This window comes from Sphingomonas phyllosphaerae (genome assembly GCF_029623345.1).
GTDB lineage: Bacteria > Pseudomonadota > Alphaproteobacteria > Sphingomonadales > Sphingomonadaceae > Sphingomonas > Sphingomonas phyllosphaerae_C.
The window spans coordinates 112,252-167,978 of record NZ_JAPYKH010000003.1 but is presented as its reverse complement, the minus strand read 5'-3'; the positions used below and the strand labels follow the sequence as shown (position 1 = coordinate 167,978).

58 protein-coding genes and 1 tRNA gene (2 of these 59 only partly in view) are annotated in these 55,727 nt (G+C 70.1%); 12 read left to right on the top strand and 47 right to left on the bottom strand.

Annotation, left to right across the window (positions count from 1 at the left end; translation table 11 throughout):
* A protein-coding gene (locus QBJ89_RS04370) for an efflux RND transporter permease subunit (RefSeq protein WP_277979319.1) crosses the window boundary here: on the top strand, positions 1–1,180 show its 3' portion. The gene continues 2,138 nt to the left of window position 1, outside the view; the window shows 1,180 of its 3,318 coding nt (coding positions 2,139–3,318); its start codon lies off the left edge, out of view; its stop codon occupies positions 1,178–1,180.
* Positions 1,177–2,790: an efflux transporter outer membrane subunit gene (locus QBJ89_RS04365; RefSeq protein ID WP_277979318.1), complete on the top strand. Its 1,614-nt coding sequence runs from the start codon at positions 1,177–1,179 to the stop codon at positions 2,788–2,790. Before QBJ89_RS04370 ends, QBJ89_RS04365 begins: the two co-directional genes overlap by 4 nt.
* 190 nt (positions 2,791–2,980) lie before the next feature.
* Here the strand turns inward: QBJ89_RS04365 and QBJ89_RS04360 are convergent, their stop codons facing one another.
* Positions 2,981–3,409: a phasin family protein gene (locus QBJ89_RS04360; protein ID WP_277979317.1), complete on the bottom strand. Its 429-nt coding sequence runs from the start codon at positions 3,407–3,409 to the stop codon at positions 2,981–2,983.
* A gap of 137 nt (positions 3,410–3,546) precedes the next feature.
* Here QBJ89_RS04360 and QBJ89_RS04355 point away from each other — a divergent pair, with 137 nt between their 5' ends.
* Genes QBJ89_RS04355 through QBJ89_RS04345 form a run of 3 tightly spaced genes read left to right on the top strand, consistent with a single transcriptional unit; the run spans position 3,547 to position 6,002 of the window.
* Positions 3,547–4,083 (top strand): hypothetical protein, encoded by a 537-nt coding sequence (locus QBJ89_RS04355; RefSeq protein WP_277979316.1) that lies wholly within the window; start codon positions 3,547–3,549, stop codon positions 4,081–4,083.
* A complete protein-coding gene (locus QBJ89_RS04350) occupies positions 4,080–4,724 on the top strand; it encodes a peptidylprolyl isomerase (RefSeq protein WP_277979315.1) in 645 nt (214 codons plus the stop codon). The genes QBJ89_RS04355 and QBJ89_RS04350 overlap by 4 nt, the downstream gene beginning before the upstream one ends.
* A gap of 42 nt (positions 4,725–4,766) precedes the next feature.
* The gene (locus QBJ89_RS04345; RefSeq protein ID WP_277979314.1) at positions 4,767–6,002 is read left to right on the top strand and encodes a M20 metallopeptidase family protein; all 1,236 of its coding nucleotides are present in this window, start codon (positions 4,767–4,769) and stop codon (positions 6,000–6,002) included.
* Positions 6,003–6,161: 159 nt separating this feature from the next.
* On the opposite strand, the gene QBJ89_RS04340 is transcribed toward QBJ89_RS04345, so the two are convergent.
* The 3 genes from QBJ89_RS04340 to QBJ89_RS04330 are packed head-to-tail and all read right to left on the bottom strand — an operon-like array spanning position 6,162 to position 9,484.
* Positions 6,162–6,533 (bottom strand): DUF1330 domain-containing protein, encoded by a 372-nt coding sequence (locus QBJ89_RS04340; protein WP_277979313.1) that lies wholly within the window; start codon positions 6,531–6,533, stop codon positions 6,162–6,164.
* Positions 6,534–6,586: 53 nt separating this feature from the next.
* The gene (locus QBJ89_RS04335) at positions 6,587–7,306 is read right to left on the bottom strand and encodes a helix-turn-helix transcriptional regulator (protein WP_277979312.1); all 720 of its coding nucleotides are present in this window, start codon (positions 7,304–7,306) and stop codon (positions 6,587–6,589) included.
* A gap of 36 nt (positions 7,307–7,342) precedes the next feature.
* Positions 7,343–9,484 (bottom strand): histidine kinase dimerization/phosphoacceptor domain -containing protein, encoded by a 2,142-nt coding sequence (locus QBJ89_RS04330; RefSeq protein WP_277979311.1) that lies wholly within the window; start codon positions 9,482–9,484, stop codon positions 7,343–7,345.
* A 163-nt stretch (positions 9,485–9,647) separates the two neighbouring features.
* On the opposite strand from QBJ89_RS04330, the gene QBJ89_RS04325 reads away from it, so the two are divergent.
* Both QBJ89_RS04325 and QBJ89_RS04320 read left to right on the top strand, forming a co-directional pair.
* The gene (locus tag QBJ89_RS04325) at positions 9,648–9,992 is read left to right on the top strand and encodes a PilZ domain-containing protein (protein ID WP_277979310.1); all 345 of its coding nucleotides are present in this window, start codon (positions 9,648–9,650) and stop codon (positions 9,990–9,992) included.
* Positions 9,989–10,531 (top strand): (2Fe-2S)-binding protein, encoded by a 543-nt coding sequence (locus tag QBJ89_RS04320; RefSeq protein ID WP_277979309.1) that lies wholly within the window; start codon positions 9,989–9,991, stop codon positions 10,529–10,531. Before QBJ89_RS04325 ends, QBJ89_RS04320 begins: the two co-directional genes overlap by 4 nt.
* 7 nt (positions 10,532–10,538) lie before the next feature.
* On the opposite strand, the gene QBJ89_RS04315 is transcribed toward QBJ89_RS04320, so the two are convergent.
* Genes QBJ89_RS04315 through QBJ89_RS04305 form a run of 3 tightly spaced genes read right to left on the bottom strand, consistent with a single transcriptional unit; the run spans position 10,539 to position 14,176 of the window.
* Positions 10,539–11,873, bottom strand: coding sequence for a sensor histidine kinase (locus QBJ89_RS04315; protein WP_277979308.1), 1,335 nt, complete (start codon positions 11,871–11,873; stop codon positions 10,539–10,541).
* The gene (locus QBJ89_RS04310; RefSeq protein WP_277979307.1) at positions 11,870–12,958 is read right to left on the bottom strand and encodes a DUF2336 domain-containing protein; all 1,089 of its coding nucleotides are present in this window, start codon (positions 12,956–12,958) and stop codon (positions 11,870–11,872) included. Before QBJ89_RS04310 ends, QBJ89_RS04315 begins: the two co-directional genes overlap by 4 nt.
* A gap of 36 nt (positions 12,959–12,994) precedes the next feature.
* Entirely contained in the window at positions 12,995–14,176 is a 1,182-nt protein-coding gene (locus QBJ89_RS04305; RefSeq protein WP_277979306.1) for a hypothetical protein, read from the bottom strand.
* A 255-nt stretch (positions 14,177–14,431) separates the two neighbouring features.
* Here QBJ89_RS04305 and QBJ89_RS04300 point away from each other — a divergent pair, with 255 nt between their 5' ends.
* Entirely contained in the window at positions 14,432–16,633 is a 2,202-nt protein-coding gene (locus QBJ89_RS04300; RefSeq protein WP_277979305.1) for a hypothetical protein, read from the top strand.
* 280 nt (positions 16,634–16,913) lie between these two features.
* On the top strand, positions 16,914–17,981 hold the full coding sequence (locus QBJ89_RS04295) for a spore coat protein U domain-containing protein (protein WP_277979304.1): 1,068 nt from the start codon (positions 16,914–16,916) through the stop codon (positions 17,979–17,981).
* 163 nt (positions 17,982–18,144) lie between these two features.
* On the opposite strand, the gene QBJ89_RS04290 is transcribed toward QBJ89_RS04295, so the two are convergent.
* The 32 genes from QBJ89_RS04290 to QBJ89_RS04135 all read right to left on the bottom strand — a co-directional run bounded on the left by QBJ89_RS04290 (position 18,145) and on the right by QBJ89_RS04135 (position 46,453).
* Positions 18,145–18,420, bottom strand: coding sequence for a DUF1467 family protein (locus QBJ89_RS04290; protein WP_277979303.1), 276 nt, complete (start codon positions 18,418–18,420; stop codon positions 18,145–18,147).
* A gap of 16 nt (positions 18,421–18,436) precedes the next feature.
* Positions 18,437–20,077 (bottom strand): ribonuclease J, encoded by a 1,641-nt coding sequence (locus tag QBJ89_RS04285; RefSeq protein ID WP_277979302.1) that lies wholly within the window; start codon positions 20,075–20,077, stop codon positions 18,437–18,439.
* Between the two features lie 87 nt (positions 20,078–20,164).
* Entirely contained in the window at positions 20,165–20,953 is a 789-nt protein-coding gene (locus tag QBJ89_RS04280; RefSeq protein WP_277979301.1) for a type III pantothenate kinase, read from the bottom strand.
* A gap of 11 nt (positions 20,954–20,964) precedes the next feature.
* A complete protein-coding gene (locus QBJ89_RS04275; protein ID WP_277979431.1) occupies positions 20,965–21,678 on the bottom strand; it encodes a biotin--[acetyl-CoA-carboxylase] ligase in 714 nt (237 codons plus the stop codon).
* Positions 21,675–23,135, bottom strand: coding sequence for an NADH-quinone oxidoreductase subunit NuoN (gene nuoN / locus QBJ89_RS04270; protein WP_277979300.1), 1,461 nt, complete (start codon positions 23,133–23,135; stop codon positions 21,675–21,677). The genes QBJ89_RS04275 and nuoN overlap by 4 nt, the downstream gene beginning before the upstream one ends.
* Entirely contained in the window at positions 23,135–24,673 is a 1,539-nt protein-coding gene (locus tag QBJ89_RS04265; RefSeq protein WP_277979299.1) for an NADH-quinone oxidoreductase subunit M, read from the bottom strand. The genes nuoN and QBJ89_RS04265 overlap by 1 nt, the downstream gene beginning before the upstream one ends.
* Positions 24,674–24,686: 13 nt before the next feature.
* Positions 24,687–26,834 carry an NADH-quinone oxidoreductase subunit L gene (nuoL, locus tag QBJ89_RS04260; protein WP_277979298.1) on the bottom strand — a complete coding sequence of 716 codons (2,148 nt, stop codon included), beginning with the start codon at positions 26,832–26,834 and terminating at the stop codon, positions 24,687–24,689.
* A gap of 7 nt (positions 26,835–26,841) precedes the next feature.
* A complete protein-coding gene (gene nuoK / locus QBJ89_RS04255) occupies positions 26,842–27,156 on the bottom strand; it encodes an NADH-quinone oxidoreductase subunit NuoK (RefSeq protein ID WP_223010790.1) in 315 nt (104 codons plus the stop codon).
* Positions 27,157–27,164: 8 nt separating this feature from the next.
* Entirely contained in the window at positions 27,165–27,776 is a 612-nt protein-coding gene (locus QBJ89_RS04250) for an NADH-quinone oxidoreductase subunit J (protein WP_183931501.1), read from the bottom strand.
* A 111-nt stretch (positions 27,777–27,887) separates the two neighbouring features.
* Positions 27,888–28,373, bottom strand: coding sequence for an NADH-quinone oxidoreductase subunit NuoI (nuoI, locus tag QBJ89_RS04245; protein ID WP_277979297.1), 486 nt, complete (start codon positions 28,371–28,373; stop codon positions 27,888–27,890).
* Between the two features lie 2 nt (positions 28,374–28,375).
* Positions 28,376–29,422: an NADH-quinone oxidoreductase subunit NuoH gene (gene nuoH / locus QBJ89_RS04240; protein WP_277979296.1), complete on the bottom strand. Its 1,047-nt coding sequence runs from the start codon at positions 29,420–29,422 to the stop codon at positions 28,376–28,378.
* Positions 29,419–31,413, bottom strand: a complete 1,995-nt coding sequence (nuoG, locus tag QBJ89_RS04235) for an NADH-quinone oxidoreductase subunit NuoG (protein ID WP_277979295.1) — start codon at positions 31,411–31,413, stop codon at positions 29,419–29,421. The genes nuoH and nuoG overlap by 4 nt, the downstream gene beginning before the upstream one ends.
* Entirely contained in the window at positions 31,413–32,723 is a 1,311-nt protein-coding gene (gene nuoF, locus QBJ89_RS04230) for an NADH-quinone oxidoreductase subunit NuoF (RefSeq protein WP_277979294.1), read from the bottom strand. Before nuoF ends, nuoG begins: the two co-directional genes overlap by 1 nt.
* Positions 32,723–32,956: a hypothetical protein gene (locus tag QBJ89_RS04225; RefSeq protein WP_277979293.1), complete on the bottom strand. Its 234-nt coding sequence runs from the start codon at positions 32,954–32,956 to the stop codon at positions 32,723–32,725. The genes nuoF and QBJ89_RS04225 overlap by 1 nt, the downstream gene beginning before the upstream one ends.
* Positions 32,956–33,627, bottom strand: coding sequence for a complex I 24 kDa subunit family protein (locus tag QBJ89_RS04220; protein WP_277979292.1), 672 nt, complete (start codon positions 33,625–33,627; stop codon positions 32,956–32,958). The genes QBJ89_RS04225 and QBJ89_RS04220 overlap by 1 nt, the downstream gene beginning before the upstream one ends.
* Positions 33,627–33,857, bottom strand: coding sequence for a hypothetical protein (locus tag QBJ89_RS04215; protein ID WP_277979291.1), 231 nt, complete (start codon positions 33,855–33,857; stop codon positions 33,627–33,629). The genes QBJ89_RS04220 and QBJ89_RS04215 overlap by 1 nt, the downstream gene beginning before the upstream one ends.
* Complete coding sequence (locus QBJ89_RS04210; protein WP_277979290.1) at positions 33,854–35,134, bottom strand: NADH-quinone oxidoreductase subunit D; 1,281 nt, start codon at positions 35,132–35,134, stop codon at positions 33,854–33,856. The genes QBJ89_RS04215 and QBJ89_RS04210 overlap by 4 nt, the downstream gene beginning before the upstream one ends.
* Entirely contained in the window at positions 35,131–35,979 is an 849-nt protein-coding gene (locus QBJ89_RS04205; RefSeq protein WP_277979289.1) for an NADH-quinone oxidoreductase subunit C, read from the bottom strand. Before QBJ89_RS04205 ends, QBJ89_RS04210 begins: the two co-directional genes overlap by 4 nt.
* The gene (locus QBJ89_RS04200; protein WP_431522503.1) at positions 35,976–36,545 is read right to left on the bottom strand and encodes a NuoB/complex I 20 kDa subunit family protein; all 570 of its coding nucleotides are present in this window, start codon (positions 36,543–36,545) and stop codon (positions 35,976–35,978) included. The genes QBJ89_RS04205 and QBJ89_RS04200 overlap by 4 nt, the downstream gene beginning before the upstream one ends.
* Positions 36,536–36,910 (bottom strand): NADH-quinone oxidoreductase subunit A, encoded by a 375-nt coding sequence (gene ndhC / locus QBJ89_RS04195; RefSeq protein ID WP_277979288.1) that lies wholly within the window; start codon positions 36,908–36,910, stop codon positions 36,536–36,538. The genes QBJ89_RS04200 and ndhC overlap by 10 nt, the downstream gene beginning before the upstream one ends.
* A gap of 168 nt (positions 36,911–37,078) precedes the next feature.
* Positions 37,079–37,891 carry an inositol monophosphatase family protein gene (locus QBJ89_RS04190; protein ID WP_277979287.1) on the bottom strand — a complete coding sequence of 271 codons (813 nt, stop codon included), beginning with the start codon at positions 37,889–37,891 and terminating at the stop codon, positions 37,079–37,081.
* A 118-nt stretch (positions 37,892–38,009) separates the two neighbouring features.
* Positions 38,010–38,573, bottom strand: a complete 564-nt coding sequence (gene efp / locus QBJ89_RS04185) for an elongation factor P (RefSeq protein ID WP_219753150.1) — start codon at positions 38,571–38,573, stop codon at positions 38,010–38,012.
* A 68-nt stretch (positions 38,574–38,641) separates the two neighbouring features.
* Positions 38,642–39,247: a M23 family metallopeptidase gene (locus tag QBJ89_RS04180; protein ID WP_277979286.1), complete on the bottom strand. Its 606-nt coding sequence runs from the start codon at positions 39,245–39,247 to the stop codon at positions 38,642–38,644.
* A gap of 7 nt (positions 39,248–39,254) precedes the next feature.
* Positions 39,255–40,259 (bottom strand): L,D-transpeptidase family protein, encoded by a 1,005-nt coding sequence (locus QBJ89_RS04175; RefSeq protein ID WP_277979285.1) that lies wholly within the window; start codon positions 40,257–40,259, stop codon positions 39,255–39,257.
* 39 nt (positions 40,260–40,298) lie between these two features.
* Positions 40,299–40,988: a thiamine phosphate synthase gene (gene thiE / locus QBJ89_RS04170; RefSeq protein ID WP_277979284.1), complete on the bottom strand. Its 690-nt coding sequence runs from the start codon at positions 40,986–40,988 to the stop codon at positions 40,299–40,301.
* Between the two features lie 346 nt (positions 40,989–41,334).
* Positions 41,335–42,243, bottom strand: coding sequence for a class I fructose-bisphosphate aldolase (locus tag QBJ89_RS04165; protein WP_277979283.1), 909 nt, complete (start codon positions 42,241–42,243; stop codon positions 41,335–41,337).
* Positions 42,244–42,266: 23 nt separating this feature from the next.
* Positions 42,267–42,647, bottom strand: a complete 381-nt coding sequence (locus tag QBJ89_RS04160; protein ID WP_223010804.1) for a type II toxin-antitoxin system PemK/MazF family toxin — start codon at positions 42,645–42,647, stop codon at positions 42,267–42,269.
* Complete coding sequence (locus QBJ89_RS04155; protein ID WP_223010805.1) at positions 42,638–42,880, bottom strand: ribbon-helix-helix protein, CopG family; 243 nt, start codon at positions 42,878–42,880, stop codon at positions 42,638–42,640. The genes QBJ89_RS04160 and QBJ89_RS04155 overlap by 10 nt, the downstream gene beginning before the upstream one ends.
* A 285-nt stretch (positions 42,881–43,165) precedes the next feature.
* A complete protein-coding gene (locus tag QBJ89_RS04150) occupies positions 43,166–43,570 on the bottom strand; it encodes a hypothetical protein (RefSeq protein ID WP_277979282.1) in 405 nt (134 codons plus the stop codon).
* A 7-nt stretch (positions 43,571–43,577) separates the two neighbouring features.
* The gene (dxs, locus tag QBJ89_RS04145) at positions 43,578–45,497 is read right to left on the bottom strand and encodes a 1-deoxy-D-xylulose-5-phosphate synthase (protein ID WP_277979281.1); all 1,920 of its coding nucleotides are present in this window, start codon (positions 45,495–45,497) and stop codon (positions 43,578–43,580) included.
* A 52-nt stretch (positions 45,498–45,549) separates the two neighbouring features.
* A complete protein-coding gene (locus QBJ89_RS04140) occupies positions 45,550–46,017 on the bottom strand; it encodes a Fur family transcriptional regulator (RefSeq protein WP_277979280.1) in 468 nt (155 codons plus the stop codon).
* Between the two features lie 46 nt (positions 46,018–46,063).
* Complete coding sequence (locus tag QBJ89_RS04135) at positions 46,064–46,453, bottom strand: MerC domain-containing protein (protein ID WP_277979279.1); 390 nt, start codon at positions 46,451–46,453, stop codon at positions 46,064–46,066.
* Between the two features lie 111 nt (positions 46,454–46,564).
* Between QBJ89_RS04135 and recJ the strand changes: the two genes are divergently transcribed.
* Together recJ and QBJ89_RS04125 are read left to right on the top strand one after the other, a co-directional pair.
* Positions 46,565–48,310 (top strand): single-stranded-DNA-specific exonuclease RecJ, encoded by a 1,746-nt coding sequence (gene recJ / locus QBJ89_RS04130; RefSeq protein WP_277979278.1) that lies wholly within the window; start codon positions 46,565–46,567, stop codon positions 48,308–48,310.
* A 66-nt stretch (positions 48,311–48,376) separates the two neighbouring features.
* Positions 48,377–48,451: transfer RNA gene (locus QBJ89_RS04125), tRNA-Glu, on the top strand.
* A gap of 141 nt (positions 48,452–48,592) precedes the next feature.
* Here the strand turns inward: QBJ89_RS04125 and QBJ89_RS04120 are convergent.
* The 8 genes from QBJ89_RS04120 to QBJ89_RS04085 form a co-directional block, all read right to left on the bottom strand.
* Positions 48,593–48,763 carry a hypothetical protein gene (locus tag QBJ89_RS04120; protein WP_277979277.1) on the bottom strand — a complete coding sequence of 57 codons (171 nt, stop codon included), beginning with the start codon at positions 48,761–48,763 and terminating at the stop codon, positions 48,593–48,595.
* A 127-nt stretch (positions 48,764–48,890) separates the two neighbouring features.
* A complete protein-coding gene (locus QBJ89_RS04115; RefSeq protein ID WP_277979276.1) occupies positions 48,891–49,541 on the bottom strand; it encodes an HAD family hydrolase in 651 nt (216 codons plus the stop codon).
* A 22-nt stretch (positions 49,542–49,563) separates the two neighbouring features.
* Positions 49,564–50,523, bottom strand: coding sequence for an ATP-grasp domain-containing protein (locus QBJ89_RS04110; RefSeq protein ID WP_277979275.1), 960 nt, complete (start codon positions 50,521–50,523; stop codon positions 49,564–49,566).
* Positions 50,523–51,218, bottom strand: coding sequence for a PIG-L deacetylase family protein (locus tag QBJ89_RS04105; RefSeq protein WP_277979274.1), 696 nt, complete (start codon positions 51,216–51,218; stop codon positions 50,523–50,525). The genes QBJ89_RS04110 and QBJ89_RS04105 overlap by 1 nt, the downstream gene beginning before the upstream one ends.
* A 5-nt stretch (positions 51,219–51,223) precedes the next feature.
* Positions 51,224–52,129, bottom strand: coding sequence for a methionyl-tRNA formyltransferase (locus QBJ89_RS04100; protein ID WP_277979273.1), 906 nt, complete (start codon positions 52,127–52,129; stop codon positions 51,224–51,226).
* Positions 52,101–52,706, bottom strand: coding sequence for a sugar transferase (locus tag QBJ89_RS04095; protein WP_277979272.1), 606 nt, complete (start codon positions 52,704–52,706; stop codon positions 52,101–52,103). The genes QBJ89_RS04100 and QBJ89_RS04095 overlap by 29 nt, the downstream gene beginning before the upstream one ends.
* The gene (locus QBJ89_RS04090; RefSeq protein ID WP_277979271.1) at positions 52,703–53,863 is read right to left on the bottom strand and encodes a glycosyltransferase family 4 protein; all 1,161 of its coding nucleotides are present in this window, start codon (positions 53,861–53,863) and stop codon (positions 52,703–52,705) included. Before QBJ89_RS04090 ends, QBJ89_RS04095 begins: the two co-directional genes overlap by 4 nt.
* A gap of 8 nt (positions 53,864–53,871) precedes the next feature.
* Positions 53,872–55,044 carry a glycosyltransferase gene (locus QBJ89_RS04085; RefSeq protein ID WP_277979270.1) on the bottom strand — a complete coding sequence of 391 codons (1,173 nt, stop codon included), beginning with the start codon at positions 55,042–55,044 and terminating at the stop codon, positions 53,872–53,874.
* 302 nt (positions 55,045–55,346) lie between these two features.
* Here QBJ89_RS04085 and QBJ89_RS04080 point away from each other — a divergent pair, with 302 nt between their 5' ends.
* Positions 55,347–55,727, top strand: the beginning of a protein-coding gene (locus tag QBJ89_RS04080) for a polysaccharide biosynthesis protein (protein WP_277979269.1). Its footprint extends 1,629 nt past the window's final position; 381 of the gene's 2,010 nt are visible here — the first part of the coding sequence; the start codon lies at positions 55,347–55,349; the stop codon falls past the right edge of the window.

The window sequence follows — 55,727 nt, the reverse complement described above, 5'->3', positions numbered from 1 at the left end:
CGACGCCAAGGACCGCTTGCTCGCGCTCGCCAACGCCGACCCGGCCCTGACCGCGGTGCGCCTGACCGAGCTGCCCGACGTCGGCACGCTCAAGGTCGAGGTCGACCAGCAGAAGCTCGCCGCCTTCGGGCTGAGCCAGGCCGACGTCAACACGACGCTATCGACCGCCTGGGGTGGCCGCTACGTCAACGACTTCGTCGACCGCGGCCGGGTCAAGCGCGTGTTCGTCCAGGGTGACGCGCCGTACCGCGCCGCGCCGACCGACCTCAACCAATGGTTCGTGCGCGGCAGCAGCGGGCAGATGGTGCCCTTCTCCGCCTTCGCGCGGATCGGCTGGAGCCAGGCGCCGGTGATCCTGTCGCGCTTCAACGGCGTGCCCTCGTTCGAATTCCAGGGCTCGGCCGCGGCGGGGAAGAGCTCGGGCGACGCGATGACGCGGATCCAGGAGCTCGCCGGGCAGATCCCGGGGACGAGCGTGTCCTGGGCCGGTCTGTCGTACCAGGAGCGACTGTCGTCCGGTCAGGCGCCGCTGCTCTACGGCCTGTCGATCCTCGTCGTCTTCCTGTGCCTCGCCGCGCTGTACGAGAGCTGGTCGATCCCCTTCGCGGTGCTGTTGATCATCCCCTTGGGGCTGATCGGCGCGATCCTCTTCACCACGCTGCGCGGGCTGATCAACGACGTCTACCTCCAGATCGGCCTGCTGACGACCATGGGGCTGGCGGCGAAGAACGCGATCCTGATGATCGAGTTCGCCGAGCAGGAGGAGAAGAAGGGCAAGCGCGTGATCGACGCCGCGCTCTCCGCCGCGCGTATCCGGCTCCGACCGATCATCATGACCAGCCTCGCCTTCATCTTCGGCGTGTTGCCGCTGGCGATCTCGACCGGCGCGGGTGCCAACAGCCGGATCGCGATAGGCACCTCGGTGATCGGCGGCATGCTGACCGCGACGGTGCTGGCGATCTTCTACATCCCGCTGTTCTTCGTGCTGGTGCGGCGCGGCTTCCGCGACGGCCTCAAGGGCCTGCGCCGCGGCGCCGACCCGAGCCCGGACGAGGACGAAAGCGGGGGAAGCGATGACCACGGCGGCCCGAAGGGCGGCGCGCCCGGCGGCGATCGCCCGCCGCAGCTGCCGCGTCCGATCGACCACCCCGCGCTGCCCGCGCCGGAGCCTGCCCGATGACCCGCCTCCCCGCGCTCGTCGCGCTCGCCGCCGGCACCGCGCTGGCGGGCTGCTCGCTCGCGCCGACCTATGTGCGCCCCGCCGCGCCGGTGCCGACCTCCTGGCCCGCCGGCGACGCCTATCTGCGCCAGTCCGAGGCGCGACTGCCCAGCGTCACCTACCGCGACATCTTCCGCGACCCGCGGTTGCAGGCGATCATCGACCAGGCGCTCGCCAACAACCGCGACCTGCGCGTCGCGGTGGCGAACATCGAGGCGACGCGCGCGCAATATCGCATCCAGCGCGCCGATCTCTTCCCCCTGGTCAACGCCACCGGCGCCTATAGCTACCGCGACAGCGGCAACAGCGGGGTGGTCACCGGCACCAACAGCGGCGGCACCGGCACTGGCACCGGCGGGACCGGTACCGGGACGGGCGGCACGGGTACCGGCACCGGCGGCACCGGGACGGGTGCGGGCGGCACCGGCACCGGCGCGGGCGTCACCACCGTCTCCTCGGCGCGGAGCACCTTCCAGGCGCAGCTCGGCGTCACCGCCTTCGAGATCGACCTGTTCGGCCGTGTCCGCTCGCTCACCAGCGCGGCGCTGTCGCGCTATTTCGCGCAGGAGGCGGCGGCGCGCGCCACCCGGCTGACGCTGGTCGGCGACATCGCCAACGCCTGGCTCACCTACGCCGCCGATCGCAGCCTGCTCGCCGTCTCGCAGCAGACCGCCGAGGCGGCGCGCGCCAGCGTGCGCCTTACCGACGCGCGCCTGCGTGGCGGGGTGGCGCCGCGCACCGACCTGCGCCAGGCGCAGCAGATCCTCGCCACCGCCGAGGCCGACCTGGCGCAGCAGACCACGCTGCTGGCGCAGGACGTCAACGCGCTCCAGCTGCTCGTCGGCGCGCCGGTCGACCCGGCGCTGCTGCCCGGCTCGATCGAGCAGGCCGCGGCGACGATCGGCGAGCTGCCCGCCGGGATCGACTCGGGCGTGCTGTTGCGCCGCCCCGACGTGGTGCAGGCGGAATATGCGCTGCGCGCCTACAACGCCGAGATCGGCGCGGCGCGCGCCGAACTGTTTCCGCGCATCACCCTCACCGGGCTGGTCGGCTTTGCCAGCACCGCGCTGCGGACGCTCTTCAACAGCGGCTCCTTCAACTATTCGGTCGCGCCCAACGCGAGCTACCCGATCTTCCGCGCCGGCGCGGGGCGAGCCGGCGTTGCCTATAGCGTGGCGCAGCGCGACGCGGCGCTGGCGAGCTATGAGCAGACGATCCAGACCGCCTTCCAGGAAGTGTCGGACGCGCTGGCGCGGCGCGGCACGATCACCGAGCAGCTCGCCGCCAACCGCCGCTTCTTCGAGGCGGCGCAGGACACGCTCAACCTCACCAACGCGCGCTACCGCGGCGGCATCGACACGTTCCTGTCGTCGCTCGACGCACAGCGCCAGCTCTATTCGGCGCAGCAGATCCTGGTGCAGACCCAGCTCACCCGCGCGACCAATCTGGTGACGCTCTACCGCACCTTGGGCGGCGACTCGCTGCTCGACGCCACGCCGCAGGGGCCGATGACGCCGACGGGCGGCGAGGCGGATGCGGCCGGTGTGCGCGCGCCGGCGGGTGCGCGGTAGCCGACCATGAGCCCTGCTCCTGCGTCCGCACGAGCACGGCTTCGAGCTATGAACCGCTCCTTCAGCAACATCCGTCATCCTGAGCTCGCTTCAGGATCCACCGTGCCGCACCATCAGACGGCACGGTGCCTGCGGGACAGTGGATCCTGGGACAAGGTCAGAATGTCGCCTCGATGAGTGCGGGTGGCCCCTACTCCCCCCGCTTCGGCTCCTCGCCCGGTCCGGGCGGCCGGATCGCCTCGCGACCGAACTGCATGATCAGCTGGCCGATCTCGCGCGCCTGCTCCATCGAGCGCTGGCCCTGCTCGCGGAGATACTCGCCCTGGATCCGCATCACTTCGGTGAGATCGCGCGCGCCCGCGGCAGAACGCAGCGCGGTGAAGGCCTCCCGCGCGTTGGCCTCGGCCTGGTCGATGATCGTGGAACCCAGCGTCGACCCGTTCTGCGCGATCCGCTCGCCCGAGGCGCGCATCGCCTCGCCCGCGCGGCGCGCCGGATCCACGACATGCTCGTTGAAGGCGTCGCGCATCTGCTCGGCGCCGCGCCGCGCCTGATCCGCCGCGTCCGATCCGCCGATACCGCCCTCGCCGTCCTTGCCCGCGCCGTCCGAGTCGCTCATGCTCGCTCTCCTGTGCCGGCGGCCTCGTACGGGCGCGATCGCACCGTCTCGGGTCGCCTGAAGGGATCAACGCCGAACTCGCGGGCTGGATGCGCCCGCGGCGAGAGCGTAGGGAGAAGCATCCCATGGAGCCCAGGATGTTGACCCTCTCGCTGCTGTTACCCCTGCTCGTCGCCGCGGCGCCGATCGCGCAGGCACCGGGGGCCGAGCCGACCGCCGACCAGCGCTGCGCCGTGTCGCGCCCGCCGCTGCCGGCCGGACTGACCGGCTGGTCTCGCCGGGCGCCGCTCGCCGCCGGCACCAGCACGCGCAGCGCGCCGGTTATCGTGGTGGGCCACGGCGCCGATCTGCGGCTCGCCCCGGCCGACCAGGTCACCCCCGCGGTGACGTCGCAGCGCGAGCCCGACACCGGCGAGACCGCCGGCCTCGCGCTCTTCCAGGTCGCGCGTCCCGGCACCTATCGCGTTGCGCTGGGCAACGCCGCATGGATCGACGTGGTGCGCGCCGGCCGCGCCTTGACGGCGAGCGCGCACGGCCACGGTCCGGCGTGCACAGGCATCCGCAAGATGGTCGACTTCAAGCTCGAGCCCGGTCGCTACGTGCTCCAGCTGAGCGGGACCAAAGCCGCGTCCTTGCCGGTCATGATCGCGCGCGCGCCGCAGGTGGCAGCATGATCGCCGCGCTCGCGCTGCTGCTCGCCGCCCAGGCTGCACCAGCGTCGTCGACCGGCACGCCGCCACAGGCACCCGTCGCCGTACCCCCGGCTCCATCGTCTGCCCCGACGCCCACCGCCGATGCCACCGCGCTCACCCGCGTGCGCCTCAGCACCGAGGCCGGCGACATCCTCGTCGGTGTCGACACCAAGGCAGCCCCGATCACCGCGGGCAATTTCCTGCGCTACGTCGACCAGCACAAGCTCGACGGCATCGGCTTCTATCGCGCGGTGAAGGTGGCGGACGGCTACGGCCTTGCACAGTTCGGCACGCGCAACGATCCCAAGCGCACGCTCCCGCCGATCAAGCACGAGCCCACCACGCTCACCAAGCTGAGCCACGGCGACGGCACGCTGTCGATGGCGATGGCCACGCCGGGCACCGCCGCAGGTGACTTCTTCATTACCGTCGGCGACCTCAGCTCGATGGATGCCACTGCCGACACTCCCGGCTTCGCCGCCTTTGGCCGCGTGCTGGAGGGGATGGACGTGGTGCGCCGGATCCTCACCGCGCCGACCTCAGCGACGTTGGGCGAGGGCGTGATGAAGGGACAGATGCTCGCGCCCGTGATCAAGATCACCGCGGCGCGGCGCGTCGACTAGCGCCGCGCGAGGGGCTACATCGGGGCGAGAAGGAGTGCCCCGATGTCACCACCGCTCGACTCGCCCACTGACTGGACCGCGCTCGGCGCCGAGCAGCTCGCCGACGTCATCGCATTGCGCCGCGCGATCCATGCCGAGCCCGAGATGGGGCTGCATTGCCCGCTGACCACCGCCAAAGCGAAGGCGGCGCTCGCCGGCCTGCCGCTCGAGATCCACGACAGCACGCGCACCACCGGCTTCGTGGCGATCCTGCGCGGCGGCCGGAGTGACGGCGGTGCCGGCTCGAACGCGCGCACGGTGCTGCTGCGCGGCGACATGGACGCGCTGCCGATCAGCGAGGAGACCGGCCTGCCGTTCGCCTCGACGCTGCCCGGCACGATGCACGCCTGCGGCCATGACGCGCATACCGCGATGCTGGTCGGCGCCGCCAAGGCGCTGTCGGCGCGGCGCGAACAGCTCGCCGGCACGGTCGTCTTCATGTTCCAGCCCGGCGAGGAAGGGCACCACGGCGCGCGCGAGATGATCGCCGACGGGCTGCTCGACCAGGCGCGGCCCGACGCCGCCTTCGCGCTGCACGTCCTGCCCAACGCGCCCGCCGGCGTGTTCATCGGGCGCGAGGGCGCGCTGCTCGCCTCCACCGACACGGTGCGCGCCACCGTCCGCGGTCGCGGCGGCCACGCCGCCATGCCGCACGACGCGATCGACCCGATCCCGGTCGCCTGCGCGATCGTCACCGCGCTCCAGCAGCATGTCGCCCGGCGCGTGCCCGTCGCCGACCCCGCGGTGCTGACGATCACGCAGATCCACGCCGGCGCCTCGCACAACATCATCCCCGACGAGGTCCAGCTCGCCGGCACGCTGCGGACGCTGTCGCCGGGCACGCGCGCGGCGATGCGTGCCGCCTTCCACCAGGTCGCGCGCGGCGTGGCGGAGGCGCACGGCTGTACCGCCGAGACGAGCATCGACGAGGGCTATCCCGTCACGATGAACGACCCGCGTGCCACGCGACTGATGCGCACGCTGGCGCAGGAGATCGGCGGCGCTTCCGGCTGGGCGACGATGCCCGCGCCGATCATGGGGGGCGAGGACTTCAGCTACGTGCTGCGCGAGCTGCCCGGCGCCATCGCCTTCGTCGGCGCGGCGGCGCCGGGCTCCACGCCCGAGACCAACCCGCCGCTCCACAACCCGCGGATGACGATCGACGAGCAGGTCTTCGCCACCGGCGTGGCGATGCACTGCGCGCTGGCCGACCGCTTCCTGGAGCGCGGATTCGACTGAGCGCGTAGCGTTCCGCCGCGGTACGGTGCTCCTGCGCAGGCAGAGCCCGCAGCCACGAGCGTCATTTTCGTGGCTTTGGGCGCTAGTGTTTGCCGGAGCACATCGATGACGTGAGCGGATCGGCTGTTGGCCGCGATCGCCGGGCGCATGCCCTTTCCGTCAGAGCCAGTCCGGCCTGGGCCGCAGCGGCTGGAGCACGATGTCGGCCAGCGCCGAACTACCGACCTGAAACGCACGTTGATAGTCGGGATCGTCGACCATCGCCTTGAACGAGGCACGGCGCGGATATTCCACCAGCAGCGCCGCGTCCCAGCCCGTGACGTCACCGGTGGTGAGCACGGGCAGTCCGTCGCCACCGACGAGGATCCGCGCGCCGAAGCGCGCGAGGATCGGGCGCGCCAGCTCCAGATACGCGGCGTAGCGCTCGCGACCGCCGTCGGCGGCGAAGCGCAGGAGGTTCAGCATGACGACGGGCGAGTCGTCCTCGTCGGCCAGGAAAGCCGCGAAAACCTCGGGGGAAAAGGCTACCATCTGAACTGTCGCTCCGATCGCGCCATCCGATGCGGGCGGCCGGTGCAACGGTCTTAAGCAGGCGATGCGTCAGATATTGTCAGCAGTGAGCGCCAGTCACGGTCCTGTTCGCGCCAGCGCGTGAACAATGCGTGCCGGCGGCCGGGGTAGCGCTCTTCCATCACCGCGCGCACCTCGACCCGGTCGACACAAAAATGGCGGAAGGCCGAGCGCCGTTCGCACCAGGCCGCCAGCACGCGGACCTCGTCGAAATAGAAGATCGCGATCGGCCAGATCAAACGCTCGGTCGGCACGCCCTCGGCATCGCGATAGGCGATCGCCACCTTGCGCTGGCGCCGGATCGCGTGGCGCAGCAGCGCGACCGGCTCGGCATCGGCTCGCCGCGACAGCGGGGCCGCGGCGACCAGCGCCGGCGACGCCCCGTCGGGCATCGCGTCGCTGGCCCGCGCTGCGTCGATCTTGGCGAGCGCGCTCTCACCGGAGCGGACCAGATCGGGATCGCCGCGCTCGCGGACCCAGCCGAGGCCGAGCGCCAGCACGTCGAGCTCATCCTGCGTAAAGGCGAGCTGGGGAAGGAAGAAGCGGGCGCCGAGGCAGTACCCCACCCCCGCCTGCCCCTCGACCGGCGCGCCCAACGAGCGCAGCGTCTCGATATCGCGGTAGATGCTGCGCGGCGATACGCCTAGCTCGGCGGAGAGCTCCAGCGCGGTCACCGGCAGCCGGCGCGCGCGGAGCTCGCCGATCAGCTCGAACAATCGACTCGTTCGCGACATCGTCGCCCCGCCCCCGACGCCGCGCTGCGGCAGCCCTTAGTCGCCCTCGATCGGCGCAGTGAGCAGCGCACGCGTGCCAGGGTCATTGGCCTGGAACTCGACCGAGCCGCCGATGCGCTGCACCACCGCGGTCATCATCCGGCTGCCGAAGCCGCCGTCGCCACCAGCCACCTTGCCGACGCCGCGATCCGCCACGATCAACCGCAGCAGGTGGCCGTGCTGCTCCAGCACCACGTCGATGGCGCCACCATTCTGCTGCGGATAGGCGTATTTGGTCGCGTTGATCACAAGCTCGGCGGCGATCAGCCCGACGCTGACGGCGCGGTCGGTCGGGATCAGCACCGGCGCGAGGTCGAGCGTGAGGTGCCGCCCCCATTCCTCGCCCAGCGAGGAGCGCAGGTCCTGCATCAGCTCGCCGATATAGCGGCTGAGGTCGATCACCTCGATCTGGTCGTCGCGGTAGAGCCGCCGATGCACCAGCGCCACCGCCGAGAGCCGCGAGCGCGCCTCGAGCAGCTGGTCGGCCACCGCGCCCGCGCCCGCGTCGCGCGCCTGGATCGCGAGGAAGGACGAGACCAGCTGCAGGCTGTTCTGCACGCGATGGTCAACCTCGCGCATCAGCAGGTCCTTCTGCGCGAGCAGCGAGTCCTTCTCCGCGCCGGCGCGCTCCAGCTCGCGGTTGAGTCGGCGCAGCTCGGCGGCGGCGCGCGCCTCGCCGAGCAGCCGGCGCAGCCGCGCCGCGCCGTCGACCTGCTCCAGCGTCCAGCGCCGCGCGCGCCCGCGCACCTGCTCGCGCCACGATTCGAATGAGGCGCGCGGGCGCAGCGTCGCCTCCGGATCGTGCGGCACCGCCTTGTGCGGGTTGCCGGCCCATTCGATCTCCTCGATCCGCTCGGCGCGCAGCCATAGCAAAGCGTCGCCGCCGCCGAGCGCGAAGCCGAGCACGCCAACGATGGGCGCCACCGTCGTGGCCTCGGCCCAGTCCTTGCCCAGCTCACGAGTCGCCAGCGGCGCGGTATCGTCGCGCGTGCCGAGCCAACGCGCCAGGGCCACCAGCGCGGCCTCGTCGGGCGCGATCCCGACCGTCGTCGCGCGACCGCCGCGCACCAGCGCCAGCCCGTCGGCACCCAAAGCGTGGCGAACGTCCTCGGCGCGCGCCTGCACCACGTCGATCGGCGAGTCGCTGGTGAGCAGCAGGGCGCGCAGCGAGTCCTCCTCGCCGCGCAGCGCGAGTCGCTCGCGATACGCCTCGGCCTCCTCCTTGGCGCGGAGCTGGCGCGCCAGCCCGCCGGCGAGCGCGGCAGCGGCGGCGCGGGTGGCGCGCGGCAGCAATCGCGGCGTCGCATGGTGGCAGGCCACCAAGCCCCACAGCAGCCCGTCCTTGACGATCGAGATCGACGCCGAGGCGGACACGCCCATGTTGCGGAGATACTCGACGTGGATCGGCGAGACGCTGCGGATCGCGACGTCGCTTAGGTCGGTCAGCTCGAAGCCGGCCGGACGCAGCGGCGCGGGGACATAGTCGATGTCGGGGATCACGCGGGTGCGGTTGCGCACGTACAGCGCGCGCGCCTGGCGCGGAATGTCGCTCGCCGGAAAATGATGGTGAAGGAAGGTGTCGAGTCCCGGCGCGCGATCCTCGGCGACGACGCAGCCCGATTCGTCGTCGAGGAAGCGATAGATCATCACCCGGTCGAAGCCGGTCAGCGCGCGGAACGCCACCGCGGCACGCTCGCACAGCGCCACGAAGGTGGTGGTGCGCTCGAACCCCGCCGCCATGGCGTCAAGCCAGCCGAGCGTCTCGGCTACGCTGCCACCAGCGGTCTCGCCCATCGGCTCGAGCTCGGCGAGCAGCCACTGACCGGTGCGGTGAAGCGCGACGTCGTGGCCGTGCACCGGCGCCGCCAGGATCGTCCCGCCCGGCCCGATCGGCACAGCCTCGGCGAGGGCGTTGACGTCCTGCGCGAGGAGATCGTCCAGCCGCGCGCCGAGCCAATCGTCGCCGAACAACGCCTCGATCGCGCCCGCGCCGGCGACCACCTCGAGCGATAGCGCATCGGCGACGAGCAGCAGGCCGTGCGGCATTACCGCGCCGGGGACATGGATCGGCTCGCGGTCGCAGGCCGTCAGGTTGAGCGATTCCGCGGTCGGGCCGCGTTGGACGGTAGGACCTGCCATCGCGTGCTTATGGCAGTATTCCCGTTTCAGGCAACTGATCGGACGCTATTTCATAGGGTTTCTGCGCGATCCCGAGACATGCGACACACAAGACTTGCCCCGGCGGCGAGACAATGGAATCGGAGTAGCAACCCGTTAGGATACCGGACCTAGAGCTGCCCGCATGTCGACTCCTCCCCGCGAACCGCGCAGCAGCGTGATCCTTTATGCTTTGGTCGACACCGGCACCAAGGCGGTCGAGTGCCGCGTCCGCAATCTCTCGGTCACCGGCGCCTGTGTCGACAACAGCGCCGGGCTCACGCAGGGCGACGAGGTCCGCGTGACGATGGGGACGCTCGAGCAGCTCGCCGCGCGCGTGATGTGGGCGAAGGCGACGCTGGCGGGGCTGCATTTCGAGGCGCAGGTCGACATCGCCGCGGCACGCCGCCCGCGCGCGCGCAACACCAGCGTCCAGCCCAGCGCCGGCTGGATGCAGCACATCCGCGACGCCTATCGCGAGCGCGGATGACGCGGCTGACCGTCAACAACGAGGCGGTCGAGTACCGCCTTCCGCCCGACACGCCGCTGCTGTGGGCGCTGCGCGATGCATCCAACCTGACCGGCACCAAATATGGCTGCGGCACGGGAAGCTGCGGTGCCTGCACAATCGACGTCGACGGACGCGCGGTGCGCTCGTGCCAGATGACGCTCGCCGCGGCGGAGGGAACCTTCGTCACGACGATCGAGGGCCTGTCGCGCGACCGTACCCATCCCGTCCAGCTCGCATTGCTCGCAGAGAACGTCTCGCAGTGTGGCTTCTGCATTCCCGGCATCGTCATGGCCGCGGCGGTGCTGCTGCGACGCGACGCGATGCCGTCGGAGGAGGCGATCGCGGCGGCGATCACGAATGTCTGCCGCTGCGGTATCTACCCGCGCCTCACCGCCGCGATCCAGCGCGCCGGTCGCGCCATCCGCGGCGAGGAACGACTGCCCACCGGGGCGCGGCCCGGGATCGAACCCACCGGCGCGGCACGACAGGTGCCCGCGCTCGACCCGCGGCAGCGCTGAGCGCGGCTCAGCCCGCGGACAGCGCCAGCGTGAAGCGCGCGCCCTCGCCCGGCGCACTGTCAACGGTGAGCGTACCGCCCATCGCCTCGGCAAGCCGCCGCGCGATGTACAGGCCGAGCCCGCTGCCGCCCGGCTCGCCGGGATCGACGCGCTCGAACTTGCCGAAGATGCGCGCCTGGTCGGCCGCGGCGATGCCCTGGCCGGCGTCGGCCACGGTCAACAGCGCGCGCGCGCCCTCGCGCCGCAGCGAGAGCACGATCGCACTGTTGCGCGGCGCATAGCGGACCGCGTTGGCGATCAGATTGACCGCCACCTGCAGCATCCGCCGGAACTCGCCGAGCGCGACCAGCTCGCCCTTGCAGCCCGAGCGATCGATCGTGACGCCCGCCTCGGCCGCGCGCGTGGCCAGCAGTGCGGCGGCGCGGCGCGCCACGTCGGCGAGGTCAACCGGCGCGCGCTCGGTGGTGAAATCGTCGCGCTCGATCGCTTCCAGGTCGACGAGATCGTCGATCAGCCCGAGCAGGTGACGCCCGGCGCCAGCGATGTCGACGGCATAGTCAGCGTAGTGGCTGTCGAGCGGTCCGTCCCCGGCGGCACTGATCCCCTCCGCGTTGGCGATAATCCGCGCCAACGCGCCGCGCAGCAGCGAGTCGAGCCGGTGATCGAAGGGGCGGAGCTGCGGGGCGACGGGCTGTGGCGCGGCGGCATAGGCGCCGCCGACGAAGCCGTCGAAGCCGCCCCCAGTGTCGAGCCGGACATGTCCGGCGAGCGTCACGCGCGCGCCGCCGCCGTGCAGACGCGCGGGCTGATCGGCGAAGTCGCGTCGCTCGGTGAGCGCGTCGAGCAGCGGCATCGTGCCCTCGCGATCGGGCTCGAGCACGAACAGCCGGCTGAGCGGGCGGCCCAGCGCCGAGGCTGGATCGAGCCCGAGCCGCGCCGCGGTGTCGAGCGACAGCCGCGTGACGCGAAGCGCCGAGTCAACCTCCCAGGTCCAATCGGCGTCCTCGGGCGCGGTCACCTCCGTCAGGGTGGCCGCACCGGCGCGGGCATCCCCGGCGGCGCGCTCGCGAAGCAGCGAGACGGTCAACGTTACCCCGGATTCGTCGGGCACGGCCTTGATCCAGCAGTCGAGGTCGCGGTCGCCGTCGGCGATCGTCACCGCGCGCGACACCAGGATTCGCAGCCGTCGCGCCAGCCGCGCCAGCACCGCGACCTGAGGAATGGCGAGCAGCGCGCCGTGGCGCCCGCCCGCGCGCGCGTTAAGCGCGGCGAAGGCGTCGTCGGCACGGGCCAGCCGGTCGTGACGGTCGACCGCCGCATGCAGCGTCGCCAGCACGATCACGCGCGCGGGCTGCGCGCGAGCGCGCGCACCGCGGCACGAAAGTCGCGGTGCAGCGTCAGCGGGGCGACAGCGCGCGCGGCGGTCTCGGGCGCGAGCGTGGCGACGCGGTCGAGCGACTCGGGCAGGGTCTCGACGTCGCGCGCGCGATCGGCCTCGCACAAGACGAAGCCAATCCGCGCGATCAAGTGGCGCTCGATCCCGAGCGCGCGCAGCGCCAGCCACAGCCGATCGCTGTCGGCATCGAGCGTGAGCCCGCGCGCCTCGGTGAACTCGATCCCCAGCGCGTGCGCCAGCAGCGCGACGAACAAGCTGGTGCGCGCCTCACCGAGCGAGTCGATCATCAGCTGCGGCAGTGCGCCGGCGACGGGGTCGATCGCAGCGGCGAGCTGCGCCGCGGCGGCCTCGACCCGCTCGCCATCGTCGTGCGCCGCGATGCTGCGCTGAGTCGCCTCGGACAAGGCGCGGTCGACCTCGGGCGGGACGCCGTGGCCGAGCCGCTCGCGCAGCGCCGCCGCCACCCACCAGGCGAGCCGCTCGTGCAGCACGTCGGGCAACTCGGCGTGGCGGTCGGCATGCGCCAGGCGACGCCGGCTGTCCGCCACCAGGTAGGCCACCGCACGGGCACGCACCACGCCGTCGGCGCTCTCGCCCAGCGCGGCGAGCAGCGCCGCGGTGCTGCCCGGCGCGCGCTGCGCCGCCAATGCCGCGTCGATCAGATCGACGCGCGCCTGCGCAATCATCTCGCCCATGACCTCCGGGTCGCGCATCAGCCCCGACTCGACCAGCCGCGGCAGCGTCATCGCGCAATTGCCGGCGAGCAGGGCGGCGATGTCGGGGAAGCCGCGCGCCTCGAGCAGCCGCGCGGCGTGGCCGGCGATGTCGCGCTCGATCGCGGCGACGGTCGTCTCGGCCAGGCGGTTGATCGCCACCCGGCTGCGCTCGTCGAAGCGGTCGCGCTCGTCAGCGAAGACGTCGGCGATCGCGGCGCTCAGCCGTGCTCCGGCGCGGCCGTCGGCCGACGCCGCCTGCGCCGCGACTCGCGCGGCTAGGTCCGAATCGATCGCGTGAGAGGGTTGGGCGGGCATCTCCCCACCCCTTAGCGAACGATCCTTAACCACGCTCTAAGTCACTCGCCGCAGCCACTCGACCGCGACCACCAGCGTCAGCGCGGCGTAGACCGCGACGACGCCGAGCCCGAGCGTGGGCCAGCCGAACAGCGTCGCTAGCGCCAGGATCGCGAGATAGCCCGGCGCGGTGCCCCACCAGGCGCGGCGCGGCGCCGCGCCGGCGGCACGCTCGCCCACGCCCGCCGCGACCAGCGCGCCGAGCGCGAGCAGTCGCGCGCTCGCGGTCGCGGCCTCGCGATCGACGACATACGCCAGCAGCAGCGCCGCGAGCGCGGGCACCGCCATGATCAGCGCGCGGCTGGCGCGCAGCAGCGCGGGCTCGTCGCGGAACAGCGCCAGCGCCCCCGCGATCTCGGCGAGCAGCACCGCGGCGAGCGCGACCAGGATGCCGAGCCCGGGCGCACCGAGCGCGATCGCGGCGCAGCCGACCAGCCCCGCCGCTCCTGCCGCGGCGGTGCAGGTGCCGGTGCCGATCGCGCGGCGCGCGATCACCGGGATCACCGCGCGCGCCAGCGGGCGCAGCACCAGCCGCTCGAACCAGCTCGGCCGCACCGCCATCGAGGCCGACAGCACCGCGCGGCCGCGTTCCTCCAGCGCGCTCGCACGCCGCTCGATGCCGTGACCCAGCTCCATGTCGTCGAGCCGCAGCGAGATATGCCGCGCGCCCGCCTGGTCGGCGGCGCGCAGCAGCGTCGACTGGAGGTCGTAATCGTCGGGGAGCCGCGCCGCCTCCGCGATGCGCCGCGCGTCGAGCCGCGCCACGCCCGCCCAGGCCGCGCCCGCACCGACACGCTCGAACAACGGCGAGGCCTGCGCACCAGGCACCACCAGCAGCGCGTCGCCGCCCTCGCCCGCCAGCGCGTGGACGACGCCCTCGGTGGTGACCAGCCCGTCCGCCATCATCACCACGCGCGCGAGCGGGTGCAGCTTGGCCAGCGCCTCCGCGGCGGTGCGGACCACGTCGACCGCGACGCCGCGCCGCCCGATCCGCGCCAGCGCGCCTGCCAGCTCGGGCGTTTCGCGCGCCACCACGACGACGATCTGCGCGGAGTCGCACGCAACCAGCAGCCGCGCCTGATATTCGATCAGCGAGGCCGCGGCGAAGGGCAGCGTGGCCGCGAGCGTCCCCGGTCGGTCCTCTGCCTCATGGATCGCAAACAGGAGCCCGGCCAGCATGCCATGGCTGTTACGGGGTGGCGTGCACCGCGGCAATATCCGTGACGCGGCGCAGCGACGCGCCGGACCGAGCGACTGTGCCCCACCGAGACGGCTTCCCGATACGGGCAAACGTGTTAGATGGAGCGGATGACCGGGGGGCCGACTTCACTATCCGATGCACGTGCGGCCGAGCCTGGCGCGCGCTGGCCCGATCATTGGCCGGAGAGCTGGCCCGATCCCGCCACCCTTCCGTCTGCGGAGCCTGCCCCGACCGTGACCGACCCGTTCTTCTCCGACGACGCTCCCGATCGCCCCGCGCCGGGCGGCCCGCGGCCGGTGCTCGGCTGGGTCGCGATCGCGCTCGCGATATTGTGGGTTGCCGCGCTGCTGTGGCTGGCGCGTGCCTCGCTCGGCGCGATGACGCCACTCGCGCTGGCGCAGTTCGGCGCCGCGCTGGCGACCGTGCCGGCGCTCGCCGGCGTGGTCTGGCTCGCAGCGCTGCGCACCTCCACGGCCGAGGCGCAGCGCTTCGGCGCGACCGCGCGCGCGATGCGCGGCGAGGCGGTGGCGCTGGAGAACACCGTGGCGGTGCTCGGCACCACGATCGAAGAGCAGCGCACGCAGATGGCGGAGCAGGTGCGCCTGCTCACCGCGTTGGGTGACGCCGCGACCGCGCGCCTCGCCGACATTGCGGGCACGCTAACCGCCGAGGTTCAGCGCGTCGACGCGCAGACCGGCGCGCTTTCCGCCACCGCTGGCGCCGCGCACGAGCGACTTGACGCCTTGATCGCCGCTTTGCCACGGGCCGCGGAGGAGACGCGCTCGCTCACCGAGACGATCGACCAGGCCGGGCTGGTCGCCTACGAGCACAGCGCCGGGCTGGACGCGCAGGTCGCGGCATTGGTGGCGCGCGGGCGCGACGCCGAGGCGATCGCGGGCGGCGCGGCCGAGAAGCTTGCCGCCTACATGCAGCGGATGGAATCGACCAGCCACACCGCCGGGGCGCGGCTCGAGGCGGTCACCTCCGCAGCGGCGGGTGCGGTCGACGCGCTGCTCGACCGCACCGCGCGCGCGATCGACGAGTCGCGCAAGGCGATTGCGGCGCAGGGCGACGCGATGCTGGCGATGGTCAGCACCAACCAGACCGCACTCGACCATGCCGCGCGCGAGAGCGCCGAGGCGCTGGCCGAGCGGATCGGGCTGATCGAGGTGGTGATCGAGCGGATCGCAGCGCGGCTCGACGCACAGCAGGGCGCCGGCCGCCAGCTGTTCGACTCGCTCGACGACGCGATCCTGCGCGTCGACCAGCGCTTCGTCGCGCTCCACCGCGACGGCGGCGAGCGTACCCAGCAGCTCGCCGCCTCGGTGAGCGCGCTCCACGTCTCGGCCGAGGCGCTGGGACGCGCGATGGACGCGGGCCACGCCTCGGCGCAGCACACGATCTCGACCACCGAGCATCTGCTCGTCGCGCTCGACGCCGCGGCGCGCGAGATGGACGAGACCATGCCCGAGGCGATCTCGCGGCTGGAGAGCCGCGTCGCCTCGACCAAGCAGGTGATCACCGCGGCCAAGCCCGAGCTGCTCGCGCTCGTCACCGCCGCCGAGAGCACGCACGACGCGATCGAGGCGGTGGCACAGGTCGTCGCCGAGCAGCGCCAGACGGTGGAGTCGCTCACCAGTCGGCTTCACGACGGGCTCGCGCGCGGGCGCAGCCAGGCCGACGAGATCGGCGAGGCGATGGGCGACGCCTCGCGCCAGATCGACGATCTCACCGAGCAGGCCGCGCCGCGGCTGGTCGAGGCGCTGCTGCGCGTGCGCGAGACCGCGTCCGCCGCCGCCGACCATGCGCGCGAGGCGATCGCTCGCGTCATTCCCGAGGCCGCCGACGCCTTGGAGAACGCGGGTGCCGCCGCGCTCAGCCGCGCGGTGGAGAGCGGGGTGCAGGGCCAGGTCCGCCAGGTCGCGCAGGTCGCCGAGGCCGCCGTCGCGGCGACCAACCGCGCGGGCGAGCGGCTGCAGCAGCAGCTCGACGGCATCGAGGCGACGATCGCGCTGATCGACCAAAGGCTGGAGGAAGCGCGCGCGGCGGGCGAGGAGAATGAGCGCGACAGCTTCGCGCGTCGCGCCTCGCTGCTGATCGAGTCGCTCAACTCGGCCTCGATCGACCTGACCCGGACCTTCGCGCCCGAAATCTCGGACAGCGCCTGGGCGGCCTATCTGAAGGGTGACCGCGGCGTGTTCACGCGGCGCGCGGTGCGGCTGCTCGACGGCGGCGAGCAGCGCGATGTCGCGCGGCTGTACGACGAGGACGGCGCCTTCCGCGAGCAGGTCAACCGATACATCCACGATTTCGAGGCGATGCTGCGCACCATCCTGGCGCAGCGCGACGGCTCGCCGCTGGGGGTGACGTTGCTGTCCTCCGACATGGGCAAGCTGTATGTGGCGCTGGCGCAGGCGATCGAGCGGCTGCGCTAGGCTGAGCCGGTCGCTCGGCATACCGTCTTATCCGTCATCCCGGACTTGTTCGGGGATCCACCATGCCGCGTGAGCAACCGAACGCGCGCGGTCAGAGCCAGGAGTCCCGGACCAAGTCCGGGATGACGGCTTGAATGGCGACGGCACAATCGAGCGCCGAACCGTCGGCACGCGGTACAACGGCACCGCGAACCCGCCCCACCTCGACTTCAGTCTAAGCGCCGCCCCCTCACCCGCTAACCTAACCCTCAATTAACCAGCGTCGGGCCTTTGGTGCCGCATGCGCGCGCCGCCACGCTCCCCCACCCCGCTGTCGCGATGGCTCGTACGCCTGCTCGCCGCGCTGCTCGCGCTCGTCACCAGCCCGGCGCTGGCCTGCACCATGCCCGCCAACGCCCCGGTGACGGTCGGCAGCTACTCCCCCGCCGCGATCAAGGCGGGCGCAGTGCCCTATGCACAGACCGCCTCGGGCTTCGAATGCACCACGCTATCCGTGCTCAACGTGCTCGGCGCCAATTACCTGAGCGCGACGATCGCCGCGGGCGCGACGCTGAAGCTCACCTCCACCAGCAACGCCGCCGACACGCTGACCTACCAGCTCTTTGCCAACGCCGGCAGCAGCTATGAGATCAGACCGGGCGCGACCACTTATTACATGAAGAGCGGGCAGATTACCCTGCTCACGGTCGGCAGCCAGGGAGCGAACGTACCGCTGTTCTTCAAGCTGGCGAGCGGCGCCGCGCCTGCGGCGGGCACCTACAAGGGCAGCATCGCCATCCGCTGGGACTGGAACTTCTGCAACGGCGTCGCGGTGGGCGGGCTGTGCGCAGTCGGCGCGACGGACAGCGGCAGCCAGACCGTGACGATCGCGGTGACGCTCTATGTCGTGCCCAAGCCGCCGACCGTGGCGCTGGCGCTCGGCGCCGTCACCTGGGACCCGGTCAACGGCACGCTCAACCCCAAGGCCATACCGGGCAGCAAGCGCCGCATGGTGATGACGCTGAGCAACCCCGACCTGGTCGCGACCGAGCTGGACGCGACCACCCTCGTCGTACCCACCGCGACGCGCATGGCGATCGCGCTCGACGGCGACGGTACTGGCAGCGGTGCGGTGGTGCAGGTGACCGAGGGGTCCCCGCCATCGGGCGCGACGATCGCCTACGCCTCACCCGGGAGCACAACCGACCAGATCGACTTCTCGAGCGACGGCGGGGCGACCTGGACCTATGTCCCGCTGCCCGGCAACGCGACGAGCCAGGCGGCCGTGACGAGCGTGCGGATCAAGCCCAAGTCGAGTATGGCGGCGGGCTCGTCGATCAGCGTGTCGGTGCCGTACTCCGTGCGATGAGCCCACGCGCGGTAGCGAGCCGACTGACCTGGACGGTCCTCGCCGCCCCTTCCAGGGAGCGATCGGGGGTGGGCGCCGCCGCGAACGTGACGCTCTCGGAACTGCCCCACCCCAGCCCCTCCCCCGAAGGGGAGGGGCTGGCGTTAAATTGCTTCCGCTCGCCCTACACCGCGTTCGCTGGATCCGCGAAGTCGAGCATCCCCGCGGTCACCCAGCCGAACTCGTAATTCGCCACGAACAGCCCGAACAGCAGAGTCGCGACGATCGTCGTGCGTACCAGCACGCGCTTGAGCGAGAAGCTGTGCGGCGAGCTCTCGGCGGTGCCCGGGACGTGCTCGGCGCCGATCTCGGCCGAGGTCCGTACGCCCCAGGGCAGCACCAGGAAAACCGAAAAGGCCCAGAACAGGATGTAGATCGCCAGAAGCGAGGTCCAGCGCATCGCCTGCTCTCCCCGCTCAGACCTGGACGATCACCACGTCGATGACCGGCTTCTTGCCGGTCCAGCGCGTGGCAACCTTGCGCACCGCGAGGCGAACGTCCTCGCGCAGCCGCTCGCGGTCGCGCACGCGCCCCTTCATCGCTTCGGCCGCGGCCTCGGCCGCCTCGGCGAGGAAGGGCTCGCGCTCCTCCTCGACCGGCACGCCCTGGATGCGGACTTCGGGGGTACCGCCGGCGCGACCGTTGCGGTCGACCGCGATGCCGACCGAGATCTGGCCGTTGACCGCGATGCGGCGGCGGTCGTTGATCGTCCCGCCATCCGCCGGCAGGATCACGTCGCCGTCGAGCACCAGACGACCGACCGGCACGTCACCGATCTTCTTCGGCGCGCCGGGCGCGAGCCGGACGAGGTCGCCGTTGGTCTGCACCAGCACGTCCCGGATGCCCTGCGTCTGGCCGTAGCGCGCATGCTCCATCAGGTGGCGCATCTCGCCGTGGACCGGCAGCAGCGCGCCGGGCCGGATCCAGCCGTACATCTGCGCGAGCTCAGGCCGGCCCGGGTGGCCCGAGACGTGGACGTGCGCCTGCTTCTCGGTGACCATCTCGACGCCCTTGGCGGCGAGCTGGTTCTGGATGCGGCCCACCGCCACCTCGTTGCCGGGGATCTGCTTGGCGGAAAAGATCACCATGTCGCCCATGTCGAGACGGACCGGATGCGAGCCGTCGGCGATGCGCGCCAGCGCGGCGCGCGGCTCGCCCTGACCGCCGGTGGCGATGATCAGCACCTTGTTGCGCGGCATCCGCATCGCCGCGTCGACGTCGATCGTCTCCGGGAAGTCCTTAAGATAACCGGTCGCCTTGGCGACGCGGATGATCCGGTCGAGCGAGCGGCCGGTGACGCACAGGCGCCGCCCGCTCTCCTTGGCGACCTCGGCCAGCGTGTGCAGCCGCGCGGCGTTGGAGGCGAAGGTGGTGACCACGACGCGTCCGCGCGCGCGCGCGACGCTCTCGCCCAACCCCTGGCGCACGCTCGCCTCGCTACCCGAGGCCTCGCTGTTGAAGACGTTGGTCGAGTCACACACCAGCACGTCGACGCCCTGCTCGCCGATCGCGGCGAGCTCCTCGGGGGTCGAGGGCTTGCCGATCACCGGGGTGGGATCGAGCTTCCAATCGCCGGTGTGGAAGACGCGGCCCACGGGCGTGTCGATCAGCAGCGCGTTGGCCTCGGGAATGGAGTGCGACAGCGGCACCACTTCCACCGAAAAGGGGCCGACCTTGAACGGCTTGCGCGCGTGGACCAAGCGCACCTTGACGCGCTCCTCGATCCGTTCCTCTTCCAGCTTGCCGCGCACCAGCCCGGCGGTGAACGCGGTCGCGTAGATCGGCACACCGAGATCCTCGGCGAGATAGGGGAGCGAACCGATATGGTCTTCGTGCCCGTGCGTCAGCACGATGCCGACGAGCGAGTCGAGCCGCTCCTCGATGAAGCGCAGGTCGGGCAGGATCACGTCGATGCCGGGATAGTGCGAGTCAGCGAAGGTAACGCCGCAATCGACCATCAGCCACTTGCCGGCGTGGCCGTAGAGCGTGACGTTCATCCCGATCTCGCCCGAGCCGCCGAGGGCGCAGAAGAGCAGTTCCTTGTTAGTGGGAGTCATCGAAGTCCTTTATCGTCCCGCGGGCGCCGGATGCGCCGGTGAAGCGGGAGGGAGAGAGAAGGGCCGAACTGCGCGCCGGCCGGGCGTTCACTTTGATATATGGGCGCGTTCGTACATGATCGCCAGCCCCTGGATGGTGAGATCGGGCTCGATCGCATCGAACGCGTCGGTATGGCGCTCGAACAGCGTGGCGAGCCCACCGGTGGCGATCACCTTGACGGGACGCGCGATCTCGCGGCGCATCCGCGCGACCAGCCCCTCGATCATCGCGATATAGCCCCAGTAGATGCCGATGTTCATCTGGTCGACCGTGTTGCGCCCGATCACGCTGTCACCCGCCGGCGCCTCGATCGCGATCCGCGGCAACTTGGCCGCCGCCATGACGAGGGCGTCGAGCGAGAGATTGATTCCCGGCGCGATGATCCCGCCTTTGTAGGCACCCGTGTAATCGGAATGGTCGAAGGTCGTGGCGGTGCCGAAGTCGATCACGATCAGGTCGCCGGCGTGGAGCGCGTGCGCCGCGATCGTGTTGACCGCGCGGTCGGCGCCGAGGCTTTTCGGCTCGTCGACATCGATCGCGATCCCCCAGTCGAGCGGGGCACGGCCTGCAATCAGCGCGTCGGTGCGGAAATACTTCGCGGCGAGCACTTCCAGATTATGGAGCGCGCGCGGCACGACGGTCGAGACGATCACCGCGGCGACGTCGTCGCGGCTATAGCCCTCGAGCGCGAGCAGCTGGCTCAGCCACACCGCATATTCGTCGGCGGTGCGGCGCGGGTCGGTGGCGATGCGCCAGCGCGCGCGGATCGTGCGGGTCGCGGTCTCAACCAGAGCGAAGACCACATTGGTGTTGCCGGCGTCGACCGCGAGCAGCATCGCACCCTCTCTCACAGCAGGAATATATCGCCCGCGTGCATGACACGCTGGGTTCCGTCCGCCAAGCGTAGGACCAGCGCCCCGCCGTGGTCGAGCGTCTCGAAGCGCCCGTGCCACTCGCTCCCGTCGGGAAGCCGCGCGCGCAGCTCGGTGCCGGGCGGGTGCGCGCGCTCGCGCCAGCGCTGGGTGACAGCGCCGAGGCCCTCCTCGCGCCAGCGCCCGTGCCAGCGCGCCAGCGTCGCGGCGAGCTCACCCTGGAGCGCGGCGGCGTCGATCGTCGCCCCGGCGGCGCGGAGGCTTGTGGTGGCGCGCTCGGCGACGTCCGGATGGTTCGTCACGTTGACGCCGAAGCCGATGACCACCCATTCTTCGACGCGCTCGAGCAGGATTCCCGAGAGCTTCGCCCCGTCCAGCAGCAGGTCGTTGGGCCATTTGATCCGTAGCGCCCCCGCATCGGGCAGCACCGCGCGCACCGTCTCCTCCAGCGCCACTGCAGCAACCAGCGCGAGCGTCGGCGCGGGCGGGTCACCCGCGGCGAGCCGGACGAGCGTGCTGGCGTAGAGGTTGCCGACCGGCGACTCCCACGCCCTGCCCTCACGCCCGCGCCCCGCAGTCTGGCGGTCGGCGCGGAGCCAGAGGCCGTGCTCGCCATAGCCGTCGCGCGCGAAGGAGCGCAGGTCGGCGTTGGTCGAACCGGTTTCGGGTACGTGGAGCGTCCGCGTCAGAACAGGCTCGCGGCCGCCGCCAGCGTCCAGGCCGAGAGTGCCGGGATGGCGAGATAGCCCAGCGGCGAGACGATCACCGCCGCCGCGGCGATCAGGCCGCCCTCGAGCCGGTCACCCTCGCCGAACACGCCCGTGGGCTCGTCGAAGTACATCGTCTTGACCAGGCGCAGATAATAATAAGCGCCGATCACGCTGAACACGACGCCGACCACCGCCAGCGGGAACAGGCCCGCCTGCACCGCGGCATAGAACACCGCGAACTTGGCGTAGAAGCCGAACAGCGGCGGGATCCCGGCGAGCGAGAACATGAAGATGGCCAGTGCCGCGGCGAGGCCCGGCCGCGTACGCGACAGGCCGGCGAGGCTGTCGATCGTCTCGATCGGCTGCCCGTCCGCGTCGCGCATCTGCAGCACGACAAGGAAGCTGCCGAGCGTCATCGCGACGTAGATCGTCATATAGGTCAGGACCGCCGCGACGCCTTCCGGCGTGCCCGCCGCGAGACCGATCAGCGCGAAGCCGACATTGTTGATCGACGAGTAAGCGAGCAGCCGCTTGATGTTCTGCTGGCCGATCGCGGCGACCGCGCCAAGCAGGATCGAGGCCAGCGCGGCGAAGATCACGATCTGGCGCCACTGGTCCGCCGCAGGACCCATCGCCTCGACCGCGACGCGCACGCCCAGCCCGATCGCCGCCACCTTGGGCGCCGAGGCGAAGAAGGCGGTGACCGGTGTCGGCGCGCCCTCGTACACGTCGGGCGTCCACATGTGGAACGGCACCGCCGAGATCTTGAAGGCGATACCCGCGAACACGAAGACCAGCCCGAAGAGCAGCCCGGTCGACTTGGCGTCGCCGGTTAGCGGTGCGGCAGCATAGGCGCCCGCGATCTCGTCGAACAACGTAGAGCCGGTGAAGCCGTAGACGAGGCTGATGCCGTAGAGCAGGATGCCGCTCGCCAGCGCGCCCAGTACGAAATACTTCAGCCCCGCTTCGGCCGAGCGCTGGTCCTGCCGCATGAAGCTCGCCAACACATAAGCGGCGAGGCTCTGCAGCTCCAGCCCGACGTACAGCGTCAGCAGGTCGGCCGCGGACACCATCATCCCCATGCCCGCTGCGGAGAGCAGGATAAGTACCGGATATTCCGGGCGGAGGTTGTCACCCAAGGTGCGGCGGAAGAAATCGGGCGCCATCACGATCGCCACCGCGGCGGCGATGTAGATCAGCACCTTGGAGAAAGCGGCGAAGCTGTCGGCGCGGTACAGGCCGTAGAAGGCCTGACCACCCGAGGAGGCGGGACCGATCAGCGCGACGCAGGCACCCGCGAGCACCGCCACCGCAGTCCAGGACACCGCCTTGGTCGAGGTCGGCCCGCCCCAGGCGGCGACCAGCATCAGCGCGATCGCGCCCAGCCCGAGCACCACCTCGGGCAGCGTCATCGCGAGATTAGCGGCATAGTCCATTAGTGCGCGCTCCCTTGCGCGTGAGTTTCGGCGTGGGCGGCGGGTACGATGCCGCTGCCTTTCGTCGGCAGCGAGTCACCCGCCGGCCGCGCGCGATCGATCCGCGCGAGCAGGATCTGCGTGTCCTTGCGCATCGGTGCGAGGAAGCTCTCCGGATAGACGCCCATCCACAGCACCGCGGCGGCGATCGGCGCGAGCAGCCACAATTCGCGCGGGCTGAGATCGGACATGGCCGCGACCTCCGGCGACTTGATCTCGCCGAACACGACGCGGCGATACAGGTACAGCATGTACGCCGCGCCCAGGATGATGCCGGTCGTGCACAGCAAAGCGACCGTGGTGGACACCTGGTAGGTGCCCATCAGGCTCAGGATCTCGCCGACGAAGTTGCTCGTCCCCGGGAGCCCGATGGAGGCCATGGTGAACAGCAGGAACAGCAAAGCATAGCGCGGCATGTTGATCGCCAGGCCACCATAACGGCTGATCTCGCGGGTGTGGAGCCGGTCGTAGATCACGCCGACGCACAGGAACAGCGCGCCCGACACCAGGCCGTGGCCCAGCATCACCATCATCGCGCCCTCGATCCCCTGCGCGTTGAACGCGAACAGGCCGATCGTGACGATCGCCATGTGCGCGACCGAGGAATAAGCGATCAGCTTCTTCATGTCGGACTGCACCAGCGCGACGAGGCTGGTGTAGATCACCGCCACCGCGCTCAACCCGAACACCAGCCACACCAGCTGCGCCGACGCTTCGGGGAACATCGGCAGGCTGAAGCGCAGGAAGCCGTAGCCGCCGAGCTTGAGCAGCACGCCCGCCAGGATCACCGAGCCGGCGGTCGGCGCCTGCACGTGCGCGTCGGGCAGCCAGGTATGGACCGGCCACATCGGCATCTTCACCGCGAACGAGGCGAAGAAGGCGAGCCACAGCCAGGTCTGCACCTGCGGCGGGAAGTCGTAGTTCATCAGCGCCGGGATGCTGGTCGTCGCCGCGGTGATGCTCATGTAGAGCATCGCGATGAACATCAGCAGCGAGCCGAGCAACGTGTACAGGAAGAACTTGTACGAGGCGTAGATCCGGTTCGCGCCGCCCCAGATCCCGATGATCAGGAACATCGGGATCAGGCCGGCCTCGAAGAAGATGTAGAAGAGGAACAGATCCTGCGCCGCGAAGGTGCCGATCATCAGCACCTCGGTGAACAGGAACGCGCTCATGTACTCCGGCACGCGCTTCTCGATGGCCTGCCAGCTCGCGCCGATGCAGATCGGCATCAGGAACACCGACAGCACGATCAGCAGCAGCGCATAGCCGTCGATGCCGAGCGCCCAGCCGAAGCGGCCGAACAAGGGCGCGTACTCGACGAACTGCCACTGCGCTCCGCCGATGTCGTACGACAGCCACAGCACGACGCCGAGCGCGAGGTTCACCAACGTCGCCGCCAGTGCGGTCCAGCGCGCGGCCGAGGGCGAGAGGAAGAGGCACGCGACCGCCGCGGCGGCCGGGATCGCGAGCATCAGCGAGAGGATCGGGAACGACACGTGATGGAGCCCCTCAGCCCGCGATCGCCCAGGTGATCGCGGCGGTGAGCCCGATCAGCATGACGAACGCGTAGGTATAGACATAGCCGGTCTGCAGGCGGCCGGCGACGCGGCTACCGACCTGCACCACCCAGGCCGAGCCGTTCGGCCCGAACCGGTCGATCGTCCCCTCGTCGCCGCGGTGCCACAGCAGGCGACCGATCGCGAAGGCGGGACGGACGAAGAGGAAGCGGTAGAGCTCGTCGAAATACCATTTCCGCAGCAGGAACTGGTAGAGCGGCTGGAAGGTGTCGGCGAACTTCGCCGGCATCTCGGGCGAGCGGATGTAGGTCAGGTACGCGATCACGAACCCGCTGAGCATCACGATCGTCGCCGCCAGCTGCACCAGCAGCGGCACCTGGTGCATCGCATGCATGAGATGCTCGTTGAAGTAGAGCGCGCCCTTCCAGAAGCCGCCCGCCGTCTCCGGATCGATGAACCAGTGATGGAAGACGAAGCCCGCCGCGACCGCGCCGATCGACAGCACGATCAGCGGGATCAGCATCGGCAGCGGGCTCTCGTGCGGGTGATAGCCGCCGGTCCCCTTGGGAATCTCGTTGAACCCGCGCGACTCCACCGCGGGTGCGTGGCCGGCGTCCTCGCCCGCGGGATCGGGATGATGCGCATCGTCGTAGCCGTGCGCGTGCGCGCTGCCGTGCTCCGCTGCGTGCGCATCATGCGCATGGTCGTGATGCGTGTCCTGCGCGTGATCGTGGCCGTGCGCGTCGTGCAGCGCGTGCTGGATGTGCTCCGAGGCGGCCCAGCGCGGCTCGCCCCAGAAGGTCAGGAACATGAGGCGCCAGGAATAGAAGCTCGTCAGCAGCGCGGCGAAGACGCCCACCATCGACGCCACCGGCGAGCCGGCCGCCCAGGCCACCTCGATGATCGCGTCCTTCGAGTGATAGCCCGCGAAGCCGCCGACGCCGTAGATACCGACGCCGGTGATCGCCAGCGTGCCCAGCAGCATGCCCCAGAAGGTGATCGGGATCGCCTTCCGCAGCCCGCCGTAATAGCGCATGTCCTGCTCGTGGTGCATCGCGTGGATCACCGAGCCCGCGCCGAGGAACAGCAGCGCCTTGAAGAAGGCGTGCGTGAACAGGTGGAACATCGCCGCGCCATAGGCGCCGACGCCCGCGGCGAAGAACATGTAACCCAGCTGCGAGCAGGTCGAGTAAGCGATCACGCGCTTGATGTCGGTCTGCGTCGTGCCGACGGTCGCGGCGAACAGGCAGGTCGCGGCGCCGATGAAGGTCACGAAGCCCATCGCGGTCGGCGAGGTCTGGAACATCGGCGACAGGCGGCACACCATGAAGACGCCCGCGGTCACCATCGTCGCGGCGTGGATCAGCGCCGACACCGGGGTCGGGCCTTCCATCGCGTCGGGCAGCCAGGTGTGCAGGCCGAGCTGCGCGGACTTGCCCATCGCGCCGACGAACAGCAGCAGGCACAGCACCGTCATCGTGTCGGCGCGGAACCACAGGAAGCCGATCGTCGAGCCCGCCATCGACGGCGCCGCGGCCAGGATCGCCGGGATCGAGACGGTGTTGAAGACCAGATAGGTGCCGAAGATGCCGAGCATGAAGCCGAGGTCGCCGACGCGGTTGACCACGAAGGCCTTGATCGCCGCGGCGTTGGCGCTCGGCTTGCGGAACCAGAAGCCGATCAGCAGGTAGCTCGCGAGACCGACGCCCTCCCAGCCGAAGAACATCTGGATGAGATTGTCCGCGGTCACCAGCATCAGCATCGCGAAGGTGAACAGCGACAGATAGGCGAAGAAACGCGGCTGGTCCGGGTCCTCGCTCATATAGCCCCAGCTATAGACGTGGACCAGCGCCGAGACGCTGGTGATCACCACCAGCATCACCGCGGTCAGCGCGTCGACGCGGAGCGCCCAGGACACGTCGAACGTGCCCGAGTGGATGAAGTGCAGCACCGGCGTCACCGTCGCCTCGTTCGCGCCGGTGAGGAAGCCGATGAAGATCGGCCACGACAGCGCGCTCGCGAGGAACAGCCCGCCGGTGGTGATCGCCTTGGGCAGCGTCGCGCCGAAGGACTTGTTGGCGAAGCCGGCGACGATCGCCGCGACCAGCGGCACGAAGACGATGAAGAGGATCGACGTCACGGGCGGATTACCCCTTCATCCGGCTGGGATCGTCGACCGAGATCGAGCCGCGGCCGCGAAAGAAGATCACGAGGATGGCGAGACCGATCGCGGCCTCCCCGGCCGCGACCGTCAGCACGAACATCGCGAACACCTGGCCGACCAAGTCGTTGAGCGCCGCCGAGAAAGCGACGAGATTGATGTTCACCGCCAGCAGGATCAGCTCGATCGCCATGAGGATGACGATGATGTTCTTGCGGTTCAGGAAGATGCCCAGCACCCCCATGGTGAACAGCAGCGCCGCCACCACGAGGTAATGGACCAGGCCGACCCCGCCCGACATGGCTCCGCTCACAGCTGTACCCCCTGGCCGATCTCGGGCCGCATGTTGCGCGTCGCATCCTGCGGACGCCGCGCGTTCTGCCGCGCGATATTCTGGTAGCGCGAACCCGAGCGCTCGCGGTGGGTCAGTACGATCGCGCCGATCATCGCCACCAGCAGCACCAGCCCCGCGCCCTCGAAGATGAAGAGGTAGCGCGTGTACAGCAGCTCGCCGATCTGGACGATGTTCGACTTGGCCGCGACGGTCGGCGCCGCGCGCCGCGCTAGGTCGATCCCGCCGGCGCTCCACGCGCCGACCCCGATCAGGATCTCCGCGACCAGCGCCACCGCCAGCACCAGGCCGATGCCGAAATAGCGCACGAAGCCCGCGCGCAGCTCGGCGAAATCGATGTCGAGCATCATGACGACGAACAGGAACAGCACCGCGACCGCGCCGACATAGACGATCACCAGCAGCATCGCGATGAACTCGGCGCCGACGAGCACCATCAGCCCGGCGGCGTTGAAGAAGGCGAGGATCAGCCACAGCACCGAGTGGACCGGGTTCCGCGACGAGATCGTCATCGCGCCCGAGACCAGCACGACGAGCGCGAAGAGATAGAAGGCGATGGCCTGGATCATCTCACGCTGCCCCCAATTCGGCACCGCGGCGGCGCGCGGTCGAGAAAACCGCGGCCGTGGCCGCGGTGATGTCCGTCAGAATCATGTCGACCCCTGAATTCACGCGAGCGCCTACCGGTACGGCGCGTCGGCGGCAAGGTTGGCCGCGATCGCGCGCTCCCAGCGGTCGCCGTTGTCGAGCAGCTTGGCCTTGTCGTAGATCAGCTCCTCGCGCGTCTCGGTGGCGAACTCGAAGTTCGGTCCCTCGACCACCGCGTCGACCGGGCACGCCTCCTGACACAGGCCGCAGTAGATGCACTTGGTCATGTCGATGTCGTAGCGCGTGGTGCGGCGGCTACCGTCGTCGCGCGGCTCGGCCTCGATCGTGATCGCCTGCGCCGGGCACACCGCCTCGCACAGCTTGCACGCGATGCAGCGCTCCTCTCCGTTGGGATAGCGGCGCAGCGCGTGCTCGCCGCGGAAGCGCGGGCTGATCGGGTTCTTCTCGAACGGATAGTTGATCGTCGCCTTCGGCTTGAAGAAATACTTCAGCGTCAGCGCGTGCGCCTTCACGAACTCGTAGAGCGTGAACGCCTTGATCGTCTGCGCGATACCCATCTTCAAACTCCCACGCGCATGAACATCAGCACGCCCGACACCAGGAACACCCAGAACAGCGACAGCGGCAGGAACACCTTCCACCCCAGCCGCATCAGCTGGTCGTAGCGGTAGCGCGGCACCGTCGCCTTGATCCACGAGAACACGAAGAAGAACGTGAGGATCTTGATGAACAGCCAGATGATCCCCGGCACCGCGTACAGCGGCGCCCAGTCGAACGGCGGCAAATACCCGCCCCAGAACAACGTCGCGTTCAGCGTGCACATCAGCAGCACGTTGGCGTACTCGCCGAGCCAGTAGAGCGCGAACGCCATCGAGCTGTACTCGGTCTGGTAGCCGGCGACGAGCTCGCTCTCCGCCTCGGTGAGGTCAAACGGCGCGCGCTGCGTCTCCGCCAGCGACGAGATCAGGAACACGACGCTCATCGGGAACAGCAAGGGATTGAACCCGAAGCCGTTGATGAAACCGTACAGTCCGCGCTGCGCCTCGACGATGCCGGTCAGGTTGAACGTTCCCGCCCACATCACGACCGAGATCAGCACGAAGCCGATCGCGACCTCGTAGCTCACCATCTGCGCCGCGGCGCGGATCGCCGAGAAGAACGGGTATTTCGAGTTGGACGACCAGCCGGCGAGGATGATGCCGTACACGCCGAGCGACGAGGCCGCGAGCACGTAGAGCAGCCCGACGTTGATGTCGGCGAGCACCACGCTCGGCTGGAACGGGACCACCGCCCAGACGATCAGCGCCACCGTGAAGGTGATAATCGGCGCGAGCAGGAACAGCCCGCGGTTCGCCGCCGAGGGGACGATCGTCTCCTGCAGGAATACCTTGAGCCCGTCCGCGAACGACTGGAGCAGACCGAATGGGCCGACCACGTTGGGGCCGCGGCGCAGCGCCATCGCCGCCCAGATCTTGCGGTCGGCGTAGATGATCATCGCCACAGACAGCATCAGCGGCAGCGCGATCGCGAGGATACCGACGATCGTCGCCAGGAACCAGGCCCAGCCATAAGGCAGGCCCAGCGAAATGTTGAAGAAGCTGGTCACTCCGCCGCCTCCGCGAAACTCTCACCATGGACCAGTTCGGCCGAGCAGCGCTGCATCGTCGGCGACGCGCGGCAGATCGCGTTGGTGAGGTAGAAGTCCTTGATCGGATAGCCGTCGAGCACGCCCTCGGCGGTGCCGCCGAGCGCCGGCGGGTTCCACGCGAAGGTCTTGAGACCCAGCGTCGCCAGCTCGGGGCAGTCGAGCGCCATCGCCGCGCGCAGCTCGTCGATCGTGTCGAACGCCAAAGTGCAGCCGAGCTTTTCGCTGAGCGCGCGGAAGATCGTCCAGTCCTCGCGCGCGTCGCCCGGCGGGAACACCGCGCGCTCGCCGCGCTGCACGCGCCCCTCGAGGTTGACGTAGGTGCCCGACTTCTCGGCATAGCTCGCGGCCGGCAGGATCACATCGGCGTGATGCGCGCCGCGATCGCCGTGGTGGCCGACATAGACCTTGAAGCCGGTGAAGCGCGCGTGGTCGCACTCGTCCGCGCCGAGGAAGAAGCTGAGCTTAGCGTCATACAGCGCTGAGATCCCGGCCTTCTGCGCATAGCCGAGCATCAGCCCGCCCATCCGGCTCGCGGCCATGTGGACGACGTTGAAGCCGTTCCACCCGTCCTTTACGAGCCCCAGCGTCTCGACCAGCGCGAGCGCCGCGCCGTGCGCGCCCTTGAGCGCAGCGCCGCCGACGATCACCATCGGCTTAGCCGCCTTGCCGAACGCCTCGGTGACGCGCTCGGGCAGGCTGCCGAGCACCGCCAGATCGGCGCCGAGCCACTCGACCTTGTAGGTCAGCTCGGTCTCAGGACCGATGGCGAAGACCTTGGCGCCCTTCTTGATCGCCTTGCGGATGCGCGTGTTCACCAACGGCGCTTCCCAGCGCAGGTTGGTGCCCACCAGCAGGATCGCGTCCGCCTCCTCGGTCCCCGCGATCGTGGTGTTGAAATTTACCGCGGCGAGGCTGGACGCGTCATAGTCCATGCCGGTCTGTCGCCCCTCGAGCAACGACGAGCCGAGCTCCTTGAGGAGCGCCTTGGCCGCGAACATCGTCTCGCAATCGACCAGATCGCCCGCGACCGCCGCGACCGAGCCGCCGTGGTCCACCGCAGCAATCGCCGCGAATGCCTCGTCCCAGGTCACTGGGTGGAGCTTGCCGTCGCGCCGCACATAGGGGCGGTCGAGCCGCTTGCGCACCAGCCCGTCGACGGCATGGCGCGTCTTGTCGGTCGCCCACTCCTCGTTGACCTCGTCGTTGACGCGCGGGACGCAACGCAGCACCTGGCGGCCGCGGCTGTCGAGCCGGATATTGGTGCCGACCGCGTCCATCACGTCGATCGTCAGCGTCTTGCGCAGCTCCCACGGGCGCGCCTCGAAGGCGTAGGGCTTGCTGGTCAGCGCGCCGACCGGGCAGAGGTCGACGACATTGCCCGACAGCTCGCTCGACACCGCCTCCTCGAGATAGGAGGTAATCTGCATGTTCTCGCCGCGGTAGATCGCGCCGATCTCCTCGACCCCGGCGACCTCCTCGGCGAAGCGCACGCAGCGCGTGCACTGGATGCAGCGGGTCATGATCGTCTTGACGATCGGACCCATGTACTTCTCGGTCACCGCGCGCTTGTTCTCGGCGTAGCGCGAGTGGCCGCGGCCATAGGCGACCGACTGGTCCTGCAGGTCGCACTCGCCGCCCTGATCGCAGATCGGGCAGTCGAGCGGGTGGTTGATCAGCAGAAATTCCATGATGCCCTCGCGGGCATGCTTCACCATTGGCGTGGTGGTGAAGATCTCCTGGTTCTCCGCGGCGGGCAGCGCGCACGAGGCCTGCGGCTTGGGCGGCCCGGGCTTCACCTCGACGAGGCACATCCGGCAATTGCCCGCGATCGACAGCCGCTCGTGGTAGCAGAAGCGCGGGATCTCCTTGCCGGCGAGCTCACACGCCTGCAGCACGGTGGCACCCTGCGGCACCTCGATCTCGACTCCGTCGACTTTGACCTTTGGCATTACTCGGCAGCTTCCTGCATCGGGGCCAGGTCGCCCCCGTTTCCGTTGCGGTCGTTGATCCGGCGCTCCAGCTCGGGGCGGAAGTGCTTGATCAGCCCCTGGATCGGCCACGCCGCGGCATCGCCCAGCGCGCAGATCGAGTGGCCCTCGACCTGCTTGGTGACCTGCTGGAGCATGTCGATCTCGGAGATGTCGGCATCGCCGGTGCGCAGCCGCTCCATCACGCGCCACATCCAGCCGGTGCCCTCGCGGCACGGCGTGCATTGGCCGCAGCTCTCGTGCTTGTAGAAGTAGGACAGCCGGCTGATCGCGCGGACGACGTCGGTGGACTTATCCATCACGATCACCGCCGCGGTGCCGAGCCCCGAGCCGACCGCCTTGAGGCCGTCGAAGTCCATCGGCGCGTCGATGATCTGGCTGGCGGGCACCAACGGCACCGACGAGCCACCGGGAATCACCGCGAGCAGATTGTCCCAGCCGCCGCGGATGCCACCGCAATGCTTCTCGATCAGCTCGCGGAACGGGATGCTCATCGCCTCCTCGACCACGCAGGGCGTGTTCACGTGCCCCGAGATCTGGAAGAGCTTGGTGCCGCGGTTGTTCTCCGCGCCGAAGCTGGAGAACCATTCGGCGCCGCGGCGCAGGATCGTTGGCGCCACCGCGATCGACTCGACGTTGTTCACCGTCGTCGGGCAGCCGTACAGGCCCGCCCCCGCGGGGAACGGCGGCTTGAGCCGCGGCTGACCCTTCTTGCCCTCGAGGCTCTCGAGCATCGCGGTCTCTTCGCCGCAGATATAGGCGCCCGCGCCGCGGTGGACGAAGACGTCGAAGTCATAGCCCGAGCCGCAGGCGTTCTTGCCGACGAGGCCCTTGTCATACGCCTCGGCGACAGCGGCGAAGAGCGTCTCCGCCTCGCGGATATATTCGCCGCGGATGTAGATGTACGCCGCGCGCGCGCGCATCGCGAAGCCAGCGACCAAGGCTCCCTCGATCAGCTTGTGCGGATCGTGGCGGATGATCTCGCGATCCTTGCACGAACCCGGCTCGGACTCGTCGGCATTGATCACCAGGAAGTTCGGCCGGTCGGGCTTGGGCTCCTTGGGCATGAACGACCATTTGGTGCCGGTCGGGAACCCGGCCCCGCCACGCCCGCGCAGCCCCGACGCCTTGACGACGTCGATGATCTTGTCCTGCCCCAGTTCGAGCAGCGCCTTTGTGTTGTCCCAGTCGCCGCGCGCCATCGCAGCGTCGAGGCGCCACGACTGATAGCCGTAAACGTTGGTGAAGATGCGGTCCTTGTCGGCGAGCATCAGCGTGCATCCGTCAGATCGAGGCGGCGTCCGACCCGGCCGAGGCGCTCCTCGACACGGTGGACCCGCGAGTTAAGTCCGGCGACCGACATCACGATGCCGCCGAGATGCTCGTCGATCGACGACAGTCGCATCTTGGTCTCGACATCCTCGACGTCCTTCTTGTCGAAGCGAGCGTTCAGTCGGCGGAACTGCTCGCCGATGAAGTTGAGGATATCCGCCTCGGCCGCCATCACGCCCACTCCCCACGATAATCGTGGTTCTCGGTGACCATAGCAGTCAGCGAGGTCGGGCCGCCCTTGGGTTCGACGGTGTGCCGGCCGGGCTCCTGCGTGCCGGGCTTGGGCGTCTGACCATTGGCGAGCGCCTCGATGATCGCGACGGTGCGATCGTAATCAAGATCCTCGAAATTGTCGTCGTTGATCTGGACCATCGGCGCCGAGGCGCAATTGCCCATGCATTCCACCTCGGTGAGCGTGAACAGGCCGTCGGGCGTGGTCTTGCCCTTGATCAGCCCCTTGTTCTTGCACGCTGCGAGCACGTCGTCCGAGCCGCGCAGCATGCACGGCGTGGTGCCGCACACCTGGACATGGAAGCGACCGACCGGCGCGAGGTTGAACATCGTGTAGAAGGTCGCGACCTCGTACACGCGCATATACGGCACGCCGATCTCGCGCGCGACGAACTCGATCACCGGCACGGGCAACCAGCCCTGCGTCTGCGTCTCCGCGCCGACCTGGCGCTGCGCCAGATCGAGCAGCGGGATCGACGCCGATTGCTCGCGGCCTTTGGGATAGCGCCCGAGGATCGCGTCGCGTTTGGCGCGGCTGTCGTCGTTCCACTGGAACGCGCCCCAGCGCGCGCGGGTCTCGGCCTCGTCGGGGATGCTATGTGCGTCGGCCATCAGCGGTGTTCCGTAAGGTCGAGGCGGTTCTCGATCCGCTCGACACGATCATTGAGACGATCGAGACGACTGTTCACGCCCGACGTCGCGATAAGAGAGCTGCCGAGATGCTCCTCGACCATCGTCATCCGCACCTTGAGGTCCCGGACGTCGAACTTCAGCTCCCACACATCGGTCTGCACCATCGGCAGCACCGAGTAGATCAACTCGTTGGTGACCGCGGTCGTCACCGATCGCACTCGCCGAACACGATATCCATCGCGCCAAGGATCGCAGTGGTGTCCGCGAGCATGTGGCCGCGGCTCATGAAGTCCATCGCCTGTAGGTGCGAGAAGGCGGTCGGGCGGATCTTGCAGCGATACGGCTTGTTCGAGCCGTCGCTCACCAGGTACACGCCGAACTCGCCCTTCGGGCTCTCCGTCGCGACATACACTTCGCCCGCCGGGACATGATAGCCCTCGGTGTACAGCTTGAAGTGATGAATCAGCGCTTCCATCGAGCGCTTCATCTCGGCGCGCTTGGGCGGCACCACCTTGCGGTCGGTCGAGGCGATCGGCCCCTCCGGCATATCGCGCAGGCACTGCTTCATGATCCGCGCCGACTGGCGGACCTCCTCGACGCGCACCATGAAGCGATCGTAGCAGTCGCCGCGCGTGCCCACGGGCACGTCGAAGTCCATTCGATCATAGACGTCATAGGGCTGCGACTTGCGCAGGTCCCAGGGGATGCCCGCGGCGCGGATCATCGGCCCCGAGAAGCCCCAGCGGATCGCGTCCTCGCGGCTCACCGTCGCGATGTCGACGTTGCGCTGCTTGAAGATGCGATTGTCCGCGACGAGGCTGATCGCGTCCTCGAACAGGCGCGGCAGCCGCGTGTCGAGCCAGTCGGCGATGTCGGTCAGCAGCTTGAGCGGCACATCCTGGTGGACGCCGCCGGGGCGGAAATAATTGTGGTGCATGCGCGCGCCGGTGGCGCGCTCGAGGAAGCCGTAGCAATCCTCGCGGACCTCGAACAACCACAGGTTCGGCGTCATCGCGCCGACGTCCATGACGTGGCTGCCCAGGTTGAGCATGTGGTTCGAGATGCGCGTCAGCTCGGCGAAGAAGACGCGCAGGTATTGCGCGCGGATCGGCACCTCGATGTCGAGCAGTTTCTCGATCGCGAGCACGAACGTATGTTCCATGCACGCGGGCGAGCAATAATCGAGCCGGTCGAAATACGGGATCGCCTGCGCGTAGGTCTTGTACTCGATCAGCTTCTCGGTGCCGCGATGCAGCAGCCCGACGTGCGGATCGATCCGCTCGATGATCTCGCCGTCCAGCTCCATCACGAGGCGGAGCACGCCGTGCGCCGCGGGATGCTGCGGCCCGAAGTTGATCGTGTAATTCTGGATCGCAACGTCGCCCTCGGTGGGGTGCGAGGCGTCGGTGGCGTGGAGGATCTTCTCCAGCGCGGGATCGACCTCGTGGTCGACCGCCTGATCCTTATCGACGAGCATGTCGGTCATTGGTTCTGCCCTCCGCCCTTCGTCGGCACGACGTCGGGTGCGGCCGGCTTGGGCGCGCCGGCGGATTCATTGCGACCCGCGCCGGTCTCGGCGGTGCTGGTCGCGTCCTTCTTGGCGTACGGCTCGCTCGACGCGGGCGCCGCCTGCTTCGGCGTCTCGTTCGTGCCGGCCTTCTGGATCTCGGTCGCGGTCGCGGGCGTCGGCGCACCCTTGGCCTCGGGCAGCTTCGCCTTCTCGTCGCCGGGCAGCACGTATTCCGCGCCCTCCCACGGGCTCATGAAGTCGAAGGTGCGGAAATCCTGCGCCAGCTTCACCGGCTCGTACACGACGCGCTTCTGCTCTTCGGAATAGCGCATCTCGACGAAGCCGCTCAGCGGGAAGTCCTTGCGGAACGGATGGCCACGAAAGCCATAATCGGTGAGGATGCGGCGCAGGTCGCGGTTGCCCGCGAACAGCACGCCGAACATGTCGTACACCTCGCGCTCGAGCCAGCCGGCGACCGGCCACAGCTCGGTCACCGACGGCACCGGCGTGTCCTCGGTCGCGCCGACATGGACGTGGAGCCGGTGATTGCGCGTCAGCGACAGCAGACAATAGACGACCTCGAACCGCTCCGCACGATCCGGATAGTCGACGCCCGCGATCTCCATCAGCTGCTGATATTCGAGCCCCGGCGTATCGCGCAGCGCCGTCAGCGCGGGCACCAACGCCTCGCGCGTGACATGCAGCTGCACCTCGCCCGCGATCTCCACCGCATCGAGCAGCCCGGCGCCGATCGCACCGCGCGCGGTCTCGATCGTCGCGTCGTTGAGGTTTGCCGCATAGGCAGGAGCGGGCGCCCTCACCGTTCGATGCTCCCCGACCGACGAATCTTCCGCTGCAGCTGCATCACGCCGTACAGCAACGCTTCCGCGGTCGGCGGGCAGCCGGGCACGTAGATATCGACCGGCACCACGCGGTCGCATCCGCGCACGACGCTGTAGCTATAGTGATAATAGCCGCCGCCATTGGCGCACGAACCCATCGAGATGACGTACTTCGGCTCCGACATCTGGTCGTAGACCTTGCGCAGCGCCGGCGCCATCTTGTTACACAGCGTACCCGCGACGATCATCACGTCCGACTGGCGCGGCGACGCACGCGGCGCGGCGCCGAACCGCTCCATGTCGTAGCGCGGCATGTTGACGTGGATCATCTCCACCGCGCAGCACGCCAGCCCGAAGGTCATCCACCAGAGCGAACCGGTGCGCGCCCATTGGAACAGATCCTCGGTCGAGGTGACCAGGAAGCCCTTGTCGTTCAGCTCGCCGTTGAGGCCGTCGAAGAAGCCCTGGTCGGGCATCACGATCCCGCCGGCGGGCTCCGGATTGTTGACGAGCCCGATCGGCCCGGAATGCGCCTCTACTCCCACTCCAGCGCTCCCTTCTTCCATGCATATACAAGGCCGAGCGCGAGTTCGGCGATGAAGATCATCATCGAGAACCAGGCCGTCCATCCGAGCGTGAACACGCTTACCGCCCAGGGATATAGGAAGGCCGCTTCGAGATCGAAGATGATGAACAGGATGGCAACGAGATAAAACCGAACGTCGAACTGCGAGCGGCTGTCCTCGAAGGCGGGGAAGCCGCATTCATATTCGGACAGCTTCTCGGGCGTCGGCTGGGCGGTGCCGGTCAGCTTGGCGACCGCCATCGGCAGGAACACGAACGCGCTCGACAGCAGGAGCGCCACTCCCAGGAACAGGAGGATCGGCAGATATTGCGACAGATCGACCACTATGTCTCTCTCGCCTCTCTCGCAGGTGCGAATGGAATGCGGACGCTCTAGACCCCTGCCCAAGAGGGGGCAAGGCCGCGAGCGGTGAGAATGAATCGCAGATGAACTGGTGGCGCGCCGGTGCACGGCGCCGCCGCCCGAGGGCTCAACCCTCCCGCTGCGAACGGCTCAGCGAAGCGCCTGCGCCACCATCTTGTGGAGCTTGGAGTGCAGCCCGTCGTTCGCAGCGAGGAACTCGTTGCGCTCGATCGGCTTGTCGCCGCCACGGAAGTCGGTGACGAAGCCGCCCGCCTCCTTCACCAGCAGCATGCCCGCGGCGACATCCCACAGCTTGAGGTCGCTCTCCCAGTAAGCGTCGAACCGACCCGCCGCGACCCAGGCGAGATCGAGCGCGGCCGCGCCGAGCCGGCGGATGCCCGCGACCTGCGGCGCCACCGCGCCGAAGATGCGCGTCCATTGCACGAAGTCGCCGTGACCCATGAAGGGGATCCCGGTCGCGACCAGCGCCTCGGAGGGATCTCGCCGCGACGACACGCGCAGCCGCTGGTCCTGCAGCCACGCGCCGCGGCCCTTCTCGGCCCAGAAGCTCTCGTCGGTGAGCGGCTGGTAGATCAATCCGGTGGTGATCTCGCGCTTGCCGTTGGCGAGCGGCTCCTCGACCGCGATCGAGATGCAGAAGTGCGGCACGCCGTGGAGGAAGTTGCTGGTGCCGTCGAGCGGGTCGATGATGAAGCGCGGCTTGCTCGGATCGCCTTCGATCGTACCGCCCTCCTCCATCACGAAGCCCCAGTCGGGTCGCGCCTTGGAGAGCTCGTCATACAGCGTCCGCTCGGCGCGCTGGTCGGCCTGGCTCACGAAGTCGGCGGGACCCTTGCGGCTCACCTGGAGGTGCTGGACCTCGTTGAAGTCGCGGCGCAGCCGCGGCGCGGCCTTGCGCGCGGCGCGCTCGATGACCGTGATCAGGCCGGAATGGGAAGGCATACGTTCATTCTCCTCCCCCTGCCCCGGAGAGGATGCCGGGCCGGAGGGACATAGGGCGGTACTATCTAGGGCCGCCCCCTCACCCCGCCGCCCTCATCAAGGGCGGGATCGTCTCTCGTCAGTCAGCGCGGCGGACGTAGGTCTGCTCGTAGACGTCGACGACGATGCGCGTGCCGCTGCTGATGTGCGGCGGCACCATCACGCGCACGCCATTGTCGAGGATCGCGGGCTTGTAGCTCGACGAGGCGGTCTGCCCCTTCACCACCGCGTCGGCCTCGACGATCGTCGCCTCGATCGTGTCGGGCAGCTGCACGCTGATCGGCTCCTCGTCGTGAAGCTCCATCACCACGTCCATCCCGTCCTGCAGGAAGGCGGCGGCGTCGCCGAGCAGGTCGCGCGGCAGCGTGACTTGGTCATAGGTGTCCTTGTCCATGAACACCAGGCCCTCGCCCTCGGCGAACAGGAACTGGAAGTCCTTGGTGTCGAGGCGGACGCGCTCCACCGTCTCGGCCGAGCGGAAGCGGACGTTGTTCTTCCGGCCGTCGCGCAGGTTCTTGAGCTCGACCTGCATGTACGCACCGCCCTTGCCGGGCTGGGTGTGCTGGATCTTGACCGCGCGCCAGATGCCGCCTTCGTACTCGATGATGTTGCCGGGACGAATGTCCACGCCGCTGATCTTCATGGGGCCGTGCCTATGTCAACTGAACTGGGGCACCGCCGCTGGTCAGCGGGGCGCCGGGTGGCGCGGCTCTAGCGGCTGGCGGGGCTTACGGCAAGGTAAGGATAGGGATCGAGCGGCTCGCCCTGCCACCAGCGCGCGCCCGCGGGCATGCGGCTGAGCCCGAAATGGAGGTGGTAATTGCCCGGTCCGGCGTCGCCGGTGTCGCCGACATAGGCGATCACCTGCCCGCCGCGCACCGCCTGCCCCTCGGCGAGGCCGGGGGCGTAGCCGGAGAGATGCGCGTAGTAGAACTCCCACGCGCCGTCCGCCGAGCGCTGGTAGACCGTGGTGCCGCCGAGCCCGCTCTGGAACAGCTTCTCCACACGCCCGTCCGCCGCGGCGAGCACCGGTGTCCCGGCAGGCGCCATGATGTCGAGCCCCTGGTGCCCGCGCGTGCCGCCGCCGCGCGTGTCGCCCCAGGACGAGCGCAGCGCGGCGCGCGCCACGCCCGCGACCGGCACGAGCAGCTTGCCCGGTACGGCCGCCACCGGGGTCGGCGCCGCGGCCGGCGTGGCCGAGACCGCCGGCGCGCCACCTTCCCTCGCGCGCCCGGGCCGATGCGGTTCGAGCAGCGACACGAACCCCGCCGTCGCGACGACGATCAGCGCCAAGATGCCCCAGCCAAGCCTCGTCACATACGCCTCACGCCTGGAACACCGCCTTGGCGCCGTTGCCGATCATCAGCGTCAACCGCGCCACGTCCCAGTTCGCCATACGGATGCAGCCGTGGCTCTCGCTGCGGCCGATGGTCGACGGCTCGGGCGTGCCGTGGATGCCGTAATGCGGCTTCGAGAGATCGATCCACACCACGCCGACCGGCCCGTTCGGCCCCGGCGGCAGCATCGCCTTCTGGTCGTTCTTCTTGGCGTCCCAGAACAGCGAGGGATTGTAGTGGAACTTGGGGTTATAGTCCTTGCCCTGGATCTTCCACGTGCCGAGCGGCAGCGGGTCGTGCTCGCTCCCCGTCGTCACCGGAAATTGCGCGATCAGCTTGCCCGCCTTGTCGAGCACCCGCAGCGACCCTTCCGACTTGTCGACGACGATGCTGTCGCCCTGCGGCGAGGCGGCGTCGACGTTGAGCATGGTCAGCGTCTGGCGCCACTCGGGCTTGATCTCGCCGGGGTAATTGCGCGAGGTCGGCAGCGCGTTGGGGAAGGTCACCGTCGCGCCCTGCGCGATCCGCGTCGCGGGCGAGTTGAGCGCCAACAGCACCGCGGGGGTGGTATGGAACATCTCGGCCAGCTTCTCCATCGGCGAGCGATAACCGAGCGTCGGCAGCTCGGCCTGCTTATTATAGTCGTGCGGGATCGCGCCGAGGAACGGGCCGCGCACCATATCGGCGGTCAGCTTGATCGTGACGGTCGGCCGCGCCGCACGATAGGGGTAGAGCGCGCGCATCGTCGCCGCATCGGGCTTGCCCGTCCTGGGCAGACCGCGGCTCTCCTGGAACCCGCGCAGCGCGAGCTCGAGCGACTGCCCGCCGCGCCCGTCCAGGATTCCCGGCGCGAAGCCGAGATGGTCCAGAATCACCTGCACGTGGAGAATGTTACGATCGAGCGGCGGCGCGGCGGCAGGCGCCTGCGCGGCGGCCACGACGGGAGCCATGGCCGCGGCCGCAGCCGCGGCGAGAAGAGACTTGAAACGCATCGGCACCACCTCTCACGAACATGTGGGAGGCGTAACGACTCAGCCGCGTCGCGGCTCCAGCAGATCGGCGAAGGCGCGCACCGCCGCCGCCTCGTCGCCGCCCCATACCGCACCCGACACCGCGAGGAAGTCGGCGCCCGCGGCGACCAGCGGCGCGGCGTTGGCGGGCGTGATGCCGCCGATCGCCACCCCGGGCAGTTCGAACACCGCCGACCACCACGACAGGATCACCGGATCGGCACGATGCTTCACCTGCTTGGTGGTGGTGGGATAGAAGCTGCCGAACGCGACGTAATCGGCGCCCGCCTCGCCCGCCTCCATCGCGAGATGGCGGCTGCCATGGCAAGTCACCCCGATCTGAACCGCGGGGCCGAGGATCGTGCGCGCCTCGCGTGCGTCGCCGTCCTCCTGCCCGAGGTGGACGCCGTCGGCGCCGAGCCGCTTGGCGAGGCTGACGCTGTCGTTGACGATGAAGGCGACGTCACGCTCGGCGCAGATCGCCTGAAGCGGCTCGGCGAGCCGCGCCGCCTGATGCTGGTCCACGTCCTTGACGCGGAACTGGAACGCCGCGACCGGGCCGGCGTCGAGCGCGCGCGCGAGCCGGTCGGGGAAGGCGCCGGTCACGTCCAGTGGCGAGATCAGGTAGAGCTGGCACGGTGGCCGGCGATCGTCGCGCTTGAAGTTGACGGCGAAATCAGGGTCGAGCGGGCCGAGCGGGTCGTCTGTCATGTGCGTGCGACTAGCGGGTCGGGCGCGCGGGGGGAAGCGGGGCCGGTCTTGGTGTCAGCCCCACGTCTGGCGTGCCAAGGTGGAGGCCGGGGAGCAGTCGGGCGACGCTCGGCAAGCGCCACGGCGGCCTACCCACCTGGGCCCCGGCCTTCGCCGGGGCACGATGACGAAAGCACCACTATTCCACCGCGGCGAACGAGCCCCATCCCCGACCATCCGTCATCCCGGACTGGGTCCGGGATCCACTGACCCGCGAACTCCGCAAGCGCTGCTCTCGCAGACGGCTCGACCCCGGAACAAGTCCGGGATGAAAGGAAGTTTTGACCGCCCTCCGAGAGCCTTGCCCTCACCCCTCGCCGCGGTAGATCGCAATCAGCTTCTCCAGCATCGCCAGCGCCTCGCCGCGCTCGCGCTGGAAGGTATTGCGCCCGATGATCGAACCGTTGCCGCCGCCCGCGAGCACGTCGCGCGCGTCCTGGTAGACCGCGTCGATCCCCTTGGCCGCGCCGCCCGAAAACACCACGATGCGCCGCCCCGCGAAGCTCGACTGAACGACGTGGCGGACGCGATCGGCCTGGTTCGACCAGTCGGTCCCCTCATAGGCCTTCTGCGCCTCGGGCTGCTCGATATGCGCGGTCGGCAGCTTGACCTTGATGATGTGCGCGCCGAGCAGCGCCGCCATGTGCGCGGCATAGGCGCCGACGTCGAGCGCCAGCTCGCCGTCCTTGCTCAGCTTGCCGCCGCGCGGGTAGCTCCAGATCACCGTCGCGAGGCCCGCCGCGGCGGCCTCCTCGCGCAGTCCGCGGATCTGCTCCATCGACTCGAAGATGTCCTCCGAACCGGGATAGATGGTGAAGCCGATAGCGGCGCAGCCGAGCCGCAGCGCGTCCTCGACGCTGCCGGTCTGCGCCTGCGCGTTGCGGGTGGCCCAGCTGTTCGAGCTGTTGAGCTTGAGGATGGTCGGGATGCGCCCCGCGAACGTGTCCGCCCCCGCCTCGAGCCAACCGAGCGGCGCGGCATAGGCCGACAGGCCGGCGTCGATCGCGAGCTGATAGTGATAGTGCGGGTCGTACGCCGGCGGGTTGACCGCGAAGCTGCGCGCCGGGCCGTGCTCGAAGCCCTGATCGACCGGCAGGATGATCAGCTTGCCCGTGCCGCCCAGCTTGCCATGCATCAGGATGCGCGCGAGATTGGCTTTGATCGCCGGGCTGGTGGCCTCGTACTTGTCGAGGATGGACTTCACGATCGGGGTCATATTCCGTCCCTATCCAGTTGTACTTAAAGCGCTAACCAGCGGCGCAACGCCTGATCGACCTGCTCCATGCGGGTCGCCGAGGCATGGCCGATCACCTTGACGATGCGATGGCGCCGCACCGAGGTGATGCGATCCACCTGCACCTCGCACTCGACCGTCAGCCCGGTATGCTCCTGCGGCGAGATGGCGACCCGGAACAGCGACTCGCCGCCGACCACCGCGGTGAGCGGGCAGAGCGTGACGGTCGCATGCGTCTCGTTGAACAGGTCGGCTTGAACCACGACGCACACGCGCGGGCCGCCGGCCGCATCCACGGGCGCGGCGAGCTCGACGATGGCGCCGTGCGTGATCGCCGGCGCGGTGTCGACCGCACCGGTCGCCTGCTCGGCCAGCGTCACCGCCATGCCGAGTCCTCCGCCTCGATCGTCTCCCAGAAGGCATAATCCTGCTGCGTGTCGCGGCGCGACGCGCGCTGCGACTGGCGCCGCGCCTCGCGCCGGAACGCCTCGTCGTGCAGTTCGACATAGCGCCGCACCGCCTCGCGCGCGATGTCGCTCTTGCTGCGACCCTGGGTACGCGCGACCGCGGCGAGCCGCTCCTCCAGTTCCGTGTCGAGCCTGACGCCGAGCAACAGCACCTCCGTTTAACGCGTTAAACGATAAAGCGACGACGGGCGCTTGGCAAGCCTCGTCTGTCCTACACAAGCGAGGATGTGTGAAGATCGCGCCGCTCTTTCTCACCGTTGATATAGCGCGCGCGTTCGCCCGACCGCCGCGAATGTTGAGTCGTGCTGCTCCAGCGACTCAACTTTCTCAACATTCACGCGGCACAGAAAGCAGAATGCGTGGATGCACAACGGGTTGCGGCGAGCGAGTCGCTAAGGTGGCGTGACGCTACAGTCTTCCCGGCTTGCGGGGACGATCTAGGATTGCCTCACCCTCTCTCCCAGGTACCGCACCAGCGCGGCCACATCGGGCAGGTCCGCCACGAGCAGCGCCTCCCGCTCCGCCGCCGCCGTAAGTCCGAGCCGCGCCCCCGCGTCGAGCGCCACGTCCTCCACCTCACCCCGGTCAAGCTTGAGGAAGCGGCGCAGCGTGTCTTCCGGTCGCGGCACCACGCCCTCGCCATAAAACGGCGCCAACGCATCCCGCACCGCGAGCGCAACGCGCGGGTCAAGCTCCGCGAAGCAGGCGTCGAAGTCCGCCGCGGTCCAGGCCGCACGCACCGCCACCGCCCCGCGCACGCGCCGCACCATCAGCCAATTAACCCAGAGCGCGCCGATCACGTACAGCGCGGTGAGCGCGCCGACCTTCTCCCAGCCGGTCACGCCCGCGTCAGGCGCGCGCGATCGCGCCCGCCTCGTTGTAGCGCAGCGCGGTGAGCACGGTGCGGACGATCGCGTCGGCGTCGAGCCCCGCCTCGGCGTATTGCACGTCGGGCTTGTCCTGGTCCTGGAACAGGTCGGGCAGCCGCATCGTGCGGATGCGCAGGCCGGCGTCGGTCAGCCCCTCGTCGGAGGCGAGCGTCAGCACATGCGCGCCGAGGCCGCCGATCGCGCCCTCCTCGATCGTCACCGCCACCTCGTGCGAGGTGAGCAGGCGGCGGATCAGCGCCTCGTCGAGCGGCTTGGCGAAGCGAAGGTCGGCCACCGTGGTGGACAGGCCCTTGGCGTCGAGCGCGTCGGCCGCCTTGAGCGCCTCGCCCAGTCGGGTGCCGAGCGACAGGATCGCCACCTTCTTGCCCTCGCGCACGATCCGGCCCTTGCCGATCTCGAGTGCGGTCGGCTCGGCGGGAAGCGCCACGCCGGTGCCGTTGCCGCGCGGGTAGCGCACCGCGATCGGGCCCGAATCATGCTCGACGCAGGTCTGCACCATATGCGCCAGCTCGGCCTCGTCCGCCGCCGCCATCACCACCATGTTGGGCAGCGTCGCGAGATAGGTGACGTCAAAGCTGCCCGCGTGGGTCGCGCCGTCGGCACCGACCAGCCCGGCGCGGTCGATCGCGAAGCGCACCGGCAGGTTCTGGATCGCGACGTCGTGCACCACCTGGTCGTAGGCGCGCTGCAGGAAGGTCGAGTAGATCGCGCAGAACGGCCGCATCCCCTGCGCGGCGAGGCCGGCGGCGAAGGTCACCGCATGCTGCTCGGCGATGCCGACGTCGAAGAAGCGCTCCGGGTGCGCATTGGCGAACAGGTCCAGCCCGGTGCCCGAGGGCATCGCCGCGGTGATCGCGCAGATCCGCGGATCCTTGTCCGCGGCGGCGCTGAGCACCTGGCCGAAGACGTTCTGATAGGCCGGTGGCCCCGGCGGCGCCTTGGCCTGGGTGCCGGTGATCACGTCAAACTTCTGCACGCCGTGGTATTTGTCGGCCGCCTTCTCGGCGGGAGCGTAGCCCTTGCCCTTCTTGGTCACGACATGGACGAGGATCGGCCCCTCCGCCGCGTCGCGCACATTCTCCAGCACGGGAATGAGATGGTCGAGGTTATGGCCGTCGATCGGCCCGACGTAATAGAAGCCCAGCTCCTCGAACAACGTGCCGCCCATCGTCATGCCGCGGGCATATTCGTCGGTCTTGCGCAGCGAGGTGTGGAACGGCCGCGGCAGCCGGCGCGCCAGCCGCTTGGCCAGCTCGCGGACGCTGAGGAACTCGCGACTCGACACCATGCGCGAGAGATAGGCCGACAGCCCGCCGACCGGCGGCGCGATCGACATGTCGTTGTCGTTGAGGATCACGACCAGCCGGTTGCCCGCGGTCTCGGCGTTGTTCATCGCCTCATAGGCCATCCCGGCCGACATCGCGCCGTCGCCGATCACGGCAATCGCCTTGCCTGGCGCGCCGGTCAGCTTGTTGGCGGTGGCAAAGCCGAGCGCGGCCGAGATCGAGGTGGAGCTGTGCGCCGCGCCGAACGGGTCATATTCGCTTTCGCTGCGCTTGGTGAAGCCCGAGAGCCCCCCGCCCTGCCGCAGCGTGCGGATGCGGTCGCGCCGGCCGGTCAGGATCTTGTGCGGATAGCATTGGTGGCCGACGTCCCAGATCAGCCGGTCGCGCGGCGTGTCGAAGACATAGTGGATCGCCACGGTGAGCTCGACCACGCCCAGCCCGGAGCCGAGATGGCCACCGGTATGGCCCACGGCGGAGATCGTCTCCTGGCGCAGCTCGTCGGCAAGCTGGCGGAGCTGGTCGGGCTTCAGGGTGCGGAGCGCGTCGGGCGTCTCGACCATGTTGAGCAGCGGAGTATCGGGGGCATCAGCCATCTACGCGGAATAGCTGAGCGACATCAGCCTGTCGATTACCGGATTTGGCGGTTCAGTGCGTGGCGGCGGCACAGTCGCCGCAGCGGCCGCGCAGCTCGATCACCGGCCGCTCCGCGGCGAAGCCCGCGGCAGCGGCGGCGTCGCGCAGCCCGCGCGTGAGCGAGTCGTCGTCCAGGTGGGTGGTGACGCCGCAGCCGTCGCACACCAGGAAGATACAATCGTGGCGGCAACCCGGGTGCGCGTTGGCGACATAGGCGTTGGCGCTCTCGACTCGCTGCGCCAGGTTGGCCGCGACGAACAGGTCGAGGATGCGGTACACGCTGTTGGCCGCGATCCGCCGCCCCTGCGTACGCGACACCTCTTCGGCGATGTCATAGGCCGAGGCGGGCTTGGAAAAGCCGCTCAGCGCCGCGTAGACGCTCTCGCGCATCGCGGTCCACTGCTCGCCCGAGCGCTCGAGCGTGCTGCGCGCGGCGGCCAGCAGGTCCGCGCCCTCGGGTTCGTGGTGACGATGTGCCATGGTCGATCCAGGTTAAGCGCCGCGCGCCCGGGCAGCAAGCACCGGCTCAGCCGCGGGCGCGTCGGTTGACCGTGTGTCCCGCCGCCAGCAGCACGACGCCCGCGATGGTCAGCAGCGACTCGACCACATGCGAGTCCCCGTGCGGCACGACGATCGCCGCCGCCATCAAAACCAGCCCACTGCCGCCGAGCAGGACCGGCAGCAGCCGCCGATGTGCCACCACCCCACGCCCGAAGGCGAGCAGCCCGAGCGCGAGCGCGAGCACCAACCCCACCTCGTGGATCAGCGGACTGCCGAGCAGCCCGCCCGCGGTCGACAGCAGCGCCACCGCCGCCGTCGTGGCGAGGCAGTGGACGACGCACGCCGCCGACAACCAGATCGCCCAGCGGTCGATCCGACCGGGGCGCTCGCTGTGAGGGAGTGGCGACGACGACATATCGCGCCAATTAGGTGATGCGCGGCGATGTTACAATGTCTCATCCGCGAATTTTCTCGCCAGCTTCGGGGCACGTGGCTTGTTCCCGCGCGATGCGGTAGGAGCTCTGCGATGCGTCACGTACTCGATGTCGAGCGCTCGATCCTGGGCCAGCCCTGGCGCTGGCGCGCGCTGGCGGCGGACCAGCGCGATCGGTTCGTGCCCGACGACCTTCTCACCCAATTGCTGCTCGCACGCGGTTGCCCGCGTGACGGGCTGGAGGCGCACAAAGCGCCGTCGATCCGCGGCTTCATGCCCGACCCCTCGATCTTCCGCGACATGGACGCCGCCGCCGAGCGGCTCGCCGACGCGGTGGTATCGGGCGAGCAGGTCGCGGTGTTCGGCGACTATGACGTCGACGGTGCGACTTCCTCGGCGCTGCTGGCGCGACTGCTCGGCGCGCTCGGACGCGCGCCGCGGGTCTACATCCCCGACCGGCTGACCGAGGGCTATGGACCCAGCGTGACGGCGATGGAGCGGCTCGCGGTCGAGGGCGCGACGCTGATCGTCACGGTCGACTGCGGCGCGCAGGCATTCGAGGCGCTCGCCGCGGCGCGCGCCGACGTCATCGTCGTCGACCACCATCAATGCGCCACCGAGCTGCCGCGCGCCCACGCGGTGGTGAATCCCAATCGTCGCGACGAGACCGACGGCGCCGCGCACGGCCATCTCGCCGCGGTCGGGGTCGCCTTCCTGCTCGGTGCGGCGCTGCTGCGGGTGCTGCGCGCGCGCGGTCATTTCGCGGCGCGCGCGGAGCCGAAGCTGCTCGAGCTGCTCGACCTCGTCGCGCTCGGCACGGTGGCCGACGTGGCGCAGCTGCGCGGGCTCAACCGCGCCTTCGTGGCGCAGGGGCTCAAAATCATGGCGCAGCGCCGCAACATCGGCCTGGCGGCGCTCGCCGACGCGGCACGACTGACGCGCGCACCGACCGCAACCGACCTCGGCTTCGCGCTGGGACCGCGGATCAACGCGGGCGGCCGGGTCGGCCGGGCCGACCTCGGCGTACGGCTGCTGACTACGAGCGATCCCGCCGAGGCGCGCGCGCTCGCCGCCGAGCTCGACCGGCTCAACGAGGAGCGCCGCGCGATCGAGGCGATGGTGCAGGAGGCCGCCGAGGCGCTGCTCCATCAGGACCGCTCGGTCGGCATCGTCGCAGGCAACGGCTGGCACCCCGGCGTGATCGGCATCGTCGCGGGCCGGCTCAAGGAGAAGACCGGGCGTCCTGCCATCGTCATCGCGCTCGACGAGAGCGGCATAGGCAAGGGCTCGGGCCGCTCGATCACCGGCGTCGACCTCGGCGCCACGGTGCTGGCGGCGCGCGAGCAGGGCCTGCTGCTCGCCGGGGGCGGCCATGCCATGGCGGCGGGGCTGACGATCGCCGCCGACCAGATACCCGCCTTCGCCGACTGGATCGAGGCCAAGCTCGCCGACGCGGTCGCGGCGGCCCAAGCCGGCCGCGCGCTGCTGGTCGATTCGGTGCTGGCCCCCGGCGGCGTCACCGCGGCGCTGGTGGAGACGCTTGAGGCGGGCGGCCCGTATGGCAGCGGCTGGCCGGCGCCCCGCGTCGCGGTCGGGCCAGTGCGGACGATCAAGGTGGACGTCGTCGGCAGCGGCCACGTCCGCGCCATCGTCGCGGGTGACGACGGGCGCAATCTCAAGGCGATGGCGTTCCGCGCCGCCGACACTGCGCTGGGCCAGGCACTGCTCGCCGCCGGGCCCTCGCGCCGGCTGTGGCTCGCGGGTCGCGCGCGGATCGACGAATGGAGCGGCCGCGGTGCCGCCGAGCTCCACCTCGACGATGCCGCCTGGGCGGTGTGAGGCGCGGAGTGGGCGAACCGGCTTGACCGCTCCATGCTTTGCCCGTAACCGACCAGCCGCCCCAGCGGCCCCTTCGTCTAGTGGTTAGGACGCGGCCCTTTCACGGCTGAAACACGGGTTCGAGCCCCGTAGGGGTCACCATCCTCGTGCGCCGGAGTGCGGACGCGGCGGCGGCGCAACAACGGTCTATGGTCGACCGCTCCAACGCGATGTTGATCAGCCGAGACGGCACAACCGCGCGTCGCCAGCACCAACCGCACGAACCCCGCCTCGAAGTCCGCCTCAGCGCGCGTGCGGCGGCTCGGCACGGCGCAGGCAGTCGGCGGCCTCGTCGCGGTAGGCGCGCATCAGTTCGGGATCCTGCGCCTGCTCGGCGAGCAGCATGTAGCGACGCGCACGTCGCAGCAGCTTGAGCCGGGTCTCGCCGTCCAGCGCGGGGGGGATCGGCGGCATCATTCACTCCGGGCCACGGCGCGGACCGTCACGCGCCCGTCACGACCGTGCGGGCGGAGCGGAGCAGCGACAACATCTCTTCGTGATATACCCCTCCGGCGCGTTGCGGGGCGATCGGGGCAGCCGCTCAATCGAGCGAGTCGAGGCTCGCGATGATCCGATCCGCCTCGTCCGCGGGGGAGGCCGCGCGCGCCTCGGCATGGAGGCCGCCGGCGCGCACGATCCGCACCGTCCGCCACCCCAGCCGGCGCGGTGCGACGAAGTCTTTCGACGGATTGTCCGCGACATAGGTGAAGGAGGCGCCGCCGAGCCCGAAGGCCGCCTCGAGATGGTCGAAGGCGCGCCGGCTCGGCTTCCACGCCTCGCGCCCCCAGCGATCGGTACAGACGGCCTGGCGTACGCCGCGGCGGAACAGGTCGAGCGCGCGCAGCTTGCGACGCTGCGCGTCGAGGAAACCGTCGGTGACGATCGCCATCGCCGTGCCCGCATCGCGCCGTTCGAGGTAGCGCACGGCATCGGGCGCAAGCGCGATGCGCGGGCGGTGCTGGCGGTAGACCGCGAGCAGCCGCGCCACCAGAGCGGGCGTGGCGGGTTGGCCGAGCGCTGCGAGCGTGTCGTCGAAGATCCGCTGCCGCGCGCCCGCTTCAAAGCGCTCGCGCATCATCGGGCCGAGCCGCTCGAGACCGAGCCGCGCGTGCGCCCAGTCGCCCGCCGCGGTAAGCCCACTGATGACATAGTCGCGCTCGAGGTAGAGCGTATCGTCCAGGTCGAAGACCATGACCCGCTCGGGTTGGCGCGGCTCAGAGGAAGACGGCATCGTCGTAGCGCAGCATGGTCACGCCGGCGTCCCAGGCGTCCGCCGCGCCCGTCGCGCGACCGAGCCGCTCCTCGAGCAGCCAGCGCGCGAAGGTCGCGCCCGCGCGATGCGCCAGCGGATAGCCGCCGCCGAAGCGCGCGTTGATCTCGAACACCGAGGGCGCGCCGTCGGCATCGACGAACGCCTGGAAGCACCAGGCGCCGCGCACGCGCCCGCGCACCGCCTCGCCGAGCTGTCGCGCCACCTCGAGCAGCGCCTCGTGGCGCTCGGTCACGCCCTTCTCCACCTCGCCCGCGCGCACCGCGACACGGCGGTGCGGCACCGCGCAGCGCAGCGTGCCGCCGGCGTCGAAAAACAGGTTGACGGTATATTCCTGCCCGCTGAGCAGATGCTGGACGATATAGGGTTCGGGTCGCGGGAGCGCGGTCAGCTCCGCGAACGAGCCGAGCCGCGCCAGGCCGCGGCTGGAGCTGCCGCCGCGCGGCTTGGCGATCGCGGGCCAGCGCCAGTCGGCGTCGACCGCCTCGGCCGCCGCGGTCGCCGGGGTGGGCACGCCGGCGCGATCGAGGAAGCGCGCGGTCTCGAGCTTGTCGCGCGCCATCGCCACCAGCTCGGCGTCGGCCACCGCGACGTGCGTGCCGACCGCGGCGAAGCGGTCGCGCGCGAGCGCCAGCGCGTGGAGCTCGGTGTCGATCGTCGGCACCAGCAAGTCGATCCGCTGGCGCGCGCAGATCGCCAGCGTAGCCTCGACATAGGCCTGTGTCGTCGCCGCGGGCACGGCATGCGCGGCGTCGGCCGAGGCGCAGGCGGCGCTCCACTCGGGCGCGAGATCAGTGGCATGGACCTCGAGCGTTGCGCCGAGCCCGGCAGCCGACTCGCGGAAGCAACGCAGCAGTGCGACGCGGCGCCCGGCCGAGCCGAGCAGCAGGCGAAGATCGGTCATTACCCGACCTCGCGGACAAGCACGAAGGCCTCGGCGGCATGGCGCCCGACGCACGAGCCGCGCACCATCGCCAGCGCGCGGAGCGTCTCGATCGAGCGCTCGTCGGGGAAAGCGTGGCACTGCGACTCGAAGCAGCGGAAGGCGTCGAGCTTGGCTTGCAGCGTGTCCGCGATGTCGACGAAGACGTTGGGCTGGAACGACGGCGCCAGATAGGGCGCGGCCCAGTTGGTCTCCGAGACCGTCTCATAGGCGAGGACGCGTGCGGGATAGTCGTTGCCGCGTGGCCGCGCCGCTACCATCGCCGCGTCGAAGATCAATTGATGATCGCGGTGCAGATCGCCGACGAAAGGGACGAACAACGTGTCCGCGCGCGACGCCACCAGCACGGCGCGGACCGCGGCGTTGATGTCGGCCTGTGCCACCCGGTCGAGCTCGACCGCGGGCAGGTCGAGATAGTGCGTCGTCGCGACACCGAGCAGCGCGTGCGCCGCCGCCGCCTCGCGCCGCACCGCCGCGACCTGCTCGGCGGCGAAACGCGGCGCGGTGCCGCGCGTGACCACCGCCACCTCGACGTGGCGCCCCAGCGCGGTCAGCCGCGCGATCGTGCCGCCGCAACCGAGCACCTCGTCGTCGGGATGGGGCGCGAGCACCAGCGCGCGCTCGATCCGGTCCAGCATCATTCCCCCTTCGCTCACGGTCGTCATCCCAGCCGCACGTGGAGCGGCGGCGGACCGGGCCGATCGCGCTGCCAGCGTGTCACGCGCAGCAGCTCGCCATCGCCGCAGCGCACCGTGAAGCTGGCCTCGTCGCGCGCCACCACCTGCCCGGCGAAAGCGGCGTCGTGGCCGCGACCCGACCGCGGCTCGGCGGTCAGGATGGTCACCGCGCCGCCCGCCGAGCGGGTGCGCGCGCCGGGATAAGGCTCGCCACAGGCGCGGATGAGCCGGTCGATCGTCGCCGCGTCGTCGCGCCAGTCGATCTCGGCGTCCTCGGGACGGCGGCGCGCGGCAAAGGTGGCGTAACGCTCGTCCTGCGGCGCGCCCGCGGCGTCGCCGGCGGCGAGCCGCGTCAGCAGGGACGGCAACATCGTGGCGAGCGCGGCCATGTGCTTGTCGTAGAGCGTCTGCGCGGTCTCGTCGCGCGCGACGTGGAAGAAGTGCTGCGCCAGGATGGGACCGCTGTCGGTGCCGGCGTCGATGACGAACAGGCTGCCCGCGGTGATCGGCTCGTCGAGCAGGATGGTCCACGGGATCACGCCACGCCCGCGCAGCCGCGGCAGCGGCGCGGGATGGTAGCCGACCGTCCCCATCGGCGCGACGGCACGGAAGTCGGCGCCGCACAGTTGTGACCAGCCGATCACCAGGATCACGTCGGGCGCGAGCGCGCGCAGCCGGTCGAGCACCGCGGGGTCGTTGCAGTTCGCGGCATGCACGACGTCGGCGCCGAGCGCGCGTGCCGCGTCACCGAGATCGACGAAGTCAGAATGGCGCGCGCTGAGCTCCGGCGGCAGCGTGACCAGCGCGGCGAGCGTCCAATCGGGCGCCGCCGCGAGGGCGTGCAGCGCCACCTGGGTGCTCTCAACCGCGCCGACGAGGATCGCCCGCATAGGCACTCCGTATGGCGTCCGCGTTGCGCCGCTCGCCGCCGCCGCCGGCGACGAGCAGGGTGCGGAACAGGATTTCCAGATCGAGCCGCAGCCCGCGATGCTCGATGTACCACAGGTCGAGCGCGAGCTTCTCCGCCTCGCTCAGCCGCGTGTTGCCGTTGACCTGCGCCCAGCCGGTCAGCCCCGGGCGCACCCGCGCGCGCGCCGCGCCCTGCTCACCCGCGGCAGCGATCGTCACCGGCAGCAGCGGGCGCGGGCCGATCAGGCTCATTTCGCCGCGGAGCACGTTCCACAGCTGCGGCAGCTCGTCCATGCGGGTGGCGCGCAGGAAACGACCGGTCGGCAGCAGCCGCTGCGCGTCGGGCAGCAGCGTACCAGCGGCGTCGCGCCGATCGTTCATCGTGCGGAACTTGCGGAGCGGGAAGGGTCGCTGCTCCAGCCCCGAGCGCGCCTGCACGAACAGGATCGGCCGCCCCGCCACGGCCGACTGCACCAGCGCGAGCAGCAGCAGCAGCGGCGCGACGAAGACCAGGCCGAGCGCCGCGACGACGATGTCCGTCGCTCGCCGCACGGTCACGCCGCAACCTCCGCCACGATCGGTTCAGCCGCCGGTGCAGCGATCGATCGGACCGCTGACAGCTCCATCGTGCCGAGCAGCAGCCGATTGACCCGCTCCACGGCGTAGCGCTCGGTGGCGACGCGGCGCGCTACCGCGCCCATCCGCGCCGCGAGAGCGGGATCGGCGCAGAACCGCTCCATCGCAGCGGCGAGCGCGGCCGGATCGCGCGCCGGCACGACGAAGCCGTTTGCGCCCTGATCGATCGGGTCGCGGCAGCCGGGGCGATCGGTGGTGATCACCGCTCGCCCGCTCGCCATCGCCTCGAGGATCGTGCGCGGCAGCCCCTCGCGATACCAGCTCGGCAGCACGAACACGCTCGCCTCGGCAAAAAAGGGGCGGACGTCGCGCGTCTCACCGAGATAGTCGATCACGCCCTCCTCCGCCCAGCGCGCAATCTCGCTGGCGGTCACGCCGTCGGGGCCGGGGTCGGTCGGTCCGAGCAGACGGAAGCGCGTACCGGGGTAGAGCGCGCGTACGGCGCGCGCCGCCGCGACATAATCGTCGACGCCCTTCGCGCGCAGCAGCCGCGCGATCATCAGGAACACCGGCCCGGGCGGCGGCGGGGTCGCCGCGAAGCGCGTGATGTCGACGCCGGAGCCCGGCACCTGGATCACGCGCGCGTCCGGTGCGACGATGGCGTGGCGCAGCATTTCGGCGTGATCGTCGCGGTTGAACACGAAGATGGCGCCCGCTTCGCGCACCGCCGCGCGGTAGAGCAGCGACACGCCGCGGCGCAGCAGCCGCATCCGCGGCGACGCGTCCTCCCCGTAGACATGGCCGAGGCCGCTCACCATGGCGTAGAAGCGCGTGCGCATCAGCCGCGCCGCGAGCCCGGCGTAGATGATCGGCTTCTGCGTGTAGGCGAGCACCACATCGGGTCGCTCGGCGCGCAGCAGCGCGACAAGCGAGCGCAGCGTGCCGAGGTCCACCAACGGATTGAGCCCCACCCGCGCCATCGGCACGCGGCGCAGTGCCACGCCCATCTCGGCTAGGCGCGCGCGCACCTGCGGGTCGTCGTCGGGCGCGCAGGCGATCACCTCATGCCCCGCCGCGATCATGTCGGCGAGCAGCTGCCCGCGAAAATTAACCAGCGAGTAGGCAAGGCTCGCGACCACCACGACTCTCACGCGCGTGCCCTCGCCCAGTCGCGTGTCGCCTGAGCCGATCGCACGGCGTCGCGATAGAGCGCGGCGTACCGATCGACCACGTCGCGGATGTCGTGACGGGCGCGAACGCGCTCGCGCGCACGTTCGCCGAGCGCCGCGCGCTGTGCGGTGGGCAGCGCGCCGAGCCGTACCAGCGCCGCGGCCAGCATCGCGGCATCGCGCGGCGGCACCACCGCGCCGGTATCGCCGATCAGCGCGGCGCTGTCCCCCACGTCGGTGGCGACGCACGGCACGCCCGCCAGCATCGCCTCGCCTACGACATTGGGAAAGCCTTCACCCCAGGCAGAGGGAAGCGCGAGCAGGTCGAGCCCGCCGAGCCAATCGCCGACGTCACCGCGGTGCCCCCGGCGGATGACGCTGTCCTCGGGCAGTCCGAACGCGGCCGGCAAGAGCGCGGGATCCTCGTCCATCCCCTTTCCCACCAGCAGCACGCGCGCGGCGAGCCCCTGTCCGCGCGCGATCGCGACGGCGCGGAGCAGGTTGGGCACGTCCTTCATCGGCGCTGCGCGCGCGACCATGCCGATCAGCGGTCCGTCGCCGTCCACCCCCAGCCGCTCTTGCAGGGTCGCGCGAGCGGCCTCGCGCGGCACGGGCGCGGCCAGGTCGAAGCCGTTGGGGATGACGCGCTGGTCCGGCGCGCCAAAACCGAGGCGACGATATTGCTCGGCCGCGGCGTGCGAGTTGTAGACGATCGCACGCGCACTGCGCGACAGCAGCGCCTGCGTCCGCAAAACCAGTCGCGTCAGCGGCTTCTCCTCGGCAAGATCGGCGACGGAGTGGCGCACGTTCCAGATCACCGGCACGCGCAGCCACGGCCGCGCGAGCGCGGCGGCGAGCGTCGCGGCGAGCTGCGCGTGGTGCATCCAGGCGACGATCACGTCGGGCCGTCGCACCGCGATCGCGCGCGCGAGCGACAGCAGCGCGCCCGGCGACGGCATTCCTGCTTCCATGCCGAGATCCGCCACCGGCACGCCCGTCGCCGCGATGCGTGCGCCGCCGCGGCCGGGCGCGATCAGCGAGACCACCTCGGAGCACAGACGTGGGTGGCGACGCCCGTGCTCGAGCAGGCGCGCCAGCATCGTCTCCGCGCCGCCGACATCCAGTCCCGTGATGACGTGCAGCACCCTCACCGGCCGCGCCGCCCGCTACGTCGTCCCGCCACGATCAACACACTCCCCCGTACGCAGCGCACCTTAGCCGCAGCCGGCGGCACCACGGCGTGGCGATTGGGCACATTACCCCTTCGAGGGAGCACGGGAGATCGGAAGAGCAGCGTTGCCGACCGATCGGGGAGCCGCGGGGAGCGAAGGAGCAGCGCCGCTCCCACCTGAATCGACGCCGGCTATCGCCCGATGCGCCCCGCCATGCTGCGCCGCAACGGTCTACTCTCCTGCGGTCGCATCCGACGCCTGGGGGCAGGCAGGGGGAGCTTATGCTGCGGATCTTGAACTACCAACGCTACTCGCGGCGCGTGCGTCGCACCGCCAACCAGCTGTTCGACGCGGTCGCGATCATCGCGTCGCTCGCCATCGCGCTGCTGCTGCGAATGAGCGGTGCCGTTCCCGCCACCATGTGGGAGGGGTTGGCCTGGAGCGCGCCGGTGTTCATCGGGGTAGGGTTCCTGGTGTTCAACGCCACCGGCATCTACCGTCGCGTCTGGCGCCTCGCCTCGCTGCCCGACGCGCTGCTGCTGATGGGTGCCGCCGCGCTCGCCGTCGCGCTGTCGGTCGGTCTGCTCTCGGTTTCGGGCCATGCTTATTGGCTTCCGCTGTCGGTGCCGGTGATCCACTGGTTCGTCCTCTCCGCGACGATG

Excerpts from the sequence above, each read along its gene's own strand:
- QBJ89_RS04365 (WP_277979318.1), top strand. The coding sequence starts at position 1,177 with ATGACCCGCCTCCCCGCGCTCGTCGCGCTCGCCGCCGGCACCGCGCTG.
- QBJ89_RS04360 (WP_277979317.1), bottom strand. The coding sequence starts at position 3,409 with ATGAGCGACTCGGACGGCGCGGGCAAGGACGGCGAGGGCGGTATCGGC.
- QBJ89_RS04355 (WP_277979316.1), top strand. The coding sequence starts at position 3,547 with ATGTTGACCCTCTCGCTGCTGTTACCCCTGCTCGTCGCCGCGGCGCCG.
- QBJ89_RS04350 (WP_277979315.1), top strand. The coding sequence starts at position 4,080 with ATGATCGCCGCGCTCGCGCTGCTGCTCGCCGCCCAGGCTGCACCAGCG.
- QBJ89_RS04345 (WP_277979314.1), top strand. The coding sequence starts at position 4,767 with ATGTCACCACCGCTCGACTCGCCCACTGACTGGACCGCGCTCGGCGCC.
- QBJ89_RS04340 (WP_277979313.1), bottom strand. The coding sequence starts at position 6,533 with ATGGTAGCCTTTTCCCCCGAGGTTTTCGCGGCTTTCCTGGCCGACGAG.
- QBJ89_RS04335 (WP_277979312.1), bottom strand. The coding sequence starts at position 7,306 with ATGTCGCGAACGAGTCGATTGTTCGAGCTGATCGGCGAGCTCCGCGCG.
- QBJ89_RS04330 (WP_277979311.1), bottom strand. The coding sequence starts at position 9,484 with ATGGCAGGTCCTACCGTCCAACGCGGCCCGACCGCGGAATCGCTCAAC.
- QBJ89_RS04325 (WP_277979310.1), top strand. The coding sequence starts at position 9,648 with ATGTCGACTCCTCCCCGCGAACCGCGCAGCAGCGTGATCCTTTATGCT.
- QBJ89_RS04320 (WP_277979309.1), top strand. The coding sequence starts at position 9,989 with ATGACGCGGCTGACCGTCAACAACGAGGCGGTCGAGTACCGCCTTCCG.
- QBJ89_RS04310 (WP_277979307.1), bottom strand. The coding sequence starts at position 12,958 with ATGCCCGCCCAACCCTCTCACGCGATCGATTCGGACCTAGCCGCGCGA.
- QBJ89_RS04305 (WP_277979306.1), bottom strand. The coding sequence starts at position 14,176 with ATGCTGGCCGGGCTCCTGTTTGCGATCCATGAGGCAGAGGACCGACCG.
- QBJ89_RS04295 (WP_277979304.1), top strand. The coding sequence starts at position 16,914 with ATGCGCGCGCCGCCACGCTCCCCCACCCCGCTGTCGCGATGGCTCGTA.
- QBJ89_RS04290 (WP_277979303.1), bottom strand. The coding sequence starts at position 18,420 with ATGCGCTGGACCTCGCTTCTGGCGATCTACATCCTGTTCTGGGCCTTT.
- QBJ89_RS04285 (WP_277979302.1), bottom strand. The coding sequence starts at position 20,077 with ATGACTCCCACTAACAAGGAACTGCTCTTCTGCGCCCTCGGCGGCTCG.
- QBJ89_RS04280 (WP_277979301.1), bottom strand. The coding sequence starts at position 20,953 with ATGCTGCTCGCGGTCGACGCCGGCAACACCAATGTGGTCTTCGCTCTG.
- nuoN (WP_277979300.1), bottom strand. The coding sequence starts at position 23,135 with ATGGACTATGCCGCTAATCTCGCGATGACGCTGCCCGAGGTGGTGCTC.
- nuoK (WP_223010790.1), bottom strand. The coding sequence starts at position 27,156 with ATGTCGGGCGGGGTCGGCCTGGTCCATTACCTCGTGGTGGCGGCGCTG.
- QBJ89_RS04250 (WP_183931501.1), bottom strand. The coding sequence starts at position 27,776 with ATGATCCAGGCCATCGCCTTCTATCTCTTCGCGCTCGTCGTGCTGGTC.
- nuoI (WP_277979297.1), bottom strand. The coding sequence starts at position 28,373 with ATGGGTATCGCGCAGACGATCAAGGCGTTCACGCTCTACGAGTTCGTG.
- nuoG (WP_277979295.1), bottom strand. The coding sequence starts at position 31,413 with ATGCCAAAGGTCAAAGTCGACGGAGTCGAGATCGAGGTGCCGCAGGGT.
- nuoF (WP_277979294.1), bottom strand. The coding sequence starts at position 32,723 with ATGCTCGCCGACAAGGACCGCATCTTCACCAACGTTTACGGCTATCAG.
- QBJ89_RS04225 (WP_277979293.1), bottom strand. The coding sequence starts at position 32,956 with ATGGCGGCCGAGGCGGATATCCTCAACTTCATCGGCGAGCAGTTCCGC.
- QBJ89_RS04220 (WP_277979292.1), bottom strand. The coding sequence starts at position 33,627 with ATGGCCGACGCACATAGCATCCCCGACGAGGCCGAGACCCGCGCGCGC.
- QBJ89_RS04210 (WP_277979290.1), bottom strand. The coding sequence starts at position 35,134 with ATGACCGACATGCTCGTCGATAAGGATCAGGCGGTCGACCACGAGGTC.
- QBJ89_RS04190 (WP_277979287.1), bottom strand. The coding sequence starts at position 37,891 with ATGCCTTCCCATTCCGGCCTGATCACGGTCATCGAGCGCGCCGCGCGC.
- efp (WP_219753150.1), bottom strand. The coding sequence starts at position 38,573 with ATGAAGATCAGCGGCGTGGACATTCGTCCCGGCAACATCATCGAGTAC.
- QBJ89_RS04175 (WP_277979285.1), bottom strand. The coding sequence starts at position 40,259 with ATGCGTTTCAAGTCTCTTCTCGCCGCGGCTGCGGCCGCGGCCATGGCT.
- thiE (WP_277979284.1), bottom strand. The coding sequence starts at position 40,988 with ATGACAGACGACCCGCTCGGCCCGCTCGACCCTGATTTCGCCGTCAAC.
- QBJ89_RS04165 (WP_277979283.1), bottom strand. The coding sequence starts at position 42,243 with ATGACCCCGATCGTGAAGTCCATCCTCGACAAGTACGAGGCCACCAGC.
- QBJ89_RS04160 (WP_223010804.1), bottom strand. The coding sequence starts at position 42,647 with ATGGCGGTGACGCTGGCCGAGCAGGCGACCGGTGCGGTCGACACCGCG.
- dxs (WP_277979281.1), bottom strand. The coding sequence starts at position 45,497 with ATGGCTGATGCCCCCGATACTCCGCTGCTCAACATGGTCGAGACGCCC.
- QBJ89_RS04140 (WP_277979280.1), bottom strand. The coding sequence starts at position 46,017 with ATGGCACATCGTCACCACGAACCCGAGGGCGCGGACCTGCTGGCCGCC.
- QBJ89_RS04135 (WP_277979279.1), bottom strand. The coding sequence starts at position 46,453 with ATGTCGTCGTCGCCACTCCCTCACAGCGAGCGCCCCGGTCGGATCGAC.
- recJ (WP_277979278.1), top strand. The coding sequence starts at position 46,565 with ATGCGTCACGTACTCGATGTCGAGCGCTCGATCCTGGGCCAGCCCTGG.
- QBJ89_RS04120 (WP_277979277.1), bottom strand. The coding sequence starts at position 48,763 with ATGCCGCCGATCCCCCCCGCGCTGGACGGCGAGACCCGGCTCAAGCTG.
- QBJ89_RS04115 (WP_277979276.1), bottom strand. The coding sequence starts at position 49,541 with ATGGTCTTCGACCTGGACGATACGCTCTACCTCGAGCGCGACTATGTC.
- QBJ89_RS04110 (WP_277979275.1), bottom strand. The coding sequence starts at position 50,523 with ATGACCGATCTTCGCCTGCTGCTCGGCTCGGCCGGGCGCCGCGTCGCA.
- QBJ89_RS04100 (WP_277979273.1), bottom strand. The coding sequence starts at position 52,129 with ATGCGGGCGATCCTCGTCGGCGCGGTTGAGAGCACCCAGGTGGCGCTG.